The following is a 56,006-nucleotide window of genomic DNA, read 5'->3' as shown; positions in this document are numbered from 1 at the left end:
CCGGACGCCCTGATTGCGCAGCGAGGTAATCATCGATCGGACCATGCCGATATTCTCGTGCAGACAGGTTTCGGTGATCTCGATGTCCAGTCGGTGGGCCGGGAACCTGTGTTCGACCAGCATCTTGAGTATTTTCTGGGCGAACCAGGGGTCGCGCATCTGGACCGGCGAGATGTTGACCGAGAGCGTGATCCGCGGATCCCAGCGAAGCGCATCGGTAAATGCGCGAGCAATCAGTTTTTCCGAAAGCTCCGCGATTACACCGATTTCCTCGGCGATGGGGATGAAGATCTCGGGGCCGATGAGGCCCATTACCGGGGACTCCCATCGAGCCAGCATTTCAAAGCCGACCAGTTCGCCGCTGTCGAGATCGACCTGTTGCTCGTAATAGGGTACGAATTCCCCGTTTTCGATGCCCCGGCGAATTCCGGCCTCCAGCTCGCTGCGGAAGCGCAGTTCGTTTTCCATCGGCGGTTCGAACCAGTAGAAGCAGTTCTTACCCTGCTTCTTGGCATGATACATGGCTATATCCGCCTTGTGCATCAGACCTTGTGCAGGTGTTTCCCGACCATCGCTGGAAAGATGGGCGGAGCTGGCGAGACCGATGGAAATGGTGACATCGATCGAGATGCCATCATGGATGACGGGTTTCGAAACTTGCTCGATCATCCGCGCTGCCAGCCATTCGATCCGCTCTGGAGAGCGAAGGCTATAAGGAACGGCACAAACGAATTCGTCGCCGCCGAGGCGAGCCAGCGTTGCATCTTCGGGCAGCACCTGGCGTATCCGGTCGCATGCGGTGCGCAGAACCAGGTCACCTGCCGCGTGCCCGTTCAGGTCGTTCACCTGTTTGAAATTGTCCAGATCGATCGCGATTGCGGCAAGCGCATCGTCCCGCTTGCCACTGTCGTTTCTGAGAATTCCTTCAAGCCGTGCTGCGAAGCTGCGCCGATTGAGGCAGCCGGTGAGATCGTCGAAATCTGCAAGCCGACGCGCTTCAGCTTCCGATCTGCGATGTGTCTCCAGCTTGCTGGTCAGCGCTTTGTAGCGGTTCCATCCCAGGAGGATGAGCGCAATGTTCAGCAACAAGGCATTCGTGAGGAGAACGTCCGGAGCAACTGCGTCTCCCTGCACGGAACCTATTGCCGTGGGCACTACCGAGCCGGCCACTATTACGAAAAGCACGATGGCGGCAAAAGCGATACCGAGCGTAACCAGATCGTGACGCATTCCCGATGAGTCGCCGCCTGCGACCGGCGAAACCGGGGATTCATCAAGCTCTGGCATTCGAGACAAAGGAACCCCCGAATTTGTTCGTCCGGGCATGCGTATCCTCGCGAAGCTAAAAAGCGGTTAACTGCTTGTGCCGCGAATGACCGTCCTCTGGTCAGCGCGCCTCATGCTCGCTACGCGGATCACAAATTACCGAGACCGACAGGAGTACCGAGAAGATGGCCCGTTACTGGCTGCTGAAATCCGAACCCTTCAAATATAGCTGGGACGATCTCGTCGCGGAAAAGGAAGGTACTTGGGACGGTGTGCGCAATCACCGCGCGAAGAACAACCTCGCCGCGATGGAAGTAGGCGATCAGGCATTCTTCTACCACTCGCGCGAAGGACTGGAAATCGTCGGTATTTGCGAGGTCAGTGTGGCGGGGATTACCGATCCCACCGATCCGGAAGGAAAATGGGCGGCGGTCAAGGTTATACCAAAGACGAAACTCCCGCATCCTGTCACGCTCAAGCAGATCAAGGCGGAACCGAAGCTGGCCGAGTGCGAACTGGTCAAGCTGTCGCGCCTTTCGGTGGCGGAAATCCAACCCGAAGAGTGGTCGATAATCTGCGGGATGGCCGGTATCTGACGCTCATAGCGAAGAAGGGCCGTCTCCTTTTCAGAGGGCCGGCTCTTGGGCTTTTCTAGCGGCTGCGCAACCCGCTTACGGTGGCACCGCTGGCGGCGAGTTGTTCGATCTCTATCTTGCAATGGATCAGGCGCAGACCCGTTCGCCCCTTTGCAGCCCCCAGTGCCTCCTTGAATTCCTGGGTGGTCGCAGCTGTCGCCGACCATCCGCCATAGGCCGAAGCGAGGGCAGCGAAGTCCGGATTCGCCAGCCTCGTTCCGCTGATGCGATCTTCGCCCGGGAATTCACGTTCCTGATGCATGCGGATCGTGCCGTAGGCGGAATTGTCGACAACGATGACGATGAGGTTCGCGTCATGCTGTACGGCGGTGGCGAGTTCCTGACCGTTCATGAGGAAGTCGCCATCGCCCGCAACTGTAACTACCGTCCGTTGCGGATAACGCAGGGCTGCAGCAACTGCGGCAGGTACACCATAACCCATGGCCCCGCAGGTTGGTGCAAGCTGGGATGGAAAGCCTTCGTAGCGCCAATACCGATGCCACCACCCAGCGAAATTTCCCGCGCCGTTGCAGATGATCGTATCGGTGGGCAGGGTATCCCGCATGAATTGCACGCACTGGCCCATGTCCAGTAAGTAGTCGGTCGGCTGGGCCGTGGCCCAGGCGTTCCACTCTGCGTGTGCATCGGCGCCAGCGTCGAAGTCGATGGCATCGCCGTCGTCCCACAACGCGGCGCTTTCCGCGAATTCGTCCATCTCGGCACAGATTGCGAGATCGGCCGGATAGACGCTGTTGAGTTCGTTCGGATCGGGGTGGACGTGGATCAGCTTGCGATCCTCGGCGACCAGTGGGGGAACCGTATAGCCATCGGTAGTCGCCTCGCCGAGCCGCGCTCCGACGGCGAGGACAAGATCGGCGCCTTTTACGCGATCGACGAGCTTGGGATTGGGGCCATAGCCCAGGTTACCCGCATAGATGCTGCTCGAAGGAGAAATCGCGTCTTGCCTGCGGAATGCAGTTGCCACCGGAATTCCGAGCCGTTCGGCGAAAAGCTGGAAGTATTCCCGCGCCTTGGCGTTCCAGCCTGCGCCGCCGACAATAGCGATCGGGGAGGCAGCATCGGCGATCAGCGCCATCACCGCCTGCATGGCATCGGGGCAGGGCGCCTGAGCCGGACGTTCGACCCGCGGGCGCGGGGTCGCCGAGGTCTCGCGGCTCAGCATGTCTTCAGGCAAGGCCAGCACCACGGGACCCGGACGCCCGGAAATGGCGGTAGCGTAAGCGCGAGCGACATATTCCGGTATGCGATCCGCCGAATCGATTCGGGCCGCCCATTTGGCTATGGGGCCGAAGAAGGCGGCGAAATCGACTTCCTGGAAGCCTTCGCGGTCACGCATCTCGCTGTCGACGTCACCGACGAAGAGGATCATCGGCTGCGAATCCTGCATGGCGACGTGAACGCCGATACTGGCGTTGGTCGCACCCGGGCCGCGAGTGACGAAAGCCACCCCAGGTCGCTGTGTCATCGCTCCGTCGGCGCAGGCCATCATGGCGACTCCGCCTTCCTGACGGCAGGTAACCAGATCGATGGTGTCCTGCTGGCCTAGCGCATCGAGCACCTGGAGAAAGCTTTCTCCGGGGACGGTGAAAATCCGTTCACAACCCTGTTCGATCAGGCAATCGACGAGGAGCTTGGCGGCAGCGGGTGTCGGGCGAGTGGTCATGGACAAGCCGGTTAGCGACGCTCGCTGTCTCGTGCAATCTCCGTGGAACAGCTTGGTGACCGTCTCGCAGCAGCCCCAACCGTCCCGAAATGGAACGGCGTGATTTTTACGGGAAACCTAAGGTTAAAAATTCGTTAACCCGCTATCATGAGACGCGCACTTGTCCTGTCGAACGAAGCGGCCCGCCATTGGATGCGGGCCAGCATTCCCCACCGTCGCCGCCACTATGCGGACATGCCGGACGGACAGACCGTAGATTGGAAGCTGACGGCGCAAGACGTTCGTGGCGTGGCGACCACCTATTTCGCGACGGTAGCCGCAGTACTCGCTTTCATCGTCTAGATTTGCTCGGCTGTCGCCGCAGCGCGCTCTGCCTCGAGCAAGCGGCGACCTAGCCAGGCTGAAACCAGACACATACCGGCGCTGATCAGAATCTGTTCGACGATCGGGACGCCTGCTGCGCTCATGCCCATGGCGAGCAGGGAACCGCCGACCATTGCCCCTGAATTGACGATATTGTTCGCGGCGATCGTTCGTGACGCCTTATCGGGCGCTACCCGCGTGGTCAGGAAGGCGTAGAGCGGGACCACGAACATTCCGCCTGCGATGGCGATGCCAAGCAGACAAAGCAGGATGATGCTTGCCATGGGCCACCCGAGGAAACCCGCTACATTCAGCAATTGGGAAGGCTTGTCCGCCTCCCAGATCTTGCACACGACATAGAAGGCGACGACGAACATCCCCATCGCGATTACCGATTGGGGAGCATAGCGTGCCGAAACCTTGCCTTTCAGAAGCGCGCCGACTGCGACAGAACCGATGGCGACCCCGATCGAGAAAATCACGAGAAAGATGCTCGCCACTTCCTTGCTGGCCATGATCACGTTTTTGGCAAGCGGGGGAAACTGGATGAACAGTACTGCACCGATGGTCCAGAAGAAGCTGATGGCTAGAATGGCGTAGAAGACTTCGCGATTGTGCATCGTGTCCCGCACCAGGCGAATGGAGGCGCGGATAATGTGCCAGTCGAGTTTTTCGATTACGCCTTGCGGTGGTGCGGGCGGAACCTGACGGCTGACCAGATAGCCGGCAACCGATGTGACGATGATGCCAATGGCTGCGACTTCGACAGGGATCCAGCCCGCGAGGATAGTCCCTGCAAGAATGGCGAGATAGGTTCCGGCCTCGACCAGCCCGGTGCCCGCCAGGATCTCTTCCTTGCGGAGATGCTGCGGGAGGATCGCGTATTTGATCGGCCCCAGAAAGGTCGATTGAATGCCCGTCATGAAGAGGGCGAGGAGCATGAGAATGATCGGAAAGGTGGTCTCGAGTGTCGTAAAGTACAGCGGGATCGACACCGGCATCTCGTAGCCTCGCCACGCCAGGTAAAGGCCCCCCGCACCGATCAACATCAGCACGATCTCGAAAGCCTTTACCTTTCGTATTATCGCCGCCTTGTCGCGCATATCCGCCAGTTGTCCGGCAAGCGCCGAAAGCACGAAGAATGGCAGGATGAACAGGCCCGAGGCGACAGCGGAAAACATCCCCTCCGCCTCTTCAGATTCATAGATCTGGTAGACGACGAACAGGACCATGGCGGTCTTGTACAGATTGTCATTGAAGGCATTGAAGAGCTGCGTCACGAACAGCGGCAAAAACCGCCTGGTGCGCAGCAAATGCGGACTTGTGAACATGGACCCCCGGCGGAAAACTTCCGTAAGGAAACACTTGGTAGCTACAATGTGGCGGCGGACAACCCTGCTTGACGTCTTTTGCGGCAGGGCGAAAGCCGTTAGGGGAACAAGCGTAGATGCTGACATTGCCAAACATCCTCACCCTTTCGCGTATCGTCGCGATCCCCCTGCTGGCCTTTCTGCTTTGGTGGCCCGGTTGGGAAGCGGGCTATTTGATGGCCTTTGGCCTCTACTGCCTGATGGGCATTACCGATTATTTCGATGGTTATCTTGCTCGGACCAGCGGTACAGTTTCGAAGCTTGGCATCTTTCTCGATCCCATCGCGGACAAGATCATGGTCGCGGCGGTTATCCTCGTACTGGCTGCACAGGGTGTCCTACGTGGGCCCTATGTGGGCGATGCTCACGTCATTGCGGGATTGATCATTCTGGTACGCGAGATCGCGGTATCGGGATTGCGAGAGTTTCTCGGAGGCTTGCAAGTATCCGTGCCCGTCAGCCGGCTTGCCAAGTGGAAAACCACATTCCAGCTTCTGGCGCTAGGCTCGCTGATCCTGGGGCAGGGCTTGCCACAATGGAATGTGATGATCGGGACGATCGAAGCGAACGTGCCGCATACGGTCGGTCTGGTCACACTGTGGGCTGCTGCCGTGATGACCGCGATTACCGGCTGGGACTACCTGCGTGTCGGCCTCAAGCATATGGATTAAGGCGCGCAGCCTCATTTTATCGGTGAACCGATACAACACGCAGATGCAACGCGGTTGCATCCGTGAACCTTTTCTCAACCAAATGCGTTCATGTTACCAGACATGACTGCTTCACTTCATATGCTTCTAGCTGCGCTGCTGAAGGTCGGCGCCGTCGCAATGATCTTCAACGAGGTTCGTGGTCTGGTGCTCGCGGCGCCTGTACTTTACGGCATGTGGGCCTCGGGAGGGACCGCCATGGCGATCTGGCTCGGTATTTGCGCGCTGGGGGGTATAGCGCTGAGCGTTATCGTGCCGCTTTTCGCTTACAGGAAGCTTGATAACTTTGTGAAATCACGGGCCGAACCCGAACCGGCCTAACCGGCGCGAAGCTCTTCCGCCAGTAATTCGAAATCGCCTCGCCGCGGAGAATTCTTGCGCCATATGAGCGCAATCTCGCGGCTCGCCTGTTTCGATTTGAGCGGGCGTGCGACAACCTGCGTCCCGTTCAAAATTCCAGCTTCCACAGCCATCTCGGGCAGCATGGTCAGACCCAACCCATTATCCACCATCTGTACAAGGGTGTGCAGGCTGGTGCCGATCATAGTGGTCGAACCGCGCAATTCCGGTCTGTTGCAGGCGGCGAGCGCGTGGTCCTTGAGGCAATGCCCGTCTTCCAGCAGTAGCAGCCGACCGTCATCGATCATGTCCGCCGTGACCATTGCAGGAGGGTCGCGCGGATCGTCCTTGGGGAAAGCGACATAGATCGGATCGTCGGCGATATGTGCCTTGTCAACTTCGCCCGTAGGGAAGGGCAGGGCGAGCAGAACGCAATCGACCCGCCCGTGTTGCAGCGATTCGACCGCATCGTGGCTGGTTTCTTCGCGCAGAAACAGCTCAAGATCGGGCCGTTCGCGGCGCAGACGCGGCAGAAACCGCGGCAGCATGAAGGGGGCGATGGTCGGGATTACGCTCATCCGGAGCTGTCCCGCGAGCGGCTTACCGGCCGCCTGCACGAGATCGGCAAGTTCTTCGGTTTCGCGCAATACGCGGTGCGCCTTTTCTACCACCTGGTTACCCAGTGCAGTGAACCGCACGACGCGGCGGCTGCGCTCGACCAGAGTCACGCCAAGCAGCGATTCCAGTTCGCGAATGCCGGCGGAAAGCGTGGATTGCGACACAAAGCTCGCATCGGCTGCGCGGCCGAAATGGCCATGCTCGTGTAGCGCGACGAGATACTGCAGCTGCTTGAGGGTCGGAAGGTAGGTGCTCACCCGGCTTCCGCCGCTGCTTCGGTGATCACTTCGTCCTGCGCCGTTTCCATCATTCCCGCGTGGACATCGTCGACATGGGTCATCAGCAGTTTTCCGTCCTTTACAGCGAACGCCAGACGTCCCTCGACCAGCTCAAGCGCATCTTTGCCGAACACTTCGTAGCGCCAGCCCTGGAGGATCGGCAGCTTGCGCACCCCTGCGGCCAGCGCTTCCATCTCATCCGAGCGTGTGAGGAGGCGGGACGCGACATCGATTTCGCGGGCGCGAATCTTGAGCAGCAGTTTGAGCAGATCCGCCACCAGGGCACCTTCCTTGCCAAGCGGTGCCCCTCGTTTCGGTTTGTCGGGCATTTCTTCCTTTGGCAGAGGTTCGGCCTTGTCGATGACTTTCATCAGACGTTTGCCGATATCGTTGTCCTTCCACGCATTCGACAGCCCGCGCACCTTGATGAGATCGCTTTGTTTTTTGGGCGGATGGCTGGCGATATCGGCCAGGGTCTCATCGCGCATGATACGGCCACGCGGGATGTTCTTGTGCTGCGCCTCCCCTTCGCGCCAGGCGGCCAGAGCCTTCAATCGGCCCAGCACCGTGGGATTGCGCCCTGGCGAACGGATGCGCTTCCAGGCCTGGTCGGCATCGTTGGCGTAGTTTGCCGGATCGGCGAGCTTCTCCATCTCGGCATCGAGCCAGCCGCCGCGTCCGGTTTTGATCAGCTTTTTCAGTATCTTCGGAAAAATGCTCGAAAGGTGGGTAACATCGCCGATGGCATATTCGATCTGTCTTTCGGTCAGCGGGCGGCGGCTCCAGTCGGTAAACCGCGCACCCTTATCGACCGTGATGCCGAGCCAGCTTTCGACGAGGTTGGCATAGCCGATCTGCTCGTTCTGGCTGATCGCCATCATCGCGATCTGAGTATCGAAGATTGGATGCGGGGTCTTGCCGGTGAAATTGTAGACGATCTCGACATCCTGCCCGCCGGCGTGGAAGACCTTCAGGACTTCCTCGTTTTCGCAAAGCAGGTCCCACAGGGGCTTTAAGTCAATGCCATCCGCCAGCGGATCGATCGCCGCCGCTTCTTCTTCATTCGCGATCTGTACCAGGCACAGTTCGGGCCAATAGGTGTTCTCGCGCATGAATTCGGTATCGACGGTGACGAAATCGCTTTTCGCCAGACGCTCGCAAAGGGCAGCCAGCGTATCGGTGTCGGTAATCAGATCGTGTATTTTCATCGTTTCGTTTCTTGTCTTGAGCGGAGTACCGCTCCCGCACCTTTCACGAGCCTTGACAAAAACCCGCTGGTGCCCTGTTAGCGCGCGCGATTCCTGCTAAGGAGCGCGGCGCCTGCGCCCTAGCGGCATAACTCCGAAAATGGAAAGATTTTAGATGCACGCCTATCGTACCCACAACTGCGCACAGCTGACGAAGGAAAACGTTGGCGACACAGTCCGCCTTTCCGGCTGGGTGCACAATAAGCGCGACCATGGCGGCGTGCTCTTTGTCGACCTGCGCGACCATTACGGGATAACGCAGATCGTGGCGGACAGCGACAGTGCGGCGCTTCCCGTGCTCGAAAAGCTGAAACTGGAATCGGTGGTGACCATCGATGGTACGGTGAAGGCGCGAGACGAAGTGGCCGTCAACAAGAACCTGCCCACCGGCGAAATCGAAGTCTTCGCCCGCGAAGTCGAAATCCAGAGCCGCGCCGAAGACCTGCCGCTTATCGTTAACCAGGCCGAAGACTATCCGGAAGAAACGCGCCTCAAATATCGCTTCGTCGACCTGCGCCGCGAGCGGGTTCACGCCAATATCATGTTGCGCAACCGGGTTATTACCAGTCTGCGCCAGCGCATGATCGCGCAGGGGTTCAGCGAGTTCCAGACGCCTATCCTCGGCGCATCCAGCCCCGAGGGCGCGCGCGACTATCTCGTGCCCAGCCGTCTACATCCGGGCCGCTTCTATGCGCTTCCACAGGCGCCGCAGATGTTCAAGCAGCTGTTGATGGTCGCCGGATTCGACCGTTATTTCCAGATCGCGCCCTGCTTCCGCGACGAAGACCTGCGCGCCGATCGCAGCCCGGAATTCTACCAGCTCGACTTCGAGATGAGCTTCGTGACGCAGGAAGACGTGTTCAACACCATCGAGCCCGTCCTGGCCGGTGTGTTCGAAGAGTTCTCCGGCGGCAAGACAGTGACGCCCGCCGGTGAATTCCCGCGCATTCCCTATGCCGAGGCGCTCCTCAAGTACGGCACCGACAAGCCCGACCTGCGCAATCCGCTAATCATCAGCGACGTCACCTCGCATTTCGAGAAATCGGGTTTCGGCCTGTTCGAAAAGATCGTCGGCGGCGGTGGCCGCGTTCGGGTCATCCCGGCTCCGAACACACACGAGAAGAGCCGCAAGTTCTTCGACGAGATGAACGACTGGGCGCGCCGCGAAGGCTTTGCTGGCCTCGGTTACGTTACGCGAAAGGGCGGCGAATTCGGCGGTCCGATCGCCAAGAACCACGGCACCGAGGGCATGGAAGCACTCTATGCCGAGTTGGGCCTGGGTGAAAACGATGGCCTGTTTTTTGCTGCGGGCAAGGAAAAGGACGCCGCCAAGCTGGCTGGTGCCGCTCGTACCCGCGTGGCCGAGGAGCTTGGCCTGATCGAGGAGGGCTGCTTCAAGTTCTGCTGGATCGTCGACTTCCCGATGTTCGAATACGATGAAGACCTCAAGCGGATCGACTTCAGCCACAATCCCTTCTCGATGCCACAGGGCGAGATGGAAGCGCTGAAAACCAGGGACCCGCTAGATATCCTCGCCTGGCAGTACGACATCGTTTGCAACGGCTATGAACTTAGCTCCGGTGCGATCCGGAACCATCGCCCCGACATCATGTACAAGGCCTTTGAGATCGCCGGCTATTCCAAGGAAGATGTCGACGCAAACTTCTCGGGTATGATCGAAGCGTTCAAGCTGGGCGCGCCGCCGCACGGCGGTTCGGCTCCGGGCATCGACCGGATCGTCATGCTGCTGGCCGACGAGCCGAATATCCGTGAAGTCATCGCCTTCCCGATGAACCAGCGCGCGCAGGATCTGATGATGGGCGCGCCCTCGATCGTCAGCCCGAAGCAGTTGCGTGAGCTGAACATCCAGCTTTCGCCTGCGGCACGTGAAGCAGTCGAAACTGCACAGAAGGGAAAAGGCGAGCCGGCCGACCTGAATGAGGCCGTCATCGATCGAGACGGACAGACTCAAAGCTGATCGAAGCCTGAAACCAAAAAAGGGCGCGGAGCATATCCGCGCCCTTCATGTGACTGTCCGTTAAATCAGTCGTATTGCTTCGAGATCAAGTCGCCGAAGCGCTCATCTTCGCATATCTCATTGTAAGCCTGCTCAACCACTGCCCGCTCCTGAGCTTCGAGCTGGTTGCTTTCGAGGGCTTCCTGAAATTTTCCCTTGATGTAATCCTCGCCTTCCTCGACGCGTTTGGAAGCAGCTTCATCGCCGTTTTCGAATGCAGACGTGATGCTTTGCCACATCTGGTGCGCTTCGCCGGCCATCGTGCCCTTGGTCACCAGATCGTCACCCTGGCGCTCAAGCTCGGCATTCATCTGCCGCAAAGTGTTTTCCCTCTGGCTGCAGCGCTGATGCAACGCCTGCTTGAGTTGTGGATTATCCGCCTTCTCGCCTGCCTGGCGATAGCCCTGGACTGAATCGAAGGTCGTGTCGGTAAGGCTTTTGAATACTGTAGTAGCCATGATTTCGCTTTCCTTTTCAAAGTGGTAACATTGAGTAGAACGGGCAAATGCGTTCATGGGTTCGGGGAAGAGGACGAGTTGCCCTTGCGCTGCGCCGCGCCGTTGATTAGGGCGAACGCCAATATGAAACCCCCAAGATGAGAGGGAATAGAATGAGCGATACTGCCGACCGCGTGCAGAAGATTGTCGTCGAGCATCTCGGCGTCGAAGCCGACAAGGTCACCCAGGAAGCCAGCTTTATCGACGATCTGGGCGCGGACAGCCTCGACATCGTTGAACTGGTAATGGCCTTCGAGGAAGAATTCGGCGTGGAAATCCCCGACGATGCAGCCGAGAAGATTACGACCGTCGGCGATGCAACCAAGTATATCGAAGAGCACAAAGGCTAAGCACCACGGCTTTTCATTGCCCGTGCGACAGGTACGGGATCGGACAGGCCCGACCCTGATGATGGGCCGGGCCTGTTGTCTTTTGAATGGAGAAATTCATGCGTCGTGTGGTTGTTACCGGACTTGGCCTCGTCACCCCCTTGGGAGGCGATGTCGAAACCACGTGGTCGAACCTCATTGCGGGCAAGAGCGGGGCGGGCAGGATCACCCGTTTCGATACCGAGGGCCAGAAGTGCCTTATCGCTTGCGAGGTGAAGCCAAAGGACCATGAATTCGGTTTCGATCCGGACAAGCGGGTGGACCATAAGGTCCAGCGTCAGGTCGATCCTTTCATTATCTACGGTATCGACGCCGCAGGGCAGGCCCTCGAAGATGCGGGCCTAACGGAAATGGATGACGCGACGAAAGAGCGTACAGGCGTTTCGATCGGATCGGGCATTGGTGGCCTTCCGGGTATCGAAAGTGAGTCGATCGTCCTGAAGGAACGTGGGCCTGGCCGGGTCAGCCCGCATTTCGTTCACGGACGTCTTATCAACCTGATCAGCGGTCAGGTTTCGATTAAATATGGCCTGATGGGTCCGAACCATGCGGTCGTCACAGCCTGTTCCACCGGCGCGCACTCGATCGGGGACGCCGCCCGTATGATCGCACTCGACGATGCCGACATCATGCTGGCAGGCGGCGCCGAAGGTACCATCAATCCGCTGGGCGTGGCGGGCTTCGCGCAAGCGCGCGCTCTCAACATGAGCATGAACGATGCGCCCGAAAAGGCGAGCCGCCCTTATGACAAGAACCGCGACGGTTTCGTCATGGGGGAAGGTGCAGGCGTTGTAGTGCTTGAGGAATACGAACACGCCAAGGCTCGCGGTGCCAAGATCTATGCCGAAGTCGTCGGGTACGGCCTGTCGGGTGACGCCTACCACGTCACCGCGCCGCATCCTGAGGGCAAGGGTGCGGAATTGGCGATGAAAATGGCCATAAGGAAGTCGGGCCTCGAGACGAGCGACATCGATTACGTCAATGCCCACGGTACCTCGACCATGGCCGACACGATCGAACTCGCCGCGGTCAAGCGCGTGCTGGGCGACGATCTGGGCGGCGCCTCGATGAGCAGTACGAAATCGGCCATCGGCCACCTGCTGGGCGGTGCAGGCGCAGTGGAAGCGATCTTCTGCATCCTGGCCATTCGCGACCAAATTGTACCGCCGACGCTCAATCTCGACGATCCTGACGAGGGTACCGAAGGCGTCGACCTCGTCCCGCACACGGCAAAGAAGCGGGAAGTCAAAGCCGCACTCAACAACAGCTTCGGTTTCGGCGGGACCAACGCCTCGCTGATCGTCAAAAAGGTCGACTGAGGTGAAGAAACTCGGCCTCGCGCTGGGGGCCGTGGTCCTTTTGGGGTTGGTCGGCCTCATCTGGTTTGCCAGCGGCTGGTACGGATCGGCCGACGTCGAGGAAGACACAAACTTCATCGTGCCTTCGGGCTCGACTTTGACGGCCGTGGCCCGCCAGCTCGACGACGAAGGCCTGATCGAATCCTCGGATTCCTTCCTGCTGCGCGCCAGGATCCTCGGCTCGGGCGATCCCATCCAGGCTGGCGAGTTCCTCATTCCGGCGGGCGCAAGCCCTTCGCAAATTCTCGATACCTTCCAGCATGGGCAGGTCATCCGTCGTTTCGTAACCGTTCCTGAAGGCCTGCCGTCGATTCTCGTGTGGGAACGGCTTATGGCGGAAGATCTTCTGACCGGAAAAGTGGAGGTGCCCGAGGAAGGTTCGGTCCTGCCGGACACCTACGACTTCGAGCGGGGCGAGAGTCGTGCCGAGGTGCTCGCCCGTATGCAGGCGGCGATGGACAGCTACCTCGCGGAAGCGTGGGAGAAGCGCACCAACAAGGCCGTGGTGAAAACACCCGAAGAAGCGATCATCCTCGCCTCGATCGTGGAGAAGGAAACCGCCGTTCCCGAAGAGCGCAGGATGGTTGCGGGTGCACTGTCCAACCGCGTGCGCATAGGCATGATGCTCGGGGCCGATGCGACCACGATCTACCCGATCACCAAGGGCAAGCCCCTGGGGCGCCGTATCCGCGTGTCCGAACTTCGCGACAAGAACCCCTATAACACCCGCGCCATTGCGGGCCTGCCGGTAGGTCCGATCACCAATCCGGGACGCGAAAGTATCGCCGCAGTGCTCGATCCGGCCGAAACCAAGGCGCTGTACTATGTTGCCGATGGCAGCGGCGGACATGTCTTTGCCGAGACTCTGGAAGAGCACAACCGCAACGCTGCCGCCTGGCGCAAGCTGCGCCGCGAGCGCGGGGAAATGTGACCGCAGGCGATGCGCCCCTGATATTGACGGCGGAACTGCCGTCCGATCTCCATCGCCGCTACACCGACCTGCGCACCCGGTATTTCCCGCCCGAGCGCAACTACCTGGAGGCGCATGTCACGCTGTTCCACGCGATTCCTGCGCAGTGCGAGGAGGAATTGCGGCGCTATCTTGCTCGCCTGGCGGGAGAAGTTCCGCCGCTGCGAGGGCGGGTCGAAGGATTGATGTCGCTTGGTGGCGGTACGGCGATCAAGCTTTCCAGCCCGGACCTCCTCGAATTGCGTGACGAAATTGCCGAGCACTTTCGCGGTATGCTCACCCAGCAGGACCAACACCGACCGAGGCTCCATGTCACTATCCAGAACAAGGTCACATCGAAGGAAGCCAAGGCGGTACAGGCGCAGCTTTCGGGGCTTTTCGAGCCTAGGGAATTCGTCTTTCCCGGCCTGGCTCTGCATGTATATCGCGGTGGTCCGTGGGAATTCCTGCGCCGCTTCGCATTTCGCGGGAAATGATTGTTGACCATGGGGCACTCCCGCCCTAAATGCGCCGCCTGCCGAGCGGGCCAAGCCGCCTGCCGACACGGCCTTTCGGGGCGGAGTAGCTCAGGTGGTTAGAGCAGCGGAATCATAATCCGCGTGTCGGGGGTTCAAGTCCCTCCTCCGCTACCAATCTCGAATCCGCATGGGTTCGCTTGCTTCCGCATGCATCCGTAAAACTCAATAAAAACAGAATGATGTGAGTGATTCGCGTCCGCTTGCGTGCGCATGCATTCGCTTGAAGCCGGATTTGGTGTGGGGGTATTTTGGGGGTATTTTCCGGGGGTAGCGAAAAGGAGCGATACCCCCAATGGCCTTGAGTGAGATTCAGATCAAAAAAGCGAAGGCGGCTGAGCGTCCATACAAGCTTGCGGATGGGGAGGGATTATTCCTCCTGGTGCAAAAGAACGGCTCGAAGCTCTGGCGGCTGAAATACCGGTACCACGGGAAAGAGAAGCTGCTTTCTTTCGGTGCCTACCCCGAAGTCGGAATAGCGGCCGCAAGAGAACTCAAGAGAGCTGCCAAGGGTGTGCTGGCCGAAGGCAGGGACCCGATGGTTCACAAACCGGGTCGGGACTTCGAAGAGGCTAAGACCTTCAGGGCGATTGCCACCATGTGGCATGAGAACAGAGCAACTAGTCTCAATCCCGCCCATGCGAAGCGTGTGTGGTCGCGGATGGAGCAGGACGTGCTTCCTGTCTTGGGCGAGCTCATGATGCATGAGATAACTCCACCAGAAGTCCTGAAGGTCATTCGGAAGATAGAGGAGCGCGGCGCGCTCGACATCAGTCGACGGGCCAAGCAATGTATTGGTCAGGTATTCCAGTTCGCGATTGCCAGCGGACTTTGCGATTCCGATCCAACCGCGCATCTTCGGGGGGCTTTGAAGCCACGTCCTCGGGTCAAGCATATGGCGAAGCTGCCTCTGGCACAGCTACCCGAACTCATCATCAAGATGGAGCGGTACCAGGAAGAGGGTGAGAGACGATCCGAAATTACGCGGGCGGCATTGACCTTTGCTCTTCTTACATGGGTCCGGACAAAGGAACTCCGGTTTGCCAAGAAGCACGAGTTTGAAGATCTAGCTGGAGACTCACCAGTTTGGCGCATTGGCGCTGATCGGATGAAAATGGGCCGCGAGCATATCGTACCATTGTCGCGACAGGCCGCTTCTCTTGCTCAAGATATGATCAGCAAGTCCGAAGGCGAATATGTCTTTCGAGGCCAGAAGCCCAAGATGCCGCTCTCCGAGAATACGATGATCTATGGCCTTTATCGGCTCGGTTACCACGGGCGCCAAACTGTTCACGGCTTCAGGGGGCTGGCGAGCACCTGGGCGAATGAACAGCTGGTCGAGGTCGGCGATCCACCGATGTGGATCCGCCGATATCATGAAGACTGGGTCGAACTGCAATTGGCACACAGCGAAGAGAACGAGGTTCGCGGGGCATACAATGCTGCCGAATATCTCGCTCCCCGTCGTGCAATGCTGCAGGATTGGGCAGACTACCTCGATTCCATCGGCGGCAAAGCGCAAAACATAGCTGTTTTGAGAGCCGCTTGACCTGCTCCTAGGCGGGCACCTGCCCAAGCCATTCGACGCGAAGGCGGTCGAACCCGACAACGATACCCTCTGCGGTAACCTCAAATCCAAAGTCGTCGTTTGAGGGTTCGTAGTCTTCGAGAACCCAGTGATCTCCGGCATCGGTTACAATTACAGCTCCCCGAGGAAGGTGCTCAAGCCGTCCGCTGATCCTTTTCCGATTCGTAGTCATATCGAGCTGTATGCCATCCATCGGTCGATAACGCTCTTCACATATCCAGGTGTCTCCCGATTTTTCGGTATCCCGCCGGCTCGCGACACCGCACCGGGTCCAGCGTTGTAGGCAGCTAGCGCGAGATGGATCGCACCGAAGCGCTCTAGCATCTGCTTTAGATACCGCGCGCCGCCATCGATGTTCTGAGACGGATCGTGGCGATTGCTGACACCAAGATCTCTTGCCGTTCCCGGCATAAGTTGAGCGAGCCCAGCGGCGCCAGCCGGACTGATCGCCATCGGGTTGAACCGCGATTCCTGCCAAATCAGGGCCTGAAGCAGTCGAGGTGGCAATTGGTATCGCGCTTCAGCTTGCCGGATGAGTGGCTCATACAAGGCTTCCTTGAAGCTTCTATCGATATAAACCGTGCCGCCGTCTGGCTTGCCAAAGTAGATTGCAGTCGGGTTGAAAGCGCGCCCTTTGTCGGTTGTAACCTCAACTGTGCCGAGGTCATGGTCGAAGACCTGGAATTCCTGCGCGCGCGCGGATCCCGAAATCGCAATCGCGAGCGCACCGCAACCGCAAGCCACCAGAGACATTCGCATTAAATTACCTTTCACCTTGCCTCGATCCGCAAGAGAACATAAAAAGAACGAGCGGGTGTAGGAAAACGTTTTTTTGCAAGTTTATCCGAGAGGAGAGGGGTTGGTTTGGAGGGGGCAATTGTGAGGCGATGGAGCCGGTATGCCCGTTTCGAATTCAACCCTGACACGTACCTCGCTCGAGGACACCGCCCGCAAGATCTGCGAATCGCGAGGGGGCAAATGGTCCGGCACAAAGGGCATGGCCTGTTGCCCTGCGCATGATGACCGCACGCCGTCACTCGGTGTGTCGCTCGGCCGACAGGCCATCCTCTTCCACTGTTTCGCGGGATGCGACCGGCAGAGCGTGCTGGCTGCATTGGCGCGTGAAGGTTTCGAGTCACCTGCGCTCTTTTCAAGTTCTGCGACCACCGGAGGTCCCGAGCCGACCAGAACGCGCAAACCCTCGGCGGCAGCGTTGAGGATCTGGCGCGATGCACAGCCACTGCGTGCCAGTCCGGCGAAAGCATATCTTGAAAGCCGCGGCATTCTCGCCGCATCTCCTGCGCTCCGGTTCCATCCACGAACCCCGCTTGGTCCGAAGGGTCGCACCCGCTTTTTGCCGGCCATGATTGCGGCAGTCAGCCTCGACGAGGGGCCGATCGCCGTCCATCGCACGTTCCTTTCGGGCAATGCTAAGGCAGACTTCGGCAAACCGAAGCGCGCGCTCGGCGCGCTCGGTGAAGCTGCTGTCCGCCTCTTCGCTCCGGCCTCCAGCAAGCTCGGCCTCGCCGAGGGCATCGAGAGCGCGATGTCGGCCTATGCTCTGACCGGCATTCCCGTCTGGGCGACCCTGGGCAATGAGCGCTTCGGTCTCGCCAGCGTGCCTGAGAGCGTGACCGAACTCCATCTCTTCGTCGATCATGATGCTGGCGGCGAGCTGGCCGGTTCGCGTGGCCTGGCCGCCTATTCCCGCGATGGACGGACGATCCACGTTCGCAAACCATCCTCACGCGACACCGACTGGAACGATGAACTGACAGCATGGCTGCGCCGCAAAGCGGCGAGGTAGAGGAGAGGGGGCTTCTCGATTTCCTGATCCGGCAGAGGGCGTGACCCGATGCCTTCATCAGGAGGACGAATTGCCATGTTTCAATCAGACCTGTTTCCCGCCGGCGAGCAGTTGCCGTCCATGCCCTTGGCCTATGCCATTGGCACCCGAGTTGCCGCGCTTCTTGCTTCGGGACGTCATCTTACCCGTACCGACATTTCCGGGCTGTTCGCCGAAGAGACCGGTGTTCTGGACTGGGGAAGCGCCTGGAGCATCGACAACTACAACAACGCGGTCGAGATCGGCGCACTGCTCTGGCTTCGAGAGTCCTCACGGATCGATCTGGCGACGAACGTACACGAAGCCGAAGCGCGGTTCGACTGGCTCGAAGCTGCATTGCCGCCCCGGCACGTTCGCAGCGAAGCACAGGTCGAGCTCCAGCAGTTCTCGACCCCGCCAATGCTGGCCTGGCTGATGGCGAAGGCCGCAGCTGTCTGCACGCAAGACACGCTCCTCGAACCGTCCGCAGGCAATGGTGCCCTTGCGCTCTGGGGCAGCGTTCAGAACGCCTCGTTGGTCCTCAACGAGATCGATCCGGCGAGACGAGACGGCCTAGGCCACATCTTCCATTCGGCCGCGATTACCGCGCATGACGGGGAACTGATCGCCGACCTGGTTCGCGCCCCTGTTCCGTCGGTCGTGCTGATGAACCCGCCGTTCGCCCGCAGTCAGGAACGCGGCAAGGACGGTGCGGCGGCGCAGCGCCACCTGCGCAGCGCGATCCGCGCCACTGCCAGTGGGGCGAGGATCGTCGCGATCATGCCCGACGGCTTTGATGCTTCCACCTTCGCCAAGGAACAGGACGAAGCATCGCTGCTCCTCGATGTTCGGCTGCAGCAGATGTTTCGCCGGACAGGGACGGGGATCGCCGTTCGTCTGGTTGTGTTCGACAAAACGCCGACTGCGTCCTCGCCTGCGATCACCGAAGATACTGCCGACCTCATCTCGCTCCACGAGCTTATCACTGCGCTTCCGCCACGCGTACAGACCTCCGCCAACATCCATCGCCTGCCGCTCGGCAAGCCAGTACGCCTCGTTTGCAAGACTTCGACCCAAAGCGCGCTGGTTCGGCCGGTGGCACCGTTCGCCGCGACACCAGCAGCCACGGCGAATGCGATCGACCTTGCCTATTCGGTCCTCGCCGACACCGCGCCTGTGCCCGAACAGGCAGGCATCTACCTGCCTTACCGGCCCAGCCGCATCGCGTTCGAGGATGCGCCGGTCCATCCCACCCCGCTCGTGGAATCGGTCGCCATGGGTTCGGTCGCGGCTCCGCAGCCGGAAGTGCGGCCTCGTCTTCCCACCAACTGGCAGGCCGATGGCCTTCTGTCCGAAGCGCAATGCGAGACACTGGTCTACGCTGCGCAGGCATTCGCGCGCAACCTGCCGGGCCAGTTCAAAGTCAGTCAGGAAGGCACCGCGCTGGAACTATCCGAAGATGGTCACGAATACCGCCAAGGCTTCTTCCTTGGCGACGGGACCGGAGCGGGCAAGGGACGGCAGATCGCCGCGGTCATCATGGACCGCTGGCTCGCAGGCGAACGCCGCCATGTCTGGATCACCAAGAACGAGGCGCTGCTCGAAGATGCGCGCCGCGACTGGGAAGCGCTTGGCGGGCTACCGCTCGATCTCCAGCCGCTCTCGCGCTGGAAACTCGGCCAGCCCGTAACGATGTCCGAAGGCATTCTCTTCGTCACCTATCCGACGCTGCGCTCGGGCCGCGCCGAGGATACGCGGCTCGACCAGATCCATGCCTGGGCGGGCGAGGATTTCGACGGCGTGATCGCTTTCGACGAAGCCCATGCCATGGCCAATGCCCTCGGGGGCTCTTCAACCCGCGGCAAGGTCAAGGGCTCCGAACAGGGTATGGCGGGCCTCCGGCTACAGAACTGTCTCCCGCGCGCCCGCGTACTCTATGCGTCTGCCACCGGCGCCTCGGACATTGCCAACCTCGGTTACACCGCCCGGCTGGGCCTGTGGGGACCCGAGACCGCATTCCCGACCCACGAGGCGTTCATGACCGACATCCGCGGTGGCGGTGTGGCGGCGATGGAACTCGTCGCTCGCGACCTCAAGGCCCAGGGACTCTACCTTGCCCGCGCGCTGTCCTTCGCAGGAGTCGAGTACGAGATCCTCGAACACAAGCTGACCGAAGCGCAGGTCAATATCTATGACGCCTACGCCGAGGCCTGGGCGATCATTCACCGCAACCTCGAAGCGGCGCTCGAAGCAACCCGCGTGGTCGACGAGGACAGCGGCGAGACGCTCAACCGCAACGCCAAGGCTGCGGCGCTGTCGATCTTCGAAGGCACCAAGCAGCGCTTCTTTGCCCAGCTCCTGCTCTCGATGAAGCTGCCGAGCCTGATCCCCGCGATGGACGCGGCGCTTGGCGAAGACCATTCGGTTGTCGTGCAGCTTGTCTCGACCGCCGAGGCCATGCTCGACCGGCGCCTTGCCGACCTGTCCGACGAGGAGCGCGAAGCGCTCGACATCGATCTGTCCCCGCGAGAATATGTCATCGACTATCTTGCGAAGAGCTTCCCTGTGCGCCTGATGCAGGTCTTCGCCGACGACGACGGCAATCTTCGCTCCGAGGCGATGAGCGACGGAGAGGGCAATCCCGTTTTCTGCCCGCGCGCAATTGCTGCGCGCGATGCGCTGATCGAACAGCTTTGCGCACTGCCGCCCATCGCCACTGCGCTCGATGCGATTATCGAACATTTCGGAACCGACGCCGTGGCCGAAGTCACGGGCCGGACCCGCAGGCTTGTCCTGGGCCGCGATGGTGAGCAGCGCCTCGAACGGCGTAGCCCCAGCGCCAATGTCGCCGAAGCCCAAAGCTTCATGGAAGGGACCAAGCGCATCCTGGTCTTCTCGGATGCGGGCGGTACGGGGCGTTCCTACCATGCCGACCTCGGCTGCCGGAACCAGCAACGCCGGGTCCATTTCCTGCTCGAGCCGGGCTGGCGCGCCGACAACGCTATCCAGGGTCTCGGTCGTACCAACCGCACCAACCAGGCCTCGGCTCCGCTGTTCCGGCCGGTAACCACCGACGTGAAGGGCGAGCGCCGGTTCATATCGACCATTGCGCGAAGGCTCGACGCATTAGGCGCGCTGACGCGCGGCCAGCGCCAGACCGGCGGACAAAACCTGTTCGACCCGGCAGACAATCTCGAAAGCGACTATGCGCGCGACGCGCTCACCCGATGGTTCCAGCTGCTTTATGACGGCAGGCTCGAAGCCACCACATTCGGCAACTTCGTCGAGCGAACGGGCCTCCGGCTCGAAAGTCCAGATGGTGGACTGACCGACAATCTCCCCACGATCCAACGCTGGCTCAACCGCATTCTTGCGCTGCCGATCGCGCTCCAGAACGCGATCTTCGAGGAGTATCTCGGACTTGTCGAAGCGCGGATCGAAGCTGCGCGCGAGGCCGGAACGCTCGACCAGGGACTGGAAACCGTGAGGGTCGATCATTTTACGGTCCTGGCAGATGAACTCCTGCGCACCGATCCCGTGACCCGAGCCGAGACCCGCCTCGTCTCGCTCGAAGTGACGAGGCACCTTCGGCCTCTGCAATTGCAGCGCCTGGTGCGGATGCACGAGATCGGCAGCCGGCACGCGATCCCGATGCGCAATATGCGGTCAGGCAAGGTCGCGCTGTCGGTTCCAGCCCGTCGCCTCATCGCCGACGACGGGGCCGTGATTGAACGCAGGCGCCTGCTGCGCCCGCTCAAGTCCGCGAACTGGACCCTTGAGGCACTCGCTGAGAGCCACTGGGAGGAAATTGGCGTCTCTGCGTTCACCAGCGCCTGGCGGGCCGAGGAAGAAGAGGCGGCCAAATCACCGGTCACTGAGCGAGTCCATTTCGCTACCGGACTTCTGCTTCCGGTCTGGAAGCGCCTCCCAGGCGATCATGTTCGGGTCACCCGGCTCGTTGCCGAAGATGGTCAGTCGATCATCGGTCGCGAAGTGCTCGATATCGATCTCGCTGCGATCGCCGATACCTTTGGTCTATCCGGGGTTACCGGACCATCGGCAGAACAGATCGGCGCGCTTGTGATTGCCAGCGGCAAACCGCTGGGCCTTGCTAGCCATGATCCACTCACCGTGAAACGCTCGCTGGTCGGCGGCGAACAGCGCCTTGAACTGATCGGCTTCTCCCCCGATCGGCTCGACTGGTACAAGAACAAGGGCTGCTTCACCGAGATCATCCGCTACCGCACGCGGCTGTTCGTCCCGGTGTCGAGAGCCTCGTCGGTCCTCCCCGCGCTTGCCGCCTGATCCTTAGGGCAGACCCCAATCTCAGAATGAGAGTGGAGGGAGCCCTTTGGGCTTGTGGGCCTCGTGATCCTCACCTGCGCCTTCATTCCATCAGGAGAACACCCATGATCCATTCGATTCCCTTGAAGAAGCTCGTCCCGAGCCCGCGCAACGTTCGCAAGTCGAGCGACGTGCTGGCCGACCTCCAGCTGCGGGCAGACATTGCTGCGCGCGGCCTGCTGCAGAACCTCGTCGTGCGCAAAGGAAAGCGCGGCAAATTCGAAGTCGAGGCCGGCGGTCGCCGTCTCGCCGCACTGCAGGCGCTGGCCGAAGAGGGCACCTTGCCTGACACGCACGAAGTCACCTGCCTCGTGATCGAAGGCGAGGAAAGCGAAGTGCGCGAAGCCAGCCTCGCCGAGAACTTCCAGCGACTCGCGATGAACCCGGCCGACGAGGCGCAGGCCTTCACCTCCATCATCGAAGCAGGAGCTACGACGGAAGACGTAGCGCGACGCTTCGGCCTCACCGTCCGGTTCGTCGAAGGGCGCCTGCGTTTGGCAAGTCTGGCACCCTGCGTCTTCGAAGCGCTCGCCGAAGGCACGATCACGCTCGACATGGCCAAGGCCTACGGCGCGATCTCCGACGTCGAGCGCCAGGCGCATGTCTATGCCGAGCTGCAGGATGCCTGGTACCAGATCACGCCTGACACGATCCGCCGCATGGTGCTTGATGCCACGGTGCGTGGTTCCGATCCGCGGGCCGTGCTTGTCGGACGCGATGCCTATCTCGCCGCAGGCGGCCGGATTGAGCGCGAACTGTTCGACGATGACGCCAGCGAGAGCTGGATCGATGTCGCGCTGCTCGAAGACCTCGCGCACAAGGCCATGGACGAAGCCGCAGAAAAGACCGCGCTCGAATTTGGCCTTGCCTGGGTCCGGCCGACGCTTGGCAACTACGTCAGCCACGACCTTGTTGAAGGTCTCGGTCGCTTGCCCTGCGAGCCTGCGCCAATGACCGAGCAGGAAGCGCAGGAGCTCGGTGAGCTCGAGGCCGACTACGACCGCGTCGCCGCCGTGCTCGAAGACGAAGACAGCGACGAGGACGAGGTCGCCAAGGCCGAACAGGAACTCGTCGTCATCGACCGCGCCATGCGCGCGCTCAATGACCGGCCGCCGGTCCTCGCTGACGAACTGAAATCCGAGGCTGGTGCCTTCCTAGTCCTCTCGCGCAATGGCGAGCCGACCTTGGTCCCGCAGTTCTACACCGAGACCGAAGTCATCGCTGACGAAGGCGTGATCGAGGCCATTGAAGAGAGCGGTGCGGCGAAGCCCAAGGGCAGCTCGCTGTCCCAGCGCCTGCTCGACGAACTGGCCATGCAGCGCCGCGACATCCTTGCGATCCATCTCGCCAACGATCCGGCACTGGCGCTCGACTTCATGGTCTTCACGCTTGCCGATGTCGATGGACATGACTGGCGCGCCAAGAAAGCGTCGACGCTGGTCGGCTCTGTCGCTTCCGGCCCGGTCACCGGGTTTGAGGCCAAGGATGCGCCGGCGAGCGCTGCCCTGGCCGAGTTTGCCGGGTCGCTCGATGAAAGCTGGCGTGCTGGTGAATGCGACGTGAAGCGGTTTGCGAGGTTCCGGGCGCTTTCCGATGAGGCGCGTTCGGCCTGGCTCGGCCATGTCGTCTCGCGCACTCTAGTTGCAAGCCTTGCGTGCGAAGGCGAACGTTCGGTGCCGCTGCACGAGGCGCTTGGCTCGTTACTTGAAATCGAGACCGCGCATTGGTGGCGTCCCACGGCGGCCAACTACTTCGACCGCGTGGCCAAGGCTCGCACGCTCGAAGCGCTCGATGGCGCCGGCGGTCCCGAACTCGTCAGTCGCTATGCCGCATCGAAGAAGGCCGAACTGGCGAGCGCTGCCGAGCGCATCTTCTCCGGCAACTTCATTGGCGAGCCCGAGGTCAAGGAACGGGCGCAGGCCTGGGTTCCACCTATAATGCGTTTCGCCGGTTCTGAAGAAGCCGAACTGGCGGACCACGGAGGCGACGAGGCGGCCAACGTGGAAGCAACTGACGAAATTGCCGAGCAGGCTGCCTGACCCCTCCTGACAGGTCCAGGTCACTCGGCGGGCGGTCCGTCCCAATCGGGACGGGCCGCCTTTTCCATGTCAAATTTTGGGCCGTTTGCGGTCAGTCTGCTTTTAAGCGAGAACTGCATCAATGCGGACATTGGTCCGGTGGGTCGAAGCATATCTGACCGCTGGCTCGACCCTTTGAAAGCGGTAGCCTTGAGACTGCTGCTAAATGTCCGGCAAATTCTGTACCGCGAACCCCCATCCAGCGAGCGATTTTGATGCACTGCGGCCAATCAGTTTGTTGGCATCAGCTATGCCGAAAGGCTTGGCATTCTCCATCGCTTTTAGCTCGTTCCAGGTGGTCGGTACGGCGACCGGTGCTCCGCTACGCGCCCGTGCCGAATATGGAACGACGGCGGTACTACCACGCTGGTTGCGCAGCCAGTCGATGAAGATCCTGCCCTTGCGCTTGGCCTTGCTCATCGTTGCTGTGAAGCGTTCCGGCTCGGCCAGTGCAAGCGCTTCGGCAAAGCGGTGGGCAAAGTCCTTGTGCGCATTCCATGTGTGACCCGGCGTCAGCGGCACGATCACGTGTACACCCTTGCCTCCGGAGAGCATGGCGAAACTTGTCAGTCCAAGGTCCGCCAACCGATCGCGGATATCGCGCGCTGCTTGTTTCACATCCTCGAAGTCCAACCCCTCGTCCGGGTCGAGGTCGAATATCATTCGGTCTGGCTTCTCGACCGCATCGCTGCTGGAGGCCCAAGCGTGGAACTCGATCGTGCCCATCTGGACGCATTGCATTATTCCGCGTGCGTCCGCGACATAAAGGTAATCCTCGGTCCCGCCATCTTTCTCGCGGATAGGAACGTTATGCACGGCCTCGCCGAACGCGCCACTGTCATGCTTCTGAAAAAAGCATTTACGGGCTCGGCCTTGGGGACACCGCACGAGGCTGACCGGGCGGTGTCCAGCGAATGGCAGCATGATATCTGCAACCGCTGCATAATAATCGGCAAGATCGCCCTTGGTCTGGCCGCTGTCGGGAAATACCACCCGATCCCGGCTGGAGATTTCCACTCCCTTCTCAGGTTCAGGTGCGCGGGTGGCTTTCTCCGGCTTAACCGCCTTGGCAGCCTTGTCACGACGCAGGCCGAGATAGCTACCGTGCCTAATATTGCCGTCGGCGGTGAGTTCCGCAAATGCGACTTCGGCGATCAGTTTCGGCGTGACCCAGGTAACACCGCGTGCGCTGGATTTGTCGACCTCCACAGAAGGGGTTTTTCGCTCAAGTCGGTCGAGCTTCGGCCCGAGCTCGTCGAAGTCGTCACCGGCAAATCCAGTGCCGACATTGCCCTTGTAGACCAATTCTCCGCCTTCGTGCTGGGCCATCAGAAGCGAGGCGAAGGGACGTCCCTTGGCCGATGACTTTTTCCAGCCGACGATCACGAATTCCTGCCGCAGCGTGCACTTGACCTTCACCCACGCCTTGCTGCGGGCATGGCGATATGGGGCATCCATCTTCTTCGAGACGATCCCTTCCTGCCTCGCAGCGCACATGGTTTCGAACAGCTTCTCGCCCGCGCCTATGACGTGATCAGCAAGGAAAATCGGCGGTTCTGCGGTCGACAGCATGGCTTCGAGCCGTTCCTTACGCTCGATGTTTGGCAGCGCTTTGAGATCTTCGCCCGCCAACTCGATGAGATCGAAGGCATGGAGTTGCAGCGCATCGTCCTTACCCTCCGCGCCATGACCGCGCTTCAGCACGCCCTGCAGGGTAGAGAAGTCCGGATTGCCTTCCGCATCTGTAGCTACGATCTCACCGTCGATCAGGCATGCGGGCAAGTTGAGCGCGGCGATCGCCTCGACGAGCGGTCCGAATTTTTCAGTCCAATCTTTCCCGTTGCGGGTATAGATCCGCACCATATTGCCTTTCGCGGCAATCATCGCGCGATAGCCATCAAACTTTATCTCGTGCATCCACCCGTTACCGGCCGGAACATCGTCAACCAGCGTGGCAAGCTGTGGCTTACGGAACTTCGGCAGTGGCGCGGCGCTTCGCTTCTGCGGCTTCGCTTTCTTCGCATTGCGCGAGGACGCCTTCTCCATCTGCGCGAAAAAGGCATCATCCTTCTTGCCGGCGAGGGAGTACTCGCCGGCCTTGTCTGCAGCGATCTCGGCCATCGAGCGCCCAGTGAGCACGCTGGTTAATGCACGTTCGACTAAAGGATCGCCTTTTTCGGTGTGCTTATCCTGCAGCTTGCGAAGGAGCCAATTTTCCCGCTTCTCTCCCGGCTTCTGCTTAAGCTTGATGAGGAGCCATTCACCCTTCATGCGCTCGCCTTCGAGCGTGAAGTGCAAATGCCCCTTCTCGAGATCCTTGACCGACTTGCCCTCGATCGGCGACCAGGTGCCGCGGTCCCACAGCATGACTGTACCGCCCCCATATTCGCCTCGGGGTATGGTTCCTTCGAATTCGGCGTAGGACATAGGATGATCCTCGGTCCGAACAGCCAGCCGTTTTATTTCGGGGTCTGGTGAAGGCCCCTTGGTCACTGCCCAGCTCTTGAGCACGCCGTCGAGTTCGAGCCGCAGGTCCCAGTGAAGCCGGGTTGCATCGTGCTTTTGGACGATGAAGAGGTTGCCGGATGCGCTACTCTGCGTCTTGCCGGAAGGTTCGGGCGTCTTCGCGAAATCGCGCTTCGCGTTGTATTCGGACAGGGGGTTTGAGCGTTTGCTCACCTATCCTCCTTTTCGTCGCCCGATTCATCGTCCAGTCGGCGGTCGCGATCCTTGGGTTCGATCAGCCGCAGAAGTGTGAGCATGACAAGACTTATGGCTGCCGCAATGGCGACAAGTGGCCATTGAGCTGCACCGCATGCGATCCCAACCACTGCTGCGAGCCAAAGGTGTGCGGCAGTCGTGAGGTTGTGTACCTGCCCTCTGCTAAAGACTATCAACCCGGCACCAATGATGCCTATGAAAGCGCCTGCTGCCTCATAGACACGCAACGGGTCCATGCGCTCTCCGCCGAGATCGGTGTAAAGCGCAAGGATCGAAACGGTCATCGCAGCTGCGGAGAAACAGATCAGCCCGTGGGTTCGCATACCAGCGGCGTGTCCTCGCAATTCACGGTCCAGGCCGAGAAGAAGGCCGAGAACGGCCGCGATTCCGAGCCGCGAGAGAAGGTCCCAATCGAGCCAATGGACGAGGACGGGATCGTTGAGCTCCATGAGTTCAAGCGCTCTTCTTGCGCTTGGAGGCCGATTTCGGGGGAGCCTTCTTCTCACCGACCGATTTCGGGGGAGCCTTCTTCTCACCGACCGATTTCTTCAGCGCCGCCATAAGGTCGATAACGTTGGAGCCGCTTGCATTTCCCGGCTCGTCAACGTCCTCCAGGATGGCCTTCTTGCTTTTCGATTTGGCCTTTTTGTCGATCAGCTTACGTAACGCCTCGACGTAGCGGTCCTCGAACTCGCTCGCGTCGAATGGCGCGCTCTTTTGATTGATCAGCGTGGTCGCAAGGTCGAGCAGCTCCTTTTTGGGCTTGGTATCCTCGATTTCGGAGAAGAACGATTGGCCCTTTCGCACCTCGTCGGCATAGCGCAGCGTTTCCAGAAGCAACCCCTTGCCACAAGGCTTGATCGCAACCAGCTTTTCGCTGCCGCGCATCGACAGCTGACCGAGCGCGACCTTCTTTGCTTTGCGCAGCGCCTCGCGCAACACGATGAATGCCTCTTCGGCCAATTCGTCCTGTGGTGCGACGTAATAAGGCTTGTCATAATACAACGGGTCGATTTCACAGGTGTCGACGAACTGGACGAGTTCCAGCGTGCGCTTGCTCTCGATCTTGACCGCCTCGATTTCCTCATCCTCGAGCAGGACGTAATTACCCTTGGAAACCTCGTAGCCGCGAATGATTTCGTCTCGGTCTACCGGCCCGATGCCGGGAACGACTTTTTCATAGGAGATGCGCTTTCCGCTCGGCTCGTGGATCTGGTTGAAGCTGATTTTTGCACCCGACTTTGTCGCGGTGTAGATCTCCACCGGGATTGAAACGAGGGCGAGCCTGATCTGCCCCTGCCAATATGCGCGCGCTGCCATGTCTTCTACCTTCCTTGCCGTCAGGTGAGTCAGCGATTGGGTTGAGAATTTGTTTCGCAGTTCTCGCAATGGGGCCGATCGCGGACAGTCCTCACTTTCGACCAGAAGACTTCAAAACCGGGCGTTGTTAGGGCAAGCGAAGCACCTGCACTCCCAAGTCACCTTACACCACAAACCGGCGAAGCTGATTGGGGAAGAGCGGTTTCTTTCGGCGGACGACTGAGATCAATATCGGCAACTTCATCGGTATGCACATGGAACTTGGTCAGCTTCGCGGGACCGAACTGGGTGGTGAGCGCAGTGTCGGTTGCGTCCCGCCCCCGCGCCATCACAATTCGAGCAATTCGGGGGCGATTGTGTCGCGCGTCAAAGGTGTACCACCGATCGCCCAGATAAGCCTCGAACCACGCGCTGAAATCCATAGGGTAATCGACAGGTTCTATTCCGATATCACCTAAATACCCGGTGCAATAGCGAGCGGGAATGTTGGCGGCTCGGCACAGCGTAATAGCTAGGTGAGCGAAGTCCCTACACACCCCAAAACGTTCATCGAAGGCCGACCGCGCAGTGCGCTCTGTGCTGGCCTTCATGTAGTCAAATTCAATCCGGTCATGCGCCGCTTGAACAAATGCTTGAGCACGTTCCCACCCTGGCTCGGTTCGCTTGGCGATATCCCAAGCCTCATCAGCCAATTTGCTGACCTCGCAATAGCGCGAGCTAAATAGAAATTGCATGACCTCGTGGGGCAACTGATCAACCGGGACCTGCCTTGCTTCAGGGGCGACGGGATCCGGTTCGCCACAGTCCTCTATCACAAAGTCGGCCGTAAGCTTTGTAATTCCCGGCGGAAGTGTGAAGCGACTGCAGACATTTCCGAATTGGTCGACATATGTCTGGACCGGCACGTTTCGGTCGATCCCCAAGATCTCCGGCGTTCGCAAATCCCTCTGACGCTCGGGCCTCACATGCAGCAGGGCAAGCATTGGCACCGATGTTTCGGTTTCGAAATGCAGGTCATAACCGGCCCGGATTAACATGCGGTATTACCCCCATGAGGCGCGCGGGGATGGCTGGTTTCCAGATCGACTTGCTTGATCCGTACATCAACATCCATATCGATATGACTTCCTTTCTGCCCGACCCATGTTCCCGATAGCGGGACTGCCTGAGTCGGCTCTCGCGTAACCGCCACACGGATCAATCCGCGGTTTCCAGTGATTCCATTTGTGGGGTCGAATTCTATCCACCCAGAGCCCGGGAGAAAGACCCTGAGCCAGGCGTGCGTGGCATGGCCGCCGATGCGCCTGTTTTCGTTTTGGGGGTTATAAAGGTATCCCGAAACTAAACGGGCGGCGAAGCCGAGAGCTCTTACTGCCTCCATCATTAAGACGGCGTAGTCGCGACAGGTGCCTTTTCTCAGTGACAGGGTCGCAAGCGGTGATTGCACACCTTTGTCGAAGCGCGGCTCGTAATCAAAATCGGTGTAGATTGCTTCGGTAATTCGGCGCAGTAAATCGAGCGTGTCCGTCTGTTCATTCATCAGAAAGCCGCGTGCCCAAGTGTCGATTTCGCGGTCTTCATCAGGATATCGACGCTCTATCGAACGCAATAGGTCCGGCATGTCTTCCGCCGAGTAGGTAAACGGATACGTTTCGGCATACTTCTCGATCGCGACATCGTCGGGTCCGTTGGGAAGGTGTTCGACCTCTGCTGTCGACCGGATTTCCATCTCGTCTGCCCGAGTGTCGAATTGAGCGATGGCCACTGCATTGCCGAAGACGTCCTGCAGCCACCGAAGTGAAGTGGGTTCTGGCTCGATTGACAGTTCGGCTCTCAAAACTCTTTGGTCGTAACTTTCCCGCGGGCGAACCAAAATGCGGTGCTCGCCAAAGGAGACATCTCGGCGGTACCGGTAACGGGTAAGGTGGTTGATAGAGACAGTCGGCATGGAACAGAGTCCGGCGGGAGGCCTTTCAACATCAATGAGTTATGGCAATCTTCTCAACGCTTCGGATGGCGATCCGGTCCGCTCTAACTCTGTGCCGGTCACCGAAAGCCCTTTCCTGCTCGTAGGGGATCATGCTGGGAATGCCGTTCCGTCTCGACTGGAAGCGCTCGGACTGTCTCCGAAGGATCGATCGCGGCACATCGCACTTGACCTCGGCGTCAAAGATCTTGGGCGGGCACTGGGTAATCGCCTGAACGCGCCGTTCCTCTGGCAGCATTTCTCCCGGCTGGTGTGCGATTGCAATCGTAATCCCGATGATCCGGAGTGGGCGGCTCAAATCAGTGATGGCACGAAGGTGCCTGGCAATTTCCAGTTGAGCATCGAAGACAAGAAGGCGCGCCGCGAGAGTATTTTTGATCCGTATCACGATGCTATTGCTTCTGCGATCTCAAGGCGGCGAGCAGTACGACAGCCGACAATCTTCGTCTCGCTGCATACATTCACGCCATCGATGGAAGGCAAGCAACGCCCGTGGGACATAGGCATTCTGCATGACGGCCAAGAAGAGGGTTTCGCCCTGAGCGTTCTCTCGCTCCTAAAGGCCAAGGAAGGCAACTGCATTGGCGATAACCAGCCGTACGATATGGATGAAACCGATTACACGGTCCCTCGCCATGCGTATCCACTGAGGCTGCCTTACATTGAAGTAGAGGTGCGACAGGATCTTCTCTCCAGCTCAGCCGGTATTGACGAAATGGCAAATCTGCTTGGGGATACCCTCCAAGCCGCAATGCCACGGGATCCTCATCAATTCCAATAATCACCGATGGTCCGACCGATTACTTGCGCCAATCTAGAGGCGCAATAGGCACGAGTGGTCCAACTTGGTGCCGCACAGTCCGATCGGAACTTTCGCCAACACGCAAGGGTTCTTGAGGATATCGGCTAAGCCAATCCGGCTCCCAGCCGAATGAGAGCGTGGAGAGATAAAATGGTTCGTTGGGCAATTATTTTGGCTGTGATCGCACTCATTGCGGCGCTGCTTGGTTTCGGTGGTGTTGCCGGTCTTACTGCCGATATCGCCATAATTCTCCTGATCGTAGCCGCTGTACTCTTTGTCGTCGGGTTCTTGCTTGGCCGTCGACCATAAATCTAAAAAGTAAGCTGTCTGCCCATACCGTTGCCGCCAAGATTAGGAGCGACAGAAACGGGCCAATCTTACGACTTGAGCGCCGACCTTCCTCAGTAGATGTGGGGCACTCAGCAGCCTTCCCTCGGACTTGGGAGCGTCGGCGCATCATGTTAGCCTTGGCACTTCCCTAAGGGGCCGCATTGCAAGCGGGTTGGGTTTTGTATCCCACCCAGAGGATGCGGATGATGCCGCAGAATTTGCTCGAAATTGACGAGGGCGAGTTAGGGCAATCAAAAAGGGTTGAATTTGCCGCAGAAAATCCGGCTGGGCCTCCCGCCTGGCCCTGCGTCGCTTACAGTGAGCTGGCGATGTGCTGCGAGCAGACAGCCAGTTAGTTAACGGTTCGACCGCGGATAATCGAGAATCCGGAACCGGTTTTCATCTTGCATGTTTTGATAGGGATGCTCTCGCAGAAGCATTAGCCGGAGGCTAATTGCGACCCCCGTCCCATCAGGCCTCCGGCACTCCCGACCATCGCTAATCCAGATTGTTCAGCTGATCGATCAGAGAGGCTATCTTCTCGACAGCCTCGCGGGTTTCTCCTTCGTACCTCGCCGCATCTGCACGGACGTAGTCGCCCACCGACGGATGCGCGATATATTTCACAGCAGCAGCTCGATAAGCCATCATAGCCCTGTGCAACTCGTCATGACTTGTTGGCTTGCCGTCCTTTGCAGCGACAGCCTTGGTGGCTACTTCGCGCGCGCGTGCAGCCAGATCGTCAAGGCCTTCCTGCATATTGCGTCTCCTTTCGCCAGCTGGGCGCATATCTGAACCGCCAACTCGTGCCAAAGATCCACGCCTTTCGTTCATACGCGATCGACCACGAGCGCACGAGGCTACAGACAACGCTTCACCTCAATGGCTGCACAGCTCAAACAATTCCAGAAACTCCTACATACCGTTAGGATTTTAAGGGTGTGATGTCGAGCAAAGCAAAAATCGCAGATAAAGAGGATCCAAGAAATGAATGATCCGGCCACTTTCCAGCCCGAGATCGCCGAGGAACCCCGTATGCCTGGCTCGGAAGCGCATATGAGTGAAAAGCCGGATTGGCGGCCCCGATACCGAGGATCCGAAAGACTCAAAGGGAAAGTCGCGATCGTTACAGGCGCAGATAGCGGTATCGGTCGAGCGGTCGCTGCTCTTTTCGCGCGAGAGGGAGCTGACGTCGCTATTGTCTATCTCGCGGACGAGGAAAGCAAAGACGCCAAAAAGATCAAGGAGATTGTTGAGGAGGAAGGCCAGAAAGCAATCTGCATCCAAGGAGACTTGGGATTTCACGAATTTGCCGATGAAGTCGTTGCTCGTACCATTGATGAGCTGGGTGGCCTCGATATTTTGGTGAACAACGCTGGTGAGCAGCATCCCGATGAACGCGTTGAGGAAATTACCGACGAACAGCTTCGACGCACTTTCCAAACTAATATCTTCTCCATGTTCTACTTAGTCCAAGCTGCACGGCCACACCTCGGCAAGGGTGGCGCAATAATCAACTGCACGAGTGTCACGATGTATAAGGGCTCCGACAATCTACTCGATTACTCAGCCACAAAAGGCGCGATCACGGCCTTCACTCGGTCTTTGTCAGAAAATCTGATCGGCGAAGGTATCCGGGTTAATGCGGTAGCCCCTGGTCCGATCTGGACGCCGCTCAATCCATTTGGCGGACAGCCGCCCGAAGACATGGATGATTTCGGAAAGAACACACCGATGGGTCGTCCGGGGCAGCCCAACGAAGTTGCTCCCGCGTTCCTGTTCCTGGCTTGTGAGGATTCAAGCTATATGGCCGGGCAGGTCTTGCACCCCAATGGTGGAACTATTGTCGGAAGCTGACAGCCAAGGAGAATGCAATGCCAGCCAAATCAAAAGCGCAGCAAAAGGCCGCAGGAGCAGCGTTGAGTGCAAAACGCGGTGATACCAAGAAAAGCGATCTGCAGGGCGCGTCGAAGGAAATGTATGATTCAATGAGCGAAAGTGAGTTGGAGGACTTCGCCAGCACTAAGCACAAGGGTAAGCCCGAGCATAAAGGCGACTAGATCACAGCGCTCATTTGGCGACCAAAATATGCCATGGTGCCAGGGAGCGTTTTACAGGACACCAATGGGTGTGTGAGCATTTAATAACTGACCGAACCACACGTTCACCGGAGGCGACAGCTGCACGATTGGCTACCCTATTGCGGAAAGGCTCCCAATCCCAGTGCTTGGGCGACCCATTGGAATTTCGCGCCCGAATTGCTGGCGTTTCTGCTGGTCTTGGCCGGGATCGCGTATTGGAAACGCAAGAGTTTGAGGGCTACGCCGACATACGCACTTTGGGCCGTCTTTTTTTTTCTGTACATTAGTCCATTTTGCGCGCTCGGGTCCGCTCTGTTCACAGTACGCATTGTTCATGACGTCATACTCGCAGCGGTATTCGCCCCACTGCTGATTGCGGCCTTTCGAGTCGAGGAAAAGATAATTCCCGGCAACTTGACCGTCTGGACAGCGATCCATGGCCTTACTTTCTGGCTCTGGCATGCGCCCCCGCTATACGAGGGAGCTATGAGCAATGACGCTGTCTTCTGGTTCATGCAGATCAGCATTGTCGCCACGGCTGCGGTTTGGTGGGTAAAGGTCATCCGATCGCCAGCACCCGCGGCCGCGACGGCTTTACTGGCAACGATGGTCGCGATGGGTGCACTCGGTGCTTTGTTGACCTTTGCGCACCGAGCCTACTTTGCGCCGCATTGGCTGACGACGCAGGCCTGGGGGCTCTCGCCGATCGAGGATCAGCAGATTGCGGGCATCATTATGTGGGCCCCGGCGAGCCTGGTCTATTTAGTCGCCGCCTTGGCGATACTTTATCGGTCGCTTGGCAGCAGAGCGCCTGCATGAGGTTTCACAACCTGATCCGTAGATGGGCGGTCAGTTATACCGAGCAGGGGAAATATTCTCCGGTAGGCGTATGGTTTCACTGGATCATGGCAGGGCTGGTGCTTTTTCAGCTCGGCTCAGGTTGGATGATGTCGCGCCATCCGGTCGGGGCCAGTAAACTTGCCGCCTACGAACTGCATAGCGAGCTGGGGCTGACCATCTTGTTCCTCGCCATCTTGAGGTTTGGCTGGCGATTATTCGTCCCCGATCCGGTCAACGACGCAGATGCGCCGGGCTGGCAGAGCACCGCAGCACATATCACACAGTACCTGTTCTATGGCCTGTTCGCGCTACTTCCGCTGAGCGGATGGGCGATGTGGTCTGCAATACAGCCGGTCCAACCTCTGCGCCTTGCCGGACTGGTCGCGATACCCCCAATGCCGTTTCATTCACTCACCCCCGCATGGCAATATCAAGTGCTCGACTGGGCGGAGAGCCTTCATGTCCTAGGTGTGATCGGCCTTGCATTGCTGGTGCCGCTGCATGTCTTTGCCGCGTTGAAACATCATTTCTGGGATCGCGACGATACAGTCAGGGGCATTCTTCCGGAAATTCGGGACGACGAGACGGCTCCGGACCATACGCAATATACGCCGCGAGTGGGCTGATTTCGTCCTCTCGCAGCTTGCTGGCCGCATCATGCATAACGTTCAGCCCATCGCCATATCGCTCACCATTTCGCCAACGGCGCAATTGTTCGGCGTGGTACGCCGCGCTCTGACCAACCAAGGCTGGATTGCCGGCACCCGAACCGAGACCAGCTTCTCCATGGCAAGACGCGCAAGACGATAGAGCGCGTTCGGGTAAACCTGCATGATAGATCTCGTATGCTTTGGCGATTTCGCACGAGGGTTCAGGCAAAATCTCGCTTCCTTGCTCGTCCTCCCGAAAATCCATGGCCGCGTAATAGGCTGACACAGCCAACCGCTCTTCGGAATTTAGACGGCCTGCAAGCCAGGTCATCTGGGGATGGCTACGTTGCCCGTCCGCGTAAAAGCCCAGCTGCCGCACCAGATACCCCGTATCCATACCCGCTATTCTCGGCACCAAAGCTCCGTCGCCGCGACCGTCCAGCCCATGACAAGTATGGCAAGCAGCCTCCGGACCTGCGTCCCCGCCCGATAAGGCAATCAATTCGCCGGTGTCGTCGAATGGATCCTCAATCGGGCCAGGACTGCACGACGCCAACGCCATAGAAAGGGCGGCGACGGACAGGTTAGGGCGGAAAAGCATCGTCTGGCGGGAACGAAGCGTGCAATTGTCCGGTTCCCATGGGAATGGGGAGTATGGAGCATCGGCATCGAAATTGGAAAGCCATCGTGACTGGCGTAGCCTTAGCCGCTTGTGCACCGCTTGCCGGATGCAAGGATCCGGTTGAAACGCGGCGAGAGCCGGCTACCGGCCCGAAGGATCGGGGATTAGCAGCAATCAAGCGCGCAGGCTGTGGATCTTGCCATGAAATCCCCGGGCTGGACTGGCCATCCGGGCGCTTGGGACCATCGCTTGAGGGCTTCGATGATGTCGGCTTGATAGCTGGCCAATTGCCGAACCGGCCAGACGTATTGGCGGCCTTCATCCGCAACGCACCTGCAGTGAAGGAGGGCTCTTCCATGCCGCCTATGCCAATTAGCGAGGCTGAGGCGGCAGATATCGCAGCTTATTTATATGGCCTCGATCATGATTGACGCACTCTGGGGTTGGCCTCCTCCGGTACTCGATCCGGCAGGTCCCTTTTCGGGCAGGGTCACCACCTTGGCCTGGTCGCTATTCGGTTTGGGCGCCTTCGTCACATTGGTCGTGGTGTTTGCTCTTTGGGTCGCCATCAAGGGACCGGACAAGTGGAAAGCGAAGCTTGGAGGCGAACGCGCGATCTGGCTCGGCGGGGTCGCCTTTCCGGGCGTCGTATTGACCGCGCTACTGGTGTGGGGACTGACACTGACCGCCAGTCTGACCGAGCCGATCCGCGGGGACGAGATGCGTATTCGCATTACCGGCGAAATGTGGTGGTTCCGTGTGCAGTATCTGGACACATCGGGCGCGGTTGTGATGGAAGATGCGAACGAGATTCACATTCCCGTTGGACGTCCGGTGGTGCTCGAATTGGAATCCGCCAATGTGATCCACAGCTTCTGGGTACCACATCTATCGGGAAAGAAGGACATGATTCCTGGGCGCCGCACTCTACTGAGGATCGAAGCAGATCGCGCAGGAGAGTTCGGCGGGGTGTGCGCGGAGTATTGCGGGCGGCAACATGCGCTGATGGGCTTCGTTGCTGTAGCCCATGAGGACGGCGATTTCCGTGAATGGTTTGCGGAACGGAACGAGCGTCTCGTTTCGGCGGGGCGCGGCATAACCACGCCAGAAGAACCACTATCCGCCTCAATGGCGGTCGCTTCGGAGCAGTCAGCGGACTTGCGTCCGGATGCAGGCGCTGACGCAAATTCTGATCAGTTGTCGGGGCAGCAACTTTTCATGCAATCCGGTTGTGCTGCGTGCCATCGCGTAGCCGGGACAGAGGCGAATGGCCTTGCTGGTCCGGACCTCACCCATGTCGGATCACGCCGTACGCTGGGCGCGGGTATATTGCCGAACAATCGCGGCACCCTCATCGGCTGGATAGGCGACAGCCAATCGCTCAAACCCGGCAATCGCATGCCGAGCTATGACATGCTCAATGCCGACGAGCTCGAAGCTATCGCCATCTGGCTCGAGCAGCAGAAATGAGATCCGAGACGGGATTCGATTATGCGCTCTACGAGCGCTTCCCCACCGAGAAGCGCCCCGATAGCGAAGTCGAGGAACTAAACCGCATCTGGCGCGCGCCCAAAGGATGGGCACGCCTTACCGCGGTCAACAACAATTACGTCGGCTTCTGGTACGTCGTCACCGCTTTCGGCTTTTTCCTTGCAGCAGGCATTCTGGCGCTGGGTATGCGAGTGCAGCTCGCCGCTCCGATGCAGGATTTCCTTGGCGTCGACACCTACAACCAGTTTTTCACGATGCACGGCACGGTGATGATGTTCCTGTTTGCCGTGCCTATGGTGGAAGCGATCGGGATCATGCTGTTGCCGCAGATGCTGGCGGCACGCGATCTGCCGTTTCCCAGGCTGTCGGCCTTCGCTTTCTGGGCCTATTTCGTAGGCGGGACGATGTTTTTCCTCTCGCTATTCGTGGGGCTGGCGCCCGACGGTGGCTGGTTCATGTATCCCCCGCTGACGAGCATTGCCTTCAGTCCCGGTATCAACACTGACTTCTGGTTGCTCGGCATCGGGTTCATCGAGATTTCGGCCATTGCCGGGGCGATCGAGATCATCGTGGGTGTGCTGAGAACCCGCGCACCGGGAATGACCCTCGACAAAATGCCAATGTTTGCGTGGGCCATGCTGGTCTTCGCGGTAATGATCGTGGTCGCCTTCCCGAGTGTGATCCTGTGCACGATGCTGCTGGAGATCGAACGAGCGTTCAATTGGCCCTTCTTCGATGCTCTACGCGGCGGCGATCCCATGCTGTGGCAACACCTCTTCTGGTTTTTCGGCCATCCAGAAGTCTACATTATCTTCATCCCAGCCGCGGGTCTCATGAGCATGATGGTGGCCGCAGTCGCAAAGGTGCCGCTCGTTGGGTACCGCCTCAACGTCCTGGCGCTGGTCGCTACCGGCTTCATCAGCTTCGGCGTTTGGGCGCATCACATGTTCACTACCGACATGCCGCGCGTTTCTGCAGGCTATTTTTCCGCCGCCAGCATGGCGGTCAGCCTGCCCGCGGGGATACAGGTGTTCTGCTGGATCGCGACGCTCGCCAGCGGGAAGATAAGATGGACCACGCCTGCGTTATTCGTGGTCGGGAGCGTGGTGATTTTCACGATGGGTGGGTTGACCGGAGTGATGGTGGGTATGGTGCCCTTCGACTGGCAAGCGCACGACACCTATTTTATCGTCGCCCACCTCCATTACGTGCTGATGGGGGGCATGGTTTTCCCGATGTTCGCCGCGTTCTACCACTGGCACGGCATGACCAGCAGCCGGGCGCTATCTGAGCGTGTTGGGAAGTGGGTCTTCGGGCTGATGTTCGCAGGTCTGCACATCACTTTCTTCCCCATGCACCTGACCGGCCTCATGGGTATGCCGCGCAGGGTCTATACCTATTTACCTGGGCGCGATCTCGATCTGCTCAATCTGGTGTCCACCATCGGCGCTTTCGTGATGGCCGCTGGGATACTCCTGTTCCTGCTTGATCTCGCTCGCCGCTTTCGTTTCACGGTCCATGATGACGCAGGCAATATCTACGGCGGCGGCACGCTCGAATGGCTTCCGACCGGTTTGTATTCCACGCGCTCCATTCCGCTGGTCACGTCGCGTGAGCCACTATGGGACCGACCCCAAATCTCGAAAGAAGTCGAAGAGGGGCGCTATTTTCTTCCGAACTCAGCCACTGGCCAGCGCGAGACTCTGATTACATCCACCGTGATGGCTGAACCCCAATACGTTCAACTCATGCCCGGCCCGTCGCCATGGCCATTGTCGGCGGCTGTATTCACCGCTCTCTTCTTCCTCTCGCTGACGGTTCAGGGTTACGCCTTTGCAGTGTTTTGCGGGATTGTAGCAGTGCTCGGTACGCTGCGATGGCTTTGGGAAACCGACCGACCCATTAAACAGGAAAGCGCTGACATCGGCGGCGGTATCGAGGTGCCGATCGCAATCACCGGGCCGAAAAGCCACGGCTGGTGGGCGTTGAACACTTTGATGGTCGTAATCGGCATGATCGGCTTCATGGCCGTATTCGCCTATCTCTATCTCTATGGAATCAATCCCGAAGTCTGGAGTGCGCCTCCGCCCCTCGGCGAAACCGCAATTATTGTCGGGATAGAAGCGGCGGCGCTTCTTGCGGCCTGGGGCGGGCGTCGGTTTCTCGCAACGAAAGAGGGGCGGCTTGCCGAAGACCTGCCCTGGATGCTGGAGGCACTTGCTGCGGCCCTGCTGGTCGGCGCGTTATACCTCGATGTGACTGGGTGGCTCGCGACGGGTCTGGAACCCACCGCGAATGGGATGGGTGCGACTGTCTTCATGCTCTCGGTGCTTCAAGGACAGGTGGTCTTAGTTGCTGTCATCATGGCCGCCTATCTCGCCTTTCGCGAGGCGCGGGGAATCATGACCACTCCAACAAACGTGACCATGGATATCGTCGCACGTTTCATAATGTTCTGCGCGCTACAGGGCATGATCTTTACTCTCTTGCCGAGGGTATTCCCCGGTGTCTGAAGCGAAGAACAACGAGCTTGGCGAGCCGATCGACCATCCTTCGATCTATCGCACCCTTCTGATTGCATTCCTGATCTGGTCGGCGCATTTCGCTTTAAGCTACGCCGGGGTGCTGGTTTTCCCAGATGACGAGATGGCGCGGATTATCGCTATAAGTGCGGGTCTAATCGCAATCGCCGCACTGGTCGTACAAGTCCGGAGACTACCTGCTCCACGCTCGCCGCTTGCTCTTGGTGCCCTCGGGCTGGGCGCGGCGGGGGTAATCTTCGGCACCTTCCCTGCCATTGTTGGTTAAGTCAGAGAGGCAAAGCCGGAAGAGGAGATTGCCCGCATGGACCGCACAGTCACTAATTCCCGTTCATTTGCAAATCCGCTGCACGCGATCTTGCTTGCGTTTCCCGTGGCGCTTTATCCTGCCGCTCTACTCACCGACATAACCTATTTGAATACGGCCGAGATCCAGTGGACCAACTTCTCATCCTGGCTTATCGCGGGGGCGGACCTGTTTGCGGGCCTGGTGCTCGCTTGGGCATTAATTGGCCTCTTTTTCGGACGAGCCCGCCACGCGAAGGGTCGCGGTACGCTCTATCTGATTATCCTCGCCGCAATGTTCGGTCTCGGCGTCCTGAATGCTTTTCAGCACGCTCGTGACGGCTGGCATTCCGTTGGCACTTTGGGCCTCGTTCTTTCGATACTGTGTTCGACCCTTGCCTTGATTGCAGCGTTTATCGCCTACGGCACCCAGACGGTGGAGAAGCGCGCATGAACCGCCTCGCATACCTCGCCTTACCGCTGACTATCGCGCTTGCCGCCTGTCAGGTCAGCAGCGATCCCGATCTCGATCAGACCGGCGAGCGGCCCGAACTTCCCGAACAGAATGATGCTCTCGTGCCGGCAATGGAAATTCCGACGCCGGAAGGTTGGGGGGACGAACTGCCTACCGTGCCCGAAGGGTATACCGTTTCCGCAATTGCGCAGGATCTGAAGATTCCGCGGCAGACCCTTGTTCTGCCCAATGGCGACATCTTGGTCGCCGAGGGGGCTGGGGGCAAGGCACCCAAATCGAGACCCAAGGATGTCATCGCGGGCTGGATCAAGAAGCGCGGCAAAAGCCCGGTCGAAGGTGGGGACCGGATAACGCTGCTGCGCGATGAGGACGGAGATGGACAGACCGATCTCCAGACCACTTTTATCGAGGGTCTCGACGCTCCCTACGGCTTAGCCTTCGTCGATGGCACGCTCTACGTAGCCAATCAGGGTAATCTGGTAAGCTTCGAATATACCGAAGGAGCGACCAGTCTCGCTGGCTCTGGTACCGAAGTCACAAAGCTTCCCGCCAAGATCAATCACCATTGGACGAAGGCGATGACCGCCAGCCCCGATGGCTCGAAGCTTTACGTCGGCATAGGCTCGAACAGCAATGTCGGTGAACGGGGCATGGATGTCGAAGAGGACCGTGCGGTCATATGGGAGATAGACCGCGAAACGGGCGCCAGCCGGATTTTTGCCTCCGGGATCCGCAACCCCACTGCACTCGCTTTTGACCCATGGAATGAACGGCTTTGGGCGGTTGTAAACGAGCGAGACGAACTCGGGCCGCAGCTAGTACCCGATTATCTGACCTCCGTTCGCGACGGCGCCTTTTATGGCTGGCCTTACAGTTACTACGGTCAGAACGTCGATCTGAGGATCAAGCCTGCGAGGCCTGACCTAGTCAAAAAGGCCGTTGTGCCTGATTACGCGCTGGGCTCACATGTTGCCGCACTTGGTGTCGATTTCACCACCGAAGGTGGCTTGGGTGGCCAGTTCGGTGAAGGTGCGTTTGTCGGGATGCACGGAAGTTGGAATCGGGCCGATCCCTCGGGCTATAAGGTAGTCTTTGTGCCCTTCCGCGGGGGCCGTCCAAGCGGCGAGCCCATCGACCTGATCACAGGCTTCCTGAAAGACGGGCACGCGAGGGGGCGCCCCGTAGGCGTAACATACGATGCAGCCCGCGGCGTGCTATATGTCGCGGATGATGTTTCGAACACCGTCTGGCGTATCGCCCCACGCGATGAAACACGGCGCGTCTCCTCGCGGGATTCAATCCAGTTGGGAAGCGAGACCCGATCGTCGTCCACACCCTCCACCACAAGGTAATTCGGTTTGGTAGCGCCGCCTGAAACCGAGAAGCCGCCGTTTCTTGCTGACGATGCCTCCGAATTTTGCACTGGATTCGACGAGCATTTCAATGTGATCAATCGTTTTCATTCAGATCCCGCCCTTGGGTACGATCACTACGGAATGGTCATTCCCGGGAATAGCTGGGCCGGAAAAGGCTGATGCCATCGATCTAGGCTCCGTTCTGTTGCTCGCATTGCTGCCGGCGCTTGGCAGTTTAATTGGGGTTGGTTTGGCGGAGTGGCGCAAGCCCCCTCCTTGGCTTGTGGGCGGAGCAATGCATGCCGCAGCGGGACTTGCCACTGCAGTCGCTGCTTTGGAACTGGTGCCAAGAGCGATGGAACGCATTGAGATTTGGTTGCTCGCTGTAGGGCTAGTTTGCGGCTCTCTCGCCTCTGTCGGTATTGCCAGATTATCTCGTGCTCTAAGTTTGAGCCTGCCGAGCAATCGGATACGCGCGACTACCGTCGGAGCCTACGTTGCGATTGGCGTGGATTTGTTGACAGATGGGTTGATGACTGGCGGCGGCGCGGCGGTCGCAGCGAGCCTTGGAGTGCTGTTGGCTGCGTCACAGGTGATCGGCAACCTTCCCGGAGGTTTTGCAATCGCTGCCAATTTCAGAGCGGCGGCAATGCCACGAACGCAACGAATGGTGATGCTGTCAGCGTACCCAATGCTCCCAGTTCTCGGAGCTGCAGTGGGTTACGTGGCGTTGAAGGATGCAGGAGATTTCGCGACTGGAATTACCCTTGCCTTCCTCGCCGGACTCCTATTAACCGCAACGATCGAAGAAATTGTACCCGAGGCTGACGAACCGGGTGCTTCCCGCCGAATTTCAAGCCCAGCATTTGCTGGTGGATTCGCGATGCTTCTTTTGTTCTCGGCATACCTGTCTCCCTGAAGACAAGTTCGATGTCTTCTTTTGAGTGCCACTTGACCGCATTGTTCAAAGCCTCATTCCGATGTCCGGTTTGAAGAGCTTCCAGCGACCTTTTGTATGTCTGGAATGAGGGCGCATAACGGTCATCATTGAAGGAGAGAGGAGGCAGCTTTGCTCATCCTGAGCCGGGATATGTCCGTCCCGGCCATCAGGAGAACTCCCATGACCAAGTATCGCCGCAGTGCTTCGACTTCGCCAGCCCAGCGCATTACCGCTGCCATCATCGAAAAGCTCGAGCAAGGCACGAAGCCCTGGGTCAAGCCGTGGCGCGGGGTGCCAGTCTCCCGGCCCTTGCGTTCCTGCGGAACGCCCTATCGCGGTATGAACACCTTCTGGTTGTGGATGGTAGCCGACGGCTGCGGGTACACCTCGCCTTACTGGATGACCTACCGCCGGTGCCAAACGCTCGGCGGACAGGTCCGCAAAGGCGAAAAATCGACCATCGCGATCTTCTACAAGAGCTACACAAAAGAGGTCGAGAACGCCGAAGGCGAAGCAGACACCGAGAACCGGCGCGTACTCAAGGCCTATGCCGTGTTTAACGCTGACCAGTGCGATGGCCTCCCAGCATTTTACCATCCCAAGCCGCTGGTTGCCGCACTTGAGCCCGAAGGACGCGAAGACCGGCTCGATGCCTTCTTTGCTCATATCGGCGCAGACCTGCGCCATCACGGTGCGCAGGCTTATTACGAGCCGCTGCGCGACCGGGTCACCATGCCACCAGCCGAACTATTCGAAGCCTACGACCACTACTACGCGACACTCGCACACGAGTTGTCGCATTGGACGGGTCATTCTTCGCGGCTCGACCGCGATCTCAAGAACCGCTTCGGCAGCGACGCCTATGCTGCCGAAGAACTGATCGCAGAACTGTCCTCAGCAATTCTTGGGGCCGAACTGGGTCTTCCAGTCACCCACCTCGACCATCACGCCAGCTACATCGCGTCTTGGCTCCAGATCCTCAAATCGGACGAGCGCGCGATCTTGACCGCTGCGGCCAAGGCCGAGGAAGCGGCAAGCCTGTTGCTCGAGCTTGGGGGTCACCAATCCTGCGATAGCGAGGCCGACATCGATCTCTCTGATGCAGCCTGAGGAGCAGTGAGATGGGACGTTCCGTCAGCTATCCAACTGGCTCCGTGGTGGCCTTTCGCCTGCTTGATGAGGGCGAAGGCGGCGATGTCGACTGGGCCTACGAGTGCCTAGTCGACGAGATCATCGATACCGCGAAGGCGGCCTTTCCTTCCTTTGAACGCTTCGAAGGATGGCGCGGCCGCGAGAACCGCATCCTCCTGCGAAACGCCTTCACCGATTGCGGCATATCGACCTATTGCGGGCTCGCCGCGATCTGGCTCGCCGAACGCGATGATGCCCGGTACTGGGAGGCGGACTTCTACGTCCCACGAACTGCAAGGGCACGGCATTGGCTCGCCCAAGTGTCGGGAAGGTTCATCGACCTGTTTGGTGAGTTGCGCCTGGTCGGGCGGTTCTCGAATGGTGAAGCGATCTTCGAGCGCTCCCGATCCACCTGCGACAGCGGGTCCTGATCCTGCCTCATCCCAGTCCGCCGGGAGAGGCCCTTGGGCCGGTCGTGGCGAGCCGCAACCTGCGGCCCGTCGGCCCGTGTTGCCCGCGCCAGCCTAGGGCCGCAGGTTTCCCGCTGCGCGGTGCGTCTCGCCCCTTCTCCCGGCTCTGATCGGGCTCCGGCGGACAGGGCCGAGGCAATGGTGCCTCCTCTCCTTGTCCCCGCGATCAGGAGACACCCCATGTACGACAGCTTCATCGACCAGTTGAGCGGCCTTGACCTTTCAAGCCTCAGCATCAGGCCCGCCCCATTCAATGCAACCGACTTTCCCTGCGAGGACGCGATCGACCAGACACTTGGCGCCGTATGGTCCGACCTTTTCGCGATGTTTTCCGACACTGCTTTGGAGGCTGATGCCGAGGATATTGCCTGGGGCATGGTCAATCTCTTTCACCGCGCAGCCAGCCGTAAGTCGGCTCAATTGGATCGGGCCAGCGACGAGATCCGGACTCTGCTGGCATCCGCTGATGGATCCGAAGTGCATTCGAGCAATCTGGAAGAGCAGGTCGAGCGCGCGCAGGCTGCCGAAGCCAGCATGCTGGCCTTCGAGCAAATGCGCGAGGCGACGGCAGCACTTTATCGCGACGAGACCGGTTCCTCGTGGAAGCCCGTTTCCGGCTCGCGCACGAACCATTCGCGAAATCTCACATCGGCCGTGATCGATGCCCGCGATTTCCTCCGCGCACGCGCGGAGAACCGGCGTCATGCCCTGATTCCGGAGGGCACTCCGGTAGTCTTTGCCGGTGGTCGCCAAAGCTTCGAGAGCGCCGAGGATGCGAAGCGTTATGCCGAAAATGTTTGGGCGACGCTGGACAAGGTTCGCGATGTGGTTCCTGATCTCTTCCTGGTTCATGGTGGCGACGGCAAGGGTGCCGATCGCCTGGCCGCGAGCTGGGCCGAGCGCCGCGAAGTACAGCAACTGACCTACTCACTTGATCGTCGGCTTGGTGCCCGCGCCGGATTCAAGCGCAACGAGCAGATGCTCTCGCTCAATCCGCGCTACGTTGTCGCCTTTCCGGGCAATGGCGTGACCGAACGGCTCGTCATCGATGCCAAGGCGCGCCGGATCACCGTGGTCGATCGTCGTGGCCACTTGGGCACCTCTCCCGGGTCCTGAGGGGCCCTTCATCATCTGCATGAGAATTGCCTGGATGTGCATTCGGCGCCGACCCGACTATGCATGAGGTCATGCAACTTGACGATCTGCTGCAGCGCTACTTTGCTACCACCGACCTCTCCGCGGTTGCTCCCGACACATTTGCAGCCGGCATCGAGCATTGCCGGGTCGATTTCGGCCTTGAGGAGGACCGGGGCAAGCGCTTTGCACTGTGGTCGTTCCTGCACATGTTCGGGTCCGCCCCCGACCTCGATGTGGCGTTCGAGAACGAGGAAGACCGGGAAGCTGCGCGCAACTTTATGGATCTCCTAGCGGCATCGGAAGACGATGGGGCAAGCTGATTGCATCGGGAACACGCGAGCCTTCAGACCCGCACCCGATACCCATCCGGCTTTTGTCGCGAACAGTCCTGAACCAGGCCAGCTGAGGACAGCAACCCGTTCCTTTGACGGCCGTGTTGTCGCGCTTCGCGCGCCTGCCCGCACCACCCGTCATGAACAGGTTTCCCTTGGAGCTTCGCTCCTGCGGTGCAGTCCTCCCATGCCCTGCTTCTTCTGGATGTTCGCAAGCCGGAGATGGTCTCCGGTTTGAGGAACTGAAGGACTTACACCATGACCAATATCGCAATCCTCACCGGTCGCATCGCCCGCGAGCCCGACACCCGCGAGACCAAGGGCGGCACCAACGTCACCGGGATCACCGTCGTCACCGATCGCCCAGCACGGGACAAGGACGGCAAGACATACAAGGACGAGAACGGCTACACCGCCAAGGAAAGCGAGTTCCACCGAGTGACCTGCTTCAACGGCCTTGCCAAGACCGTCGGCCAGTACTGCTCCAAGGGCCAGCTGGTCAGCGTCCAGGGCCGCATCCACTACACCCAGTGGGAGGACAAGGACGGGGTCACCCGCTACGGCACCGAAATCCTCGCCGACAAGGTCGACTTCCTCTCCCGCGGCAACGGCTCCGGCGAGAACGACGACAACAAAGATGCTCCCGAGATCGACTGAACTCTCCCGTCGATCTCCCTCCCGAAGGGGTCCTGTCCAACCGGACAGGGCCCCTTCTTGCTGTTCCTACTCTCCGGATGGCTGTTCGGTGCGAGGAGACGAGCGAGCCGGTGGAAGCAGCTTCTGCAGAGACGCCTCTTCACCGAGCTTTCCGAGCTCTCCGGCAACTCTTGCGAGCGCCTTCTTCGAGAAGGTCTCAAGCCCCGTTCCCAGGATGATGCGTCCCAGTTCTAGGGCGGCTTGAGCTTCAAGTAGCTTCTGGCGCTCGGCAAGTGCCAGCCGGTCGGCCTCGAGTTTCCGGAGTGCTGCGACAGCGCTTCGTTTGGTTGGCATCGGGGTTCCTTTCCTGCACCCCTCGGTGGTTCCTCCCTTCGATCAACATGCACCCGGGCACAGCCTGTAGGAAAGTCCAATCGCGCTGGTCGTCCCTTGCACTACGTAACGGAGCGGGGGAGGGGGCTGGCTCACCGAATTCCAAGGGTGATGGGCATGGGGCCGGCGCGTCAAGGACGGCGGGGCCCCACCATTTTGCCTCCCCTGCGCTTTGCTCCGGTCCGACAAAATCGTTGCCCCCACCGCCGCTTCGCGGTCGCCCTCGGGGCGATCCCTGACCCGCCGGCCCCATGCCCCTCCGCCTGTTTCCTGTCGTCTCAGCGACAGGTTTCAGGAGGATATCATGACTACACTCAGCACCTTGGACATGAACGCGCACAGCTATTTCGAAGCGCTTGCAGTTGCCGAAAGGCGCGCCCAGCACAGTTTCTTCGACCAGCACGTGGTGGAAGATGAAGACCTGGGCTACTTCGCCCTGGACGAGGGTGACTACAACGCACTGCCTGCGCATCTCGCCAGCCGCGTGGTGCACACGGTCCATGGAGCCATGCTGGACGAATACTGACGACCATACGAGGGCAGGAGCCGGTGACGGTTCCTGCCTTTTTTCGTGTTCGCTGGCACTGGAGCGGGACGAAAAGCGGAGCGGGGCTGGGGTCGCGCTCGGTCCCGCCCCGCCTTCGGCGGTGCTCCTGCGGGCGCGGCCTTCTTGTTCTGGGCCCCGCACGCACGCCCGAACGACAGCGGGTCGGACCGGCGCGGTGCCGCGGGAACCGACAGGCCCCGGTCCCGGGCACCGCACGCGCTCCTTTGCCGCCGCCTTTGCGGGGTGTGCGGTCCTTGTGCGTGGTATTCATTCAAACGCAGATCAGGCTCAATTACGGTCGCGAACTGGATGCTCGCGCCTCCGAGGGCTCAGTTGGAAAATGCCTTAGAGAAAGGAGCGACCATGATCACTGGATTTCGCCGCACAATGGGGAACAGAATTGGCACACCGGACGCAGTAGCACTGCTGTGTTTTGGGAAAAAGTGCAATAAAATCAGTGCGCGAAACGCTCAAGGTGCTCGGCAGAGAGAGTGCTGTTGAATGCTGCCCGGTCCCCGTAAATGACAGTAATTCCAAGGGTTCCGGGGGCAGTTTGCATGAGGGCGAATGCCATATGGTCCCCAAACGTCGAAGGTCAGCCCGTCGAGCGCTTCTCGATGGCAATTTCGCCCGCCGCAAACTGCCGCTGCGCGAGTGCGAATATTGCATCTGGGACACCGAGCTTGCGGGCTTCGGCTTGCGTGTAAGACCGAGCGGAAACTACTTTTGGTTTGTTCGCTTGCGGCATCGCGGGAAGCATCGCCGCATCACCCTTGGCAGGACGGACGAACTTGACGCAGGACTGGCGAGGGCGCAGGCCCGCCGCATCCTTGCCGAAGCCGCGCTCGATGGTTTGCCCAAGCGCGCCGTGATCAAGGCTACCCCGACGATGACCGATTTCGTCGAGGCCTATTGGAATGATCTCTCGCGCGTCTGGAAACCATCAACGACATTGCGAAACTGGAATGCTTGGCGTCTCACCCTCAAGCCCGTCTTTGGCGACATGCGGGTGGCGGACATCCTTCCGCCAGACATCCACCGTTGGCGCGATGGATGTGCGGGAGAGGGCGAGGTGAAGTTCAACCGCGCCGTGCCCGTGCTGTCCGCGCTGTTCAAATATGCCGAAGCGCTCAAGATGCGTCGGCCAGGTTCGAACCCCTGCCGAGGAATGCCGCGCTACAAGCGGCAAAGCGTCGAGCGCTATTTGACGCCAGCCGAGTATCGCCGAATTGGAGTGGCATTACGTGAAGCCGAGGCAGACCGACCGGCAGAGGTCGCAATCGCTCGCCTGCTCTTGTTCACTGGCGCGCGCGTGGGCGAGATCAAGAATCTGCGCTGGGAGTGGGTGAGGCCGCCCCGATTGGTGCTGCCGGACAGCAAGACCGGTCCCAAGGTGATCTGGCTCAATTCGCAGTCGCAGGACATCCTTGCGGGGATCGAAAGGCGCGAAGATAGCGATCTCGTTTTCCCGAACCGCACCGGAAAACGTCCGTTGAACTTCGACCAGTGGTGGTACAGCTTCCGGCGGCGCTGCGCTTTGCCTGACGTTCGCATTCATGATCTGCGCCACAGCTTCGCTTCGACAGCGATCATGGACAACGTGCCCTTGTCGACCATTGGCAAGCTGCTTGGCCACAAGCTGGTCGAGACGACCGCCAAATATGCCCACCTGTCCGATGACGTGATCGGCGAAGCCGCCGAGCGGGTATCTGGCTCGCTGGCGCAGGCGATTGGTCTCAGGCCATGACTGCCGCCAGTCTCAAGAAGATCGTCGAAGAGGCGCTTGCCGAGGTTGGGGCAACCGTCAACTTCAAGCTCGTTCCCAAAGGCAAGGCGCGCACCACGACCTGGCTTGGTGTCGAGCACGGTTTTGGCATCCGCCACTATCCGAGCGGTCGAAACGTCTACATCGTGCAGACCCGCATGGCGGGACGTATGCGCACGGTGACAATCGGGCCTGCATCGGTCCTTACTCGTTACCAGGCGCAGATGGTCGCGCGCCGCGTCATCGCTTACGCGCAGGTCGGTCGCGATCCAGCGACCGAGCGCCAGCGCATCCGGTCCGCGCCGAGCTTCGCCGATTTCGTGGCCGAATATTGGGATCGCTGGGCGCCTCGCTGGAAAGCATCGACGCTGGAAACGCACACCGGCTACCGCCGCCGCTACCTCGATGACGCCTTTGCTGGCGTCTACATCGACGAACTGAACGAGGGGCACGTCACGAGCTGGTTTGCGGACCTCAACAATCGAACCGGGCCGGGAGCATCGAACCGGACTTTCGAAATCCTCAAGCACATGCTGAACAAGGCTGAGGAATGGGGCTACCGGCTCGAAAACACCAATCCGTGCCGCTCCGTCCGGCCCAACCGCAAGCGCCAGTGCGAGCGCTTCCTTACCAATGATGAGCTGGCCCGTCTGGGTGCGGAGTTGGCGAAGTTGCGATCATCAGATGATCGCACGAAGCAATGCGCGGGCGCGGCCATCACGCTCCTGTTGCTGACCGGTTGTCGCAAGAGCGAAATCCTCACGCTTGAATGGAGCGACATCAAGGGCAACCGTCTGCACTTGCGCGACAGCAAGACCGGCCCACGAACGGTTTGGCTTGGCTCGGCAGCCCGTGAAGTGATCGCCGCGCTACCCCGCTTCGAGAGGATTCCATATCCGTTCTGGAACTACAGCTACCGCAAGCCACTTCGATGCGTGAATAGCTTCTGGCGCAGGCTTAGAGACGAGGCAGGGCTACCCGGCGTTCGCATTCACGACTTACGCCATACCTTTGCCAGTCACGCAGCGATGAACAAGGAAACTTTGCCGATGATCGGGCGTCTGCTTGGCCATGCCAATGTGCAGACCACGGCCCGGTATGCTCACCTTGATGACGGCCATTTGCTCGAAGCGGTTCAGCAGATTGGTGATGCTATTGCTCGGGTTCTTCAATGACTTCGTGACGCACGAATAAGCATCGTGCTGTAGACTTCTCGATTTTCATGTGCATCCTGCGTTTCGAGGGGGTGCATCAATGACTGGGTATACGACCATACACATTTTTGGCGGTCTGCGTTGAAGTGGACGCTGATCTCGCAGGGTGGAGCGGCAGACCAAACGCTGGGTAAGGCCTTATCCGCTTCCAGTGCGGCAGGAAAATTCGACCGTCTGGATGTCGCCGTTGCGTACGCCACCTTACCCGGCGTGAAAGCGCTCGCCTTGGCGGTGGGTGGCATCCCGCAAGTATCGAGATGGGTAGTCGGTCTAGACGACGCGATCAGCCAGCCAGAAGCGCTGGAGTACATCGAGAAGTTGCCTGGTAGCGAACTGCGTGTTGTGAAGCTTACACCATCACGCAGATTTCACCCCAAGATGTATCTGCTCTGGTCTTCGAGCGAAAAGGGCAATGCTGCTGCCGCCATTGGCTCGGGAAACATGACGGTAAACGGTCTTCGCAAGAATGGTGAAGTTGCCGTGATACTGACCGCCGAGGCAGCAAAGGAAGCCGACGCCCTTAAGAAGCAGTGGCGGGAGATGTGGAACTTGGGTCACTCTCCTACCGTTCAGGAGCTTGCAGACTATAAGGAGCTGTACAAAAAGGCGAAGAAGCAACGGAAGAAAGTTGCGGAGATTGGTGCCGCTCCACCTGAGCCCGATGCGAATGAAGTTGTTGGCGAAGAACCCACGTTTGATGGCAGCCCGAAAAGCGCGACTATCGCCTGGCTTGAAGTCGGAAGCGCAAATGCTGGCGGGCGAGACCTCGAATTCCCGAAGGCAATGATGCCCTACTTCGCCTTGAGTGCATCAAAGGAAAAGAGAAAATTCGTCACTGTCGATGGACAGGAGCACGCCCTCGTTTTCACGAAACGAGAGCAGAACGACATGTGGCGTCTCATGTTCAATTCCGCGTCCATTCAATCCGCCGCGAACCGCACAACCATGAGGCCTGCGTCAGGAGCGAGCCGGTCCGATCTTGCAGTTGTGTTCCGGAAACTCCCTGGAACCAAGAAATTCAAAATACAGCTGCTTAAAATCACGAGCCCAGAATTCAAGAGTATCGTCAAACAATCAAAAAGCATTGATGCCCAGTTTGTGACGAGGAATGGGCCCGGCGGACGACGATTTGGTTATATTTGAGCCTAACTATTCGTTCGCGGTACGGCGGATTTCTGCAAGTGAAAGCAGGGCATCATAAATCCGGTCCAGATCAATCTCTAACCGGAAGGCATTCAGCACCGCTTGGTCGAATTCGCGACGATCTTGCTGCTCCAGCTCATCCGCAATCTCAAGAATATCGCGCGAAGTAAGAGGCGCGAACGCCGCTTTGATCGCTTCAATGCCTGCCGTGTCGAGTTTCCCCGGATCGAGGCAGTGCATGTAATTCTCAATGCGATCCTTGTTCAAGTCCAAGGCACCCAAGCCTCTTCCAAACCCCATACCTTCGATTAGGAACATTGATATCGTGCTGTTGAGCAACGCATGCATCAGATCGATGTCGATCTCGCGAATTGGATCAAGTCGAACCAAGCGCTGATCTGCGAATGCCGGCGGATCGACACGACCGACAAACAGACGGTCACCATAAGCAATAAACATCACCAAATCGGTCAGCGTGTCCGCGCGCATCTCATACCAATGCATGCCATTCCGGCTCAACTTGGCAATATTCTCAGGCGTCGCAAATCGCTTGATCCAAGCCAGTGCTCCCTTGTGCCCCAAAGCTTCAAGTTCCGCTTTGGATCGGGAACAAGAGAAGGCCACCTTTGCGGCGGGACTTGTCAGTCGGGCAAAGTCGCTCGGTCCTTTCGCTAGCGGCTTGATGTACTCCGCCTCGATGCCGTGCCCAGCATCAGGGTAGAAAAGCGCATTCATTCCCCGACGCTCTCCACGCCGGATAGCGAAGTGATCGGTCAGTGGGCTCAGGGGTAGGCTTAGAACCCAATCACAATCGACGAATTGCGCGTTCCCGGCTAATCCGAATTGCCGATACCGGGCAAGGTCAGCGTGGCTGACTTCGCGAATGGTCATCGTGTCATTCTGCGTCTGCCCGAGCTCAATTTGAGCCGCTGCGATCTCAACCGCTTCCTCATCGGCAAGCTCTTCTAGCGGTCGGGTCAAAACCACGTATTTAACATTGCCGCTGGGCGTTGATGGATCAGTCTTCTTGTCGAGAATCAGGATGTTGGTAACAACCTCGCTGTTCTGAAACCAACGGCCAGCTCCAGACGTAATCACGCATTTCAGATCATAATAGCGGCCCAGTAGCGAGTAGAAATCATCGCCCCAATCCGTACCAAGCCATGCATTGGTAATGATGATTCCAAGGCGCCCATTGTCATTCAAAAGCGGATGCAATGCGAACGGCAAATATGCTGAAACGTCGGCGCGTCGAGTGAACCGTTCGCCACCTTCGCCGAGGTTTGCAGCCACGCGGTCAAGGGCATTCCCATATTGCTTTCGTCCGGCCTGCGCCACGAAAGGCAAATTGCTGGTAATGGCGTCAAACTGGCCAACGCGTTCGGCAAAGACATTGCCGTTTGTGGGATTCCGGAAGTCGAGATCGGTTTCGCGTTCCAGGGAAAAGGCGTCCCTTTGGAATATGCGTAGCGGCTGATGCATCAGGCTTGCTTTTGCCAACGCGAAGGTCGCGATTTGCACCGCTTGTGGATCTTGGTCGCCTGCGAAAACCGTTGAAGCCACCTCGTCAGGATCGACCCCCGCCGATAACTTTTGTTCGATTGCTGCGCGCGCAATCGTCCCGCTTCCACAGCACGGATCGAGAACCCGGTCTTCCACCGTGTTCCGAATACAGAGGCTTGTGAGGAGGCGCGCGAGCTCGATTGGTGTGGGATATTGCCCGCGAAGTTTGCGAACGGCCACCTCGACGGTGGCTTCCAGCACTCCGGAGAGCTGACCCTGGTCGACCGAACCAACCCGTAGGTCAGACAGCAGTTTGTGGAACTGTAAGAGTTGGTCCCAGACCGGCGTGGGCACTAGATTTAGCCCCAGGCTATCCGAGAATATCGTCCAAAAATTGCAGTCCTCAGACAATTGCCGGAATAGGTCGAGAGCTTCGCTAGGAGTGGTATTTTCGTCAATTGCAGCAACTCGCCGAGCGCGCACATCCTTCTCTCTGAGAATGTGTCCGAATAGAATTTTCCCAATCCAATTGGATATGATCGCTTGCGCTAAGACCTGCTCTTTGGAGCCCTCGCCATATTCGGCCCGATATCGGTCCCACCACAATGTCATCTCGGCTCGGAGCCGAGAATCTCGGCGCGCGGCATCCGTCAGCGCCTGCGCTACCAACCCCGCATTTTCCATAATGAGAGATGTTACGCCACCGCTGCGATAAGCGTCGATGAACTGTCGACCTTCGAGTGACCCACGGTCAAAGAGGTCATTCAGATGCCCGAAAATTTTCTCAGCTAGGGCTTCCCACCGTCCTCGGTTGCTTGCCACGCTAGCGCGGGTCTTGATGTCCGAAAGTTCATCCCAACGCTCCGCTGTTTCAAACTCGTCGGTTTCATCGTTGCGGGTGTAAAGCCGCGCATGCGACACGTTCCAAAGCAAAAAGCTATCGAGGCCGAGAGCTCGCGCCTTGGTCTCCGCGTTATCGCGGAACTCAAAATCGTCGATGCTCGTATCGGGCATCTTCAATTCCCAACCCTGCAATATCCGCGCGGTTGAACGATCGCCGAAAAGCAAGACATCCGGGAAGAGGCTACCTCCGTCCGCCTTGACGGTTTGCTCACCGCCTGCGTCTTTGATCGAACGATTATCGCGGGCGGCGAGCAACTTCATATGGCCGATCAAATCAATCGCCCATGACCGCTCGTTGTAGTTGGCTGAGGGACCACTCACGCGGTTAGCTTCTCTGAGTCTCTAATGACGGCGTCGACATCAACCATACCCCGACGGTTTGGTTGACCAGCTCGCGCCGCAGGTTGAAGTGCCGAATATAATGGCGGTGCGGGAGTCTTGGCTTTGATGGCTGCTTCAACCTCAGCAAGCCGCTCCTCGGCGACCTTGATGTAGTCAATTTGCTTTTCCTTGAAGAGGTGGACCTCCTCGTTCTTTTCGATTCCGATGAAACGCCGCCCCTCAAGCGCTGCGGCAACCAAAAAGCTTCCGCTTCCGAACGCGTTGTCCAAGACAACGTCACCCGGCCCAGTGAACATTCGTATAAGGTATCGACCCAACGCAACGGGCTTTTGCGTGGGGTGCCACACTCGGCCGCCCGCTTCGCTTTCAGCTGTCTTGCAGTAGAGCGTATCGGTCGGAAACCGCTCGCCATCACTCTTTACCTGGACAGGCTTAAAGTCCCCATAGCTTCCGGTATACTGCGCTTTGCGGGTCCCCTTATCGTACGGTTCACCCTTCGACATGACAGGCCTGTAATTAGGTTGCCTGCCGTAGAAAATGCAGATGTCCTCGTGCTGCCGAAGGGGCTGCCGACGAGCATTGAGAAAGTTGGTAGGCTTGCTTTTCACCCACACGAATTTGTACTTGAACCACGCCTCGTTGCTCAGCATCAGTCGCGCTGTGAAGATACCCTGGGATGACAACGCGATCACCCCTTTCGGCTTGATGATCCTTCGATATTGAGACCAAAGCTCGTCCAACGGAATGACGCTGTCCCACTTATTCTGCGTGGTTCCGTAAGGCAGATCGCAAAGGATTAGATCGACTGACTGATCGGGCAAGTCAGCCATCACCTTGAGGCAGTCACCTTGGTATATGTCGCCGCCGAGATACTTCATCCTTTGGGTTTTCCATGAAACGAACCGCCCGTTGCCGCGGTCGCAAGAAGGGGCACTTCTTTCCGCTCTTGAGACGCTAGGAACTCTACGATTGCTTGCCTTCCGACCCATGCAATTGAGCGGTCGGCTCTCGTGGCAACGTCAACGAGAGCTTCGTAATCCTCGTCCTCAAGATTGACCGTGACTCGATTCTTGGCTGCCATCGCCGTTCCCCTTTTGCAGCACCTTGCAGCACACTGAGGCACTTTGCAATAGGCAGGAACAGAAAGTGAACATATACGTCCTTCTTTCTCCAAAGCAACACCGGAAATGGTGGGTGGATCAGCAGGCAGCGGTCTTCCTGCTGGTGATGGCTATTTGGTCCCCATTTCGGAACAAATCAGGAAAAATCTGACCCGGAGGTGTCTCATTCTGCAAACCCATTCGGCGCTCAATTGCCGCGCCACGCTTCGCGATCCGGTTGAAACAAAAAGCATTTCTCGCAGGTGAAGTCGGGCGAACTTCCTGGTCACGGACGCGCACTTGAGAATGGGCTTGACCCAGCACACCGTACGCAGCGGTAGCTGCATGGAATGGCAAAAAGGCACGAAGAAACAGAAGCATCGCAAGTCCGAAAGGCTGAGCGATCAGATGGTAGCCAAGGCACAGCAGTATCCCGCCGCAGGCAGTCCCATCGTCTCAAACTGACCGGCTATGTTGCGCGCCGAAAGTCTCTTCCGGTCGGCATAACATGGGATACAGAACTTCCCGGCTTCGGACTTCGCAAGCGCAAGTCGGGACATCTCACGTGGATCGTAAAGCACAGGACGCGAGGCGTGCAGCGAATGGTGACGCTGGGAAGCGCGGGAGTGGCGGCAGGTGCGCTGGGCGCTCCCGCCGCGCGCGCTGCCGCGCGCAGATTGCTCATCAAGGCGACGCTTGCCGATCTGCCTACTGCTCCGGAGAAGCTTAAGGCTCCACTCTTTGCAGAATTCGCGGAGGAGTTCTGGCTCGACTATTCACCGCATTGGAAGCCTTCCACGCGCGATGCATCTCGGGCTTACATCGACAAACGGCTGATACCACGGTTTGGGGCACTCTCG

The 56,006-nt window shown here is 59.1% G+C and carries 56 protein-coding genes and 1 tRNA gene (1 of these 57 running past the window's edge); 38 read left to right on the top strand and 19 right to left on the bottom strand.

Annotation, left to right across the window (positions count from 1 at the left end; translation table 11 throughout):
- On the bottom strand, positions 1-1,287 hold the 5' portion of the coding sequence (locus tag AC13CE_RS01490) for a putative bifunctional diguanylate cyclase/phosphodiesterase (RefSeq protein ID WP_482971244.1). 408 nt of this gene lie to the left of the window's left edge; the window shows 1,287 of its 1,695 coding nt (coding positions 1-1,287); the start codon lies at positions 1,285-1,287; the stop codon falls past the left edge of the window.
- A 164-nt stretch (positions 1,288-1,451) separates the two neighbouring features.
- Between AC13CE_RS01490 and AC13CE_RS01485 the strand changes: the two genes are divergently transcribed.
- The gene (locus AC13CE_RS01485; RefSeq protein ID WP_482971243.1) at positions 1,452-1,862 is read left to right on the top strand and encodes an EVE domain-containing protein; all 411 of its coding nucleotides are present in this window, start codon (positions 1,452-1,454) and stop codon (positions 1,860-1,862) included.
- 55 nt (positions 1,863-1,917) lie between these two features.
- On the opposite strand, the gene AC13CE_RS01480 is transcribed toward AC13CE_RS01485, so the two are convergent.
- On the bottom strand, positions 1,918-3,585 hold the full coding sequence (locus tag AC13CE_RS01480; RefSeq protein WP_482971242.1) for a thiamine pyrophosphate-binding protein: 1,668 nt from the start codon (positions 3,583-3,585) through the stop codon (positions 1,918-1,920).
- A 147-nt stretch (positions 3,586-3,732) separates the two neighbouring features.
- Here AC13CE_RS01480 and AC13CE_RS01475 point away from each other — a divergent pair, with 147 nt between their 5' ends.
- On the top strand, positions 3,733-3,927 hold the full coding sequence (locus AC13CE_RS01475) for a hypothetical protein (RefSeq protein WP_482971241.1): 195 nt from the start codon (positions 3,733-3,735) through the stop codon (positions 3,925-3,927).
- On the opposite strand, the gene AC13CE_RS01470 is transcribed toward AC13CE_RS01475, so the two are convergent.
- Complete coding sequence (locus tag AC13CE_RS01470) at positions 3,924-5,279, bottom strand: MFS transporter (RefSeq protein WP_482971240.1); 1,356 nt, start codon at positions 5,277-5,279, stop codon at positions 3,924-3,926. The genes AC13CE_RS01475 and AC13CE_RS01470 overlap by 4 nt on opposite strands.
- Positions 5,280-5,395: 116 nt before the next feature.
- Between AC13CE_RS01470 and pgsA the strand changes: the two genes are divergently transcribed.
- Both pgsA and AC13CE_RS01460 read left to right on the top strand, forming a co-directional pair.
- Entirely contained in the window at positions 5,396-5,989 is a 594-nt protein-coding gene (pgsA, locus tag AC13CE_RS01465) for a CDP-diacylglycerol--glycerol-3-phosphate 3-phosphatidyltransferase (protein WP_221540164.1), read from the top strand.
- A 102-nt stretch (positions 5,990-6,091) separates the two neighbouring features.
- Complete coding sequence (locus AC13CE_RS01460; protein ID WP_221540161.1) at positions 6,092-6,349, top strand: hypothetical protein; 258 nt, start codon at positions 6,092-6,094, stop codon at positions 6,347-6,349.
- Here the strand turns inward: AC13CE_RS01460 and AC13CE_RS01455 are convergent.
- Positions 6,346-7,242, bottom strand: a complete 897-nt coding sequence (locus AC13CE_RS01455; RefSeq protein ID WP_473820391.1) for a LysR substrate-binding domain-containing protein — start codon at positions 7,240-7,242, stop codon at positions 6,346-6,348. The two genes, AC13CE_RS01460 and AC13CE_RS01455, sit on opposite strands and share 4 nt — an antisense overlap.
- On the bottom strand, positions 7,239-8,471 hold the full coding sequence (gene rnd / locus AC13CE_RS01450; protein WP_473820392.1) for a ribonuclease D: 1,233 nt from the start codon (positions 8,469-8,471) through the stop codon (positions 7,239-7,241). Before rnd ends, AC13CE_RS01455 begins: the two co-directional genes overlap by 4 nt.
- Before the next feature lie 154 nt (positions 8,472-8,625).
- Between rnd and aspS the strand changes: the two genes are divergently transcribed.
- Complete coding sequence (gene aspS / locus AC13CE_RS01445; RefSeq protein ID WP_482971239.1) at positions 8,626-10,488, top strand: aspartate--tRNA ligase; 1,863 nt, start codon at positions 8,626-8,628, stop codon at positions 10,486-10,488.
- Between the two features lie 65 nt (positions 10,489-10,553).
- On the opposite strand, the gene AC13CE_RS01440 is transcribed toward aspS, so the two are convergent.
- Positions 10,554-11,042: a ferritin-like domain-containing protein gene (locus AC13CE_RS01440; RefSeq protein ID WP_482971238.1), complete on the bottom strand. Its 489-nt coding sequence runs from the start codon at positions 11,040-11,042 to the stop codon at positions 10,554-10,556.
- Positions 11,043-11,137: 95 nt separating this feature from the next.
- Between AC13CE_RS01440 and AC13CE_RS01435 the strand changes: the two genes are divergently transcribed.
- The 6 genes from AC13CE_RS01435 to AC13CE_RS01410 all read left to right on the top strand — a co-directional run bounded on the left by AC13CE_RS01435 (position 11,138) and on the right by AC13CE_RS01410 (position 15,805).
- Positions 11,138-11,374, top strand: a complete 237-nt coding sequence (locus AC13CE_RS01435; RefSeq protein WP_006834437.1) for an acyl carrier protein — start codon at positions 11,138-11,140, stop codon at positions 11,372-11,374.
- A gap of 98 nt (positions 11,375-11,472) precedes the next feature.
- On the top strand, positions 11,473-12,732 hold the full coding sequence (gene fabF / locus AC13CE_RS01430) for a beta-ketoacyl-ACP synthase II (RefSeq protein WP_482971237.1): 1,260 nt from the start codon (positions 11,473-11,475) through the stop codon (positions 12,730-12,732).
- Position 12,733: 1 nt separating this feature from the next.
- Complete coding sequence (mltG, locus tag AC13CE_RS01425; protein ID WP_482971236.1) at positions 12,734-13,702, top strand: endolytic transglycosylase MltG; 969 nt, start codon at positions 12,734-12,736, stop codon at positions 13,700-13,702.
- Complete coding sequence (locus AC13CE_RS01420; RefSeq protein ID WP_482971235.1) at positions 13,699-14,217, top strand: 2'-5' RNA ligase family protein; 519 nt, start codon at positions 13,699-13,701, stop codon at positions 14,215-14,217. The genes mltG and AC13CE_RS01420 overlap by 4 nt, the downstream gene beginning before the upstream one ends.
- A gap of 79 nt (positions 14,218-14,296) precedes the next feature.
- Positions 14,297-14,373 (top strand) — tRNA-Met (locus AC13CE_RS01415).
- A gap of 178 nt (positions 14,374-14,551) precedes the next feature.
- Positions 14,552-15,805, top strand: a complete 1,254-nt coding sequence (locus AC13CE_RS01410; RefSeq protein ID WP_482971234.1) for a tyrosine-type recombinase/integrase — start codon at positions 14,552-14,554, stop codon at positions 15,803-15,805.
- Between the two features lie 7 nt (positions 15,806-15,812).
- Here AC13CE_RS01410 and AC13CE_RS01405 read toward each other — a convergent pair whose 3' ends face one another.
- Both AC13CE_RS01405 and AC13CE_RS01400 read right to left on the bottom strand, forming a co-directional pair.
- Positions 15,813-16,016 carry a DUF5818 domain-containing protein gene (locus AC13CE_RS01405; RefSeq protein WP_482971233.1) on the bottom strand — a complete coding sequence of 68 codons (204 nt, stop codon included), beginning with the start codon at positions 16,014-16,016 and terminating at the stop codon, positions 15,813-15,815.
- On the bottom strand, positions 16,013-16,597 hold the full coding sequence (locus AC13CE_RS01400) for a lytic transglycosylase domain-containing protein (RefSeq protein WP_482971232.1): 585 nt from the start codon (positions 16,595-16,597) through the stop codon (positions 16,013-16,015). The genes AC13CE_RS01405 and AC13CE_RS01400 overlap by 4 nt, the downstream gene beginning before the upstream one ends.
- Before the next feature lie 145 nt (positions 16,598-16,742).
- Between AC13CE_RS01400 and AC13CE_RS01395 the strand changes: the two genes are divergently transcribed.
- The 3 genes from AC13CE_RS01395 (at position 16,743) to AC13CE_RS01385 (ending at position 24,052) form a co-directional block, all read left to right on the top strand.
- On the top strand, positions 16,743-17,651 hold the full coding sequence (locus tag AC13CE_RS01395; protein WP_482971231.1) for a DUF7146 domain-containing protein: 909 nt from the start codon (positions 16,743-16,745) through the stop codon (positions 17,649-17,651).
- Positions 17,652-17,726: 75 nt separating this feature from the next.
- Entirely contained in the window at positions 17,727-21,974 is a 4,248-nt protein-coding gene (locus AC13CE_RS01390; RefSeq protein ID WP_482971230.1) for a strawberry notch-like NTP hydrolase domain-containing protein, read from the top strand.
- Between the two features lie 104 nt (positions 21,975-22,078).
- Entirely contained in the window at positions 22,079-24,052 is a 1,974-nt protein-coding gene (locus AC13CE_RS01385; protein ID WP_170002884.1) for a ParB/RepB/Spo0J family partition protein, read from the top strand.
- A gap of 201 nt (positions 24,053-24,253) precedes the next feature.
- On the opposite strand, the gene ligD is transcribed toward AC13CE_RS01385, so the two are convergent.
- The 5 genes from ligD to AC13CE_RS01360 form a co-directional block, all read right to left on the bottom strand.
- Positions 24,254-26,770, bottom strand: coding sequence for a DNA ligase D (ligD, locus tag AC13CE_RS01380; protein ID WP_482971229.1), 2,517 nt, complete (start codon positions 26,768-26,770; stop codon positions 24,254-24,256).
- The gene (locus AC13CE_RS01375; RefSeq protein WP_482971228.1) at positions 26,767-27,261 is read right to left on the bottom strand and encodes an MgtC/SapB family protein; all 495 of its coding nucleotides are present in this window, start codon (positions 27,259-27,261) and stop codon (positions 26,767-26,769) included. Before AC13CE_RS01375 ends, ligD begins: the two co-directional genes overlap by 4 nt.
- Positions 27,262-27,265: 4 nt before the next feature.
- Entirely contained in the window at positions 27,266-28,132 is an 867-nt protein-coding gene (gene ku / locus AC13CE_RS01370; RefSeq protein ID WP_482971227.1) for a non-homologous end joining protein Ku, read from the bottom strand.
- 158 nt (positions 28,133-28,290) lie between these two features.
- Positions 28,291-29,169 (bottom strand): transglutaminase-like domain-containing protein, encoded by an 879-nt coding sequence (locus AC13CE_RS01365; RefSeq protein WP_482971226.1) that lies wholly within the window; start codon positions 29,167-29,169, stop codon positions 28,291-28,293.
- Positions 29,163-30,080 carry a transglutaminase family protein gene (locus AC13CE_RS01360; protein ID WP_482971225.1) on the bottom strand — a complete coding sequence of 306 codons (918 nt, stop codon included), beginning with the start codon at positions 30,078-30,080 and terminating at the stop codon, positions 29,163-29,165. Before AC13CE_RS01360 ends, AC13CE_RS01365 begins: the two co-directional genes overlap by 7 nt.
- Before the next feature lie 34 nt (positions 30,081-30,114).
- Here AC13CE_RS01360 and AC13CE_RS01355 point away from each other — a divergent pair, with 34 nt between their 5' ends.
- The gene (locus AC13CE_RS01355; protein ID WP_482971224.1) at positions 30,115-30,900 is read left to right on the top strand and encodes an N-formylglutamate amidohydrolase; all 786 of its coding nucleotides are present in this window, start codon (positions 30,115-30,117) and stop codon (positions 30,898-30,900) included.
- A 171-nt stretch (positions 30,901-31,071) separates the two neighbouring features.
- Positions 31,072-31,230 (top strand): DUF1328 domain-containing protein, encoded by a 159-nt coding sequence (locus tag AC13CE_RS01350; RefSeq protein ID WP_482971223.1) that lies wholly within the window; start codon positions 31,072-31,074, stop codon positions 31,228-31,230.
- Positions 31,231-31,749: 519 nt separating this feature from the next.
- On the opposite strand, the gene AC13CE_RS01345 is transcribed toward AC13CE_RS01350, so the two are convergent.
- Positions 31,750-32,010, bottom strand: a complete 261-nt coding sequence (locus tag AC13CE_RS01345; protein WP_482971222.1) for a hypothetical protein — start codon at positions 32,008-32,010, stop codon at positions 31,750-31,752.
- Positions 32,011-32,238: 228 nt separating this feature from the next.
- Between AC13CE_RS01345 and AC13CE_RS01340 the strand changes: the two genes are divergently transcribed.
- From AC13CE_RS01340 to AC13CE_RS01325, 4 genes are all read left to right on the top strand, one after another.
- On the top strand, positions 32,239-33,108 hold the full coding sequence (locus tag AC13CE_RS01340; protein WP_482971221.1) for an SDR family oxidoreductase: 870 nt from the start codon (positions 32,239-32,241) through the stop codon (positions 33,106-33,108).
- Between the two features lie 17 nt (positions 33,109-33,125).
- Entirely contained in the window at positions 33,126-33,311 is a 186-nt protein-coding gene (locus AC13CE_RS01335) for a DUF3008 family protein (RefSeq protein ID WP_482971220.1), read from the top strand.
- Positions 33,312-33,509: 198 nt separating this feature from the next.
- Positions 33,510-34,151 (top strand): cytochrome c oxidase assembly protein, encoded by a 642-nt coding sequence (locus tag AC13CE_RS01330; protein WP_482971219.1) that lies wholly within the window; start codon positions 33,510-33,512, stop codon positions 34,149-34,151.
- Entirely contained in the window at positions 34,148-34,798 is a 651-nt protein-coding gene (locus AC13CE_RS01325; RefSeq protein ID WP_482971218.1) for a cytochrome b, read from the top strand. Before AC13CE_RS01330 ends, AC13CE_RS01325 begins: the two co-directional genes overlap by 4 nt.
- On the opposite strand, the gene AC13CE_RS01320 is transcribed toward AC13CE_RS01325, so the two are convergent.
- Both AC13CE_RS01320 and AC13CE_RS01315 read right to left on the bottom strand, forming a co-directional pair.
- Positions 34,722-34,919: a c-type cytochrome gene (locus AC13CE_RS01320; protein WP_482971249.1), complete on the bottom strand. Its 198-nt coding sequence runs from the start codon at positions 34,917-34,919 to the stop codon at positions 34,722-34,724. The two genes, AC13CE_RS01325 and AC13CE_RS01320, sit on opposite strands and share 77 nt — an antisense overlap.
- Complete coding sequence (locus AC13CE_RS01315) at positions 34,841-35,005, bottom strand: hypothetical protein (RefSeq protein WP_482971250.1); 165 nt, start codon at positions 35,003-35,005, stop codon at positions 34,841-34,843. The genes AC13CE_RS01320 and AC13CE_RS01315 overlap by 79 nt, the downstream gene beginning before the upstream one ends.
- 675 nt (positions 35,006-35,680) lie before the next feature.
- Here AC13CE_RS01315 and AC13CE_RS01310 point away from each other — a divergent pair.
- The 12 genes from AC13CE_RS01310 (at position 35,681) to AC13CE_RS01255 (ending at position 46,257) form a co-directional block, all read left to right on the top strand.
- Positions 35,681-35,875, top strand: a complete 195-nt coding sequence (locus AC13CE_RS01310) for a hypothetical protein (RefSeq protein WP_482971217.1) — start codon at positions 35,681-35,683, stop codon at positions 35,873-35,875.
- Positions 35,868-36,914 carry a cytochrome c oxidase subunit II gene (locus AC13CE_RS01305; RefSeq protein WP_482971216.1) on the top strand — a complete coding sequence of 349 codons (1,047 nt, stop codon included), beginning with the start codon at positions 35,868-35,870 and terminating at the stop codon, positions 36,912-36,914. Before AC13CE_RS01310 ends, AC13CE_RS01305 begins: the two co-directional genes overlap by 8 nt.
- Positions 36,911-39,448: a cbb3-type cytochrome c oxidase subunit I gene (locus AC13CE_RS01300; protein ID WP_482971215.1), complete on the top strand. Its 2,538-nt coding sequence runs from the start codon at positions 36,911-36,913 to the stop codon at positions 39,446-39,448. Before AC13CE_RS01305 ends, AC13CE_RS01300 begins: the two co-directional genes overlap by 4 nt.
- Positions 39,441-39,743, top strand: coding sequence for a hypothetical protein (locus AC13CE_RS01295; RefSeq protein WP_482971214.1), 303 nt, complete (start codon positions 39,441-39,443; stop codon positions 39,741-39,743). Before AC13CE_RS01300 ends, AC13CE_RS01295 begins: the two co-directional genes overlap by 8 nt.
- 36 nt (positions 39,744-39,779) lie before the next feature.
- Positions 39,780-40,214, top strand: a complete 435-nt coding sequence (locus AC13CE_RS01290) for a DUF2231 domain-containing protein (protein WP_482971213.1) — start codon at positions 39,780-39,782, stop codon at positions 40,212-40,214.
- Positions 40,211-41,587: a PQQ-dependent sugar dehydrogenase gene (locus AC13CE_RS01285; RefSeq protein WP_482971212.1), complete on the top strand. Its 1,377-nt coding sequence runs from the start codon at positions 40,211-40,213 to the stop codon at positions 41,585-41,587. Before AC13CE_RS01290 ends, AC13CE_RS01285 begins: the two co-directional genes overlap by 4 nt.
- Before the next feature lie 124 nt (positions 41,588-41,711).
- Positions 41,712-42,509, top strand: coding sequence for a ZIP family metal transporter (locus AC13CE_RS01280; RefSeq protein ID WP_482971211.1), 798 nt, complete (start codon positions 41,712-41,714; stop codon positions 42,507-42,509).
- A 201-nt stretch (positions 42,510-42,710) separates the two neighbouring features.
- Positions 42,711-43,640, top strand: a complete 930-nt coding sequence (locus AC13CE_RS01275; protein WP_482971210.1) for an ArdC family protein — start codon at positions 42,711-42,713, stop codon at positions 43,638-43,640.
- 11 nt (positions 43,641-43,651) lie between these two features.
- Positions 43,652-44,092, top strand: a complete 441-nt coding sequence (locus tag AC13CE_RS01270) for a hypothetical protein (protein ID WP_482971209.1) — start codon at positions 43,652-43,654, stop codon at positions 44,090-44,092.
- Positions 44,093-44,311: 219 nt separating this feature from the next.
- Complete coding sequence (locus AC13CE_RS01265) at positions 44,312-45,247, top strand: DUF2493 domain-containing protein (protein WP_090481505.1); 936 nt, start codon at positions 44,312-44,314, stop codon at positions 45,245-45,247.
- Positions 45,248-45,318: 71 nt separating this feature from the next.
- Positions 45,319-45,588 carry a hypothetical protein gene (locus AC13CE_RS01260; protein ID WP_090481660.1) on the top strand — a complete coding sequence of 90 codons (270 nt, stop codon included), beginning with the start codon at positions 45,319-45,321 and terminating at the stop codon, positions 45,586-45,588.
- Positions 45,589-45,858: 270 nt separating this feature from the next.
- Positions 45,859-46,257: a single-stranded DNA-binding protein gene (locus AC13CE_RS01255; protein ID WP_011413783.1), complete on the top strand. Its 399-nt coding sequence runs from the start codon at positions 45,859-45,861 to the stop codon at positions 46,255-46,257.
- Between the two features lie 66 nt (positions 46,258-46,323).
- Here AC13CE_RS01255 and AC13CE_RS01250 read toward each other — a convergent pair whose 3' ends face one another.
- Entirely contained in the window at positions 46,324-46,590 is a 267-nt protein-coding gene (locus AC13CE_RS01250; RefSeq protein WP_083825588.1) for a DUF6437 family protein, read from the bottom strand.
- A 343-nt stretch (positions 46,591-46,933) separates the two neighbouring features.
- Here AC13CE_RS01250 and AC13CE_RS01245 point away from each other — a divergent pair, with 343 nt between their 5' ends.
- From AC13CE_RS01245 to AC13CE_RS01230, 4 genes are all read left to right on the top strand, one after another.
- The gene (locus AC13CE_RS01245; RefSeq protein ID WP_029140018.1) at positions 46,934-47,155 is read left to right on the top strand and encodes a hypothetical protein; all 222 of its coding nucleotides are present in this window, start codon (positions 46,934-46,936) and stop codon (positions 47,153-47,155) included.
- A gap of 595 nt (positions 47,156-47,750) precedes the next feature.
- Positions 47,751-48,923 carry a tyrosine-type recombinase/integrase gene (locus AC13CE_RS01240; RefSeq protein ID WP_482971208.1) on the top strand — a complete coding sequence of 391 codons (1,173 nt, stop codon included), beginning with the start codon at positions 47,751-47,753 and terminating at the stop codon, positions 48,921-48,923.
- Complete coding sequence (locus AC13CE_RS01235) at positions 48,920-50,116, top strand: tyrosine-type recombinase/integrase (protein WP_482971207.1); 1,197 nt, start codon at positions 48,920-48,922, stop codon at positions 50,114-50,116. The genes AC13CE_RS01240 and AC13CE_RS01235 overlap by 4 nt, the downstream gene beginning before the upstream one ends.
- Positions 50,117-50,236: 120 nt before the next feature.
- Entirely contained in the window at positions 50,237-51,298 is a 1,062-nt protein-coding gene (locus AC13CE_RS01230; protein ID WP_482971206.1) for a phospholipase D family protein, read from the top strand.
- A 6-nt stretch (positions 51,299-51,304) separates the two neighbouring features.
- Here the strand turns inward: AC13CE_RS01230 and AC13CE_RS01225 are convergent, their stop codons facing one another.
- Positions 51,305-54,025, bottom strand: a complete 2,721-nt coding sequence (locus AC13CE_RS01225) for an N-6 DNA methylase (RefSeq protein WP_482971205.1) — start codon at positions 54,023-54,025, stop codon at positions 51,305-51,307.
- Positions 54,022-54,924 carry a DNA-methyltransferase gene (locus AC13CE_RS01220; protein WP_482971204.1) on the bottom strand — a complete coding sequence of 301 codons (903 nt, stop codon included), beginning with the start codon at positions 54,922-54,924 and terminating at the stop codon, positions 54,022-54,024. Before AC13CE_RS01220 ends, AC13CE_RS01225 begins: the two co-directional genes overlap by 4 nt.
- 534 nt (positions 54,925-55,458) lie before the next feature.
- On the opposite strand from AC13CE_RS01220, the gene AC13CE_RS01215 reads away from it, so the two are divergent.
- Both AC13CE_RS01215 and AC13CE_RS01210 read left to right on the top strand, forming a co-directional pair.
- Positions 55,459-55,611 (top strand): hypothetical protein, encoded by a 153-nt coding sequence (locus tag AC13CE_RS01215; RefSeq protein WP_482971203.1) that lies wholly within the window; start codon positions 55,459-55,461, stop codon positions 55,609-55,611.
- A gap of 137 nt (positions 55,612-55,748) precedes the next feature.
- A partial coding sequence (locus tag AC13CE_RS01210; RefSeq protein WP_482971202.1) for a tyrosine-type recombinase/integrase occupies positions 55,749-56,006 on the top strand: 258 nt, incomplete at its 3' end.

This window comes from Qipengyuania sp. B-5, from assembly GCF_056857815.1.
Note: the sequence above shows the minus strand (reverse complement) of the source record. Positions and strands in the feature narration are given on the sequence as shown.

What these genes read in the sequence shown, in the direction of transcription:
- AC13CE_RS01290 (WP_482971213.1), top strand. Translation starts at nt 39,780, where the DNA reads ATGGACCGCACAGTCACTAATTCCCGTTCATTTGCAAATCCGCTGCAC.
- AC13CE_RS01275 (WP_482971210.1), top strand. Translation starts at nt 42,711, where the DNA reads ATGACCAAGTATCGCCGCAGTGCTTCGACTTCGCCAGCCCAGCGCATT.
- AC13CE_RS01410 (WP_482971234.1), top strand. Translation starts at nt 14,552, where the DNA reads ATGGCCTTGAGTGAGATTCAGATCAAAAAAGCGAAGGCGGCTGAGCGT.
- AC13CE_RS01245 (WP_029140018.1), top strand. Translation starts at nt 46,934, where the DNA reads ATGACTACACTCAGCACCTTGGACATGAACGCGCACAGCTATTTCGAA.
- pgsA (WP_221540164.1), top strand. Translation starts at nt 5,396, where the DNA reads ATGCTGACATTGCCAAACATCCTCACCCTTTCGCGTATCGTCGCGATC.
- aspS (WP_482971239.1), top strand. Translation starts at nt 8,626, where the DNA reads ATGCACGCCTATCGTACCCACAACTGCGCACAGCTGACGAAGGAAAAC.
- AC13CE_RS01220 (WP_482971204.1), bottom strand. Translation starts at nt 54,924, where the DNA reads ATGAAGTATCTCGGCGGCGACATATACCAAGGTGACTGCCTCAAGGTG.
- AC13CE_RS01315 (WP_482971250.1), bottom strand. Translation starts at nt 35,005, where the DNA reads ATGCAGGTTTACCCGAACGCGCTCTATCGTCTTGCGCGTCTTGCCATG.
- AC13CE_RS01335 (WP_482971220.1), top strand. Translation starts at nt 33,126, where the DNA reads ATGCCAGCCAAATCAAAAGCGCAGCAAAAGGCCGCAGGAGCAGCGTTG.
- AC13CE_RS01255 (WP_011413783.1), top strand. Translation starts at nt 45,859, where the DNA reads ATGACCAATATCGCAATCCTCACCGGTCGCATCGCCCGCGAGCCCGAC.
- AC13CE_RS01470 (WP_482971240.1), bottom strand. Translation starts at nt 5,279, where the DNA reads ATGTTCACAAGTCCGCATTTGCTGCGCACCAGGCGGTTTTTGCCGCTG.
- AC13CE_RS01300 (WP_482971215.1), top strand. Translation starts at nt 36,911, where the DNA reads ATGAGATCCGAGACGGGATTCGATTATGCGCTCTACGAGCGCTTCCCC.
- AC13CE_RS01250 (WP_083825588.1), bottom strand. Translation starts at nt 46,590, where the DNA reads ATGCCAACCAAACGAAGCGCTGTCGCAGCACTCCGGAAACTCGAGGCC.
- AC13CE_RS01485 (WP_482971243.1), top strand. Translation starts at nt 1,452, where the DNA reads ATGGCCCGTTACTGGCTGCTGAAATCCGAACCCTTCAAATATAGCTGG.
- AC13CE_RS01355 (WP_482971224.1), top strand. Translation starts at nt 30,115, where the DNA reads ATGAGTTATGGCAATCTTCTCAACGCTTCGGATGGCGATCCGGTCCGC.
- AC13CE_RS01285 (WP_482971212.1), top strand. Translation starts at nt 40,211, where the DNA reads ATGAACCGCCTCGCATACCTCGCCTTACCGCTGACTATCGCGCTTGCC.
- AC13CE_RS01360 (WP_482971225.1), bottom strand. Translation starts at nt 30,080, where the DNA reads ATGCCGACTGTCTCTATCAACCACCTTACCCGTTACCGGTACCGCCGA.
- AC13CE_RS01345 (WP_482971222.1), bottom strand. Translation starts at nt 32,010, where the DNA reads ATGCAGGAAGGCCTTGACGATCTGGCTGCACGCGCGCGCGAAGTAGCC.
- AC13CE_RS01265 (WP_090481505.1), top strand. Translation starts at nt 44,312, where the DNA reads ATGTACGACAGCTTCATCGACCAGTTGAGCGGCCTTGACCTTTCAAGC.
- AC13CE_RS01400 (WP_482971232.1), bottom strand. Translation starts at nt 16,597, where the DNA reads ATGTCTCTGGTGGCTTGCGGTTGCGGTGCGCTCGCGATTGCGATTTCG.
- AC13CE_RS01305 (WP_482971216.1), top strand. Translation starts at nt 35,868, where the DNA reads ATGATTGACGCACTCTGGGGTTGGCCTCCTCCGGTACTCGATCCGGCA.
- AC13CE_RS01325 (WP_482971218.1), top strand. Translation starts at nt 34,148, where the DNA reads ATGAGGTTTCACAACCTGATCCGTAGATGGGCGGTCAGTTATACCGAG.
- AC13CE_RS01475 (WP_482971241.1), top strand. Translation starts at nt 3,733, where the DNA reads ATGAGACGCGCACTTGTCCTGTCGAACGAAGCGGCCCGCCATTGGATG.
- AC13CE_RS01235 (WP_482971207.1), top strand. Translation starts at nt 48,920, where the DNA reads ATGACTGCCGCCAGTCTCAAGAAGATCGTCGAAGAGGCGCTTGCCGAG.
- AC13CE_RS01260 (WP_090481660.1), top strand. Translation starts at nt 45,319, where the DNA reads ATGCAACTTGACGATCTGCTGCAGCGCTACTTTGCTACCACCGACCTC.
- AC13CE_RS01240 (WP_482971208.1), top strand. Translation starts at nt 47,751, where the DNA reads ATGGTCCCCAAACGTCGAAGGTCAGCCCGTCGAGCGCTTCTCGATGGC.
- AC13CE_RS01375 (WP_482971228.1), bottom strand. Translation starts at nt 27,261, where the DNA reads ATGGAGCTCAACGATCCCGTCCTCGTCCATTGGCTCGATTGGGACCTT.
- AC13CE_RS01350 (WP_482971223.1), top strand. Translation starts at nt 31,072, where the DNA reads ATGGTTCGTTGGGCAATTATTTTGGCTGTGATCGCACTCATTGCGGCG.
- AC13CE_RS01435 (WP_006834437.1), top strand. Translation starts at nt 11,138, where the DNA reads ATGAGCGATACTGCCGACCGCGTGCAGAAGATTGTCGTCGAGCATCTC.
- rnd (WP_473820392.1), bottom strand. Translation starts at nt 8,471, where the DNA reads ATGAAAATACACGATCTGATTACCGACACCGATACGCTGGCTGCCCTT.
- AC13CE_RS01440 (WP_482971238.1), bottom strand. Translation starts at nt 11,042, where the DNA reads ATGAACGCATTTGCCCGTTCTACTCAATGTTACCACTTTGAAAAGGAA.
- ku (WP_482971227.1), bottom strand. Translation starts at nt 28,132, where the DNA reads ATGGCAGCGCGCGCATATTGGCAGGGGCAGATCAGGCTCGCCCTCGTT.
- fabF (WP_482971237.1), top strand. Translation starts at nt 11,473, where the DNA reads ATGCGTCGTGTGGTTGTTACCGGACTTGGCCTCGTCACCCCCTTGGGA.
- AC13CE_RS01395 (WP_482971231.1), top strand. Translation starts at nt 16,743, where the DNA reads ATGCCCGTTTCGAATTCAACCCTGACACGTACCTCGCTCGAGGACACC.
- AC13CE_RS01340 (WP_482971221.1), top strand. Translation starts at nt 32,239, where the DNA reads ATGAATGATCCGGCCACTTTCCAGCCCGAGATCGCCGAGGAACCCCGT.
- AC13CE_RS01460 (WP_221540161.1), top strand. Translation starts at nt 6,092, where the DNA reads ATGACTGCTTCACTTCATATGCTTCTAGCTGCGCTGCTGAAGGTCGGC.
- AC13CE_RS01385 (WP_170002884.1), top strand. Translation starts at nt 22,079, where the DNA reads ATGATCCATTCGATTCCCTTGAAGAAGCTCGTCCCGAGCCCGCGCAAC.
- AC13CE_RS01270 (WP_482971209.1), top strand. Translation starts at nt 43,652, where the DNA reads ATGGGACGTTCCGTCAGCTATCCAACTGGCTCCGTGGTGGCCTTTCGC.
- AC13CE_RS01480 (WP_482971242.1), bottom strand. Translation starts at nt 3,585, where the DNA reads ATGACCACTCGCCCGACACCCGCTGCCGCCAAGCTCCTCGTCGATTGC.
- AC13CE_RS01390 (WP_482971230.1), top strand. Translation starts at nt 17,727, where the DNA reads ATGTTTCAATCAGACCTGTTTCCCGCCGGCGAGCAGTTGCCGTCCATG.
- AC13CE_RS01365 (WP_482971226.1), bottom strand. Translation starts at nt 29,169, where the DNA reads ATGTTAATCCGGGCCGGTTATGACCTGCATTTCGAAACCGAAACATCG.
- AC13CE_RS01405 (WP_482971233.1), bottom strand. Translation starts at nt 16,016, where the DNA reads ATGACTACGAATCGGAAAAGGATCAGCGGACGGCTTGAGCACCTTCCT.